Source organism: Ruegeria sp. G2, assembly GCF_056533505.1.
On sequence record NZ_JBQFON010000003.1, the window covers coordinates 340,692 to 389,588 of the forward strand.

The window sequence follows — 48,897 nt, forward strand, 5'->3', positions numbered from 1 at the left end:
GTATAGCCAACCCCGTTTGCGCCACGCAGTAACATCTGGGTCATCAGGTTCGGCATTGCCTCGCGCAGGTCGCGCAAACGCTGCCACGGGCATTCCTGCAGAAAGCGATAGGCCACATCAAAAGTCGCGCCACCCCAACATTCAACGCTGAACAACTGGGGGAGGTTCGCCGCATAACTTGGCGCTACCTTGATCATGTCGATCGAGCGCATCCGGGTGGCCAGCAGGGACTGGTGCCCGTCACGCATGGTGGTGTCAGTGATCAGCAGTTGCCGCTGCGCCTTCATCCAGTCGGCAACTGCCTGCGGGCCTTTTTGCTCCAGCAGGTTGCGGGTGCCCATCATCGGTTCCGCCTTGGGCGCGGGGGCTTTGGCCTCTTTCAGGTCGGCGCGCGGTTCGGGGCGGTCCTTGGTCTCGGGGTGCCCGTTCACCGTGATGTCGGCGATATAGTTCAGGACCTTGGTGCCCCGGTCGCGGCGCTTTTTGAAGGCGAACAGGTCCGGTGTCTCGTCGATGAACTTGGTGGTGTATTCATTCGACAGGAAAGTCGGGTGCTTCAGCAGGTTCTCGACAAAGGCGATGTTGGTGCTGACACCGCGCACACGAAACTCGCGCAGGGCGCGGTCCATACGGGCAATCGCCTTTTCGGGCGTCGGCGCCCATGCGGTCACCTTGGTCAGCAGCGAATCGTAATACCGCGTGATCACCCCGCCCGCATAGGCGGTGCCGCCGTCCAGACGGATGCCCATGCCGGTGGCCGAGCGATAGGCGGTGATGCGGCCATAGTCGGGGATGAAGTTGTTCAGCGGGTCTTCGGTGGTCACTCGGGTTTGCAGGGCGTGACCGTTCAGGCGGATCTCGTCCTGGCTGGTTTTGCCGGTAGCCTCGGCCAGCGTCTTGCCCTCGGCAATCAGGATTTGCGCCTGCACGATGTCGATGCCCGTTACCTCTTCGGTGACAGTGTGCTCGACTTGCACGCGCGGATTGACCTCGATGAAGTAGAACTTACCGGTGTTCATATCCATCAGGAATTCAACCGTGCCCGCGCATTCATAGTTTACATGGGCGCAGATGCGGCGGCCCAGCTCGCAGATTTCGGCACGCTGTTCGTCGGTCAGGTAAGGGGCAGGGGCGCGCTCAACGACTTTCTGGTTGCGGCGCTGGACCGAGCAGTCACGTTCATAGAGGTGATAGATCTCGCCATGTTTGTCGCCGAGAATCTGAACCTCGACATGGCGGGCGCGGGTGATCATCTTCTCCAGATAACCCTCGCCATTGCCAAACGCCGCTTCGGCCTCGCGACGTCCTTCCAGAACCTTCTCTTCCAGCTCATCTTCGGACAGGATCGGACGCATTCCGCGCCCGCCGCCGCCCCAGCTGGCTTTCAGCATCAATGGATACCCAATCTCGGCCGCTTCAGTTTTGATGGCAGCCATGTCGTCGCCCAATACTTCAGTTGCCGGGATAACTGGAACGTCAGCCGCAATCGCCACTTTCCGGGCGCTGGCCTTATCGCCCAATGCGCGCATGGTTTCGGCCTTGGGACCAATAAAGGTAATGCCATTCTGAACACAGGCATCTACGAAATCCGGGTTCTCGGACAGCAAGCCGTAACCGGGATGGATTGCATCCGCGCCACATTCCTTGGCAACTCGGATAATCTCGTCGATCGAAAGATAGGCCGCGACCGGTCCCAGATCCGCACCAATACGATATGCCTCATCCGCCTTAAAACGATGCAGCCCCAACTTGTCTTCCTCGGCAAAAACCGCGACGGTCCGTTTGCCCATCTCGTTGGCAGCGCGCATCACGCGAATGGCAATCTCGCCGCGGTTGGCGATCAGGATTTTCTTGAAGTCTGTCATTGCAGGTCCCGGTCTTTACTAGGTGTGGCCTTGTGAATAGGCGGACAATACAGCCACGTACATATGTAGTTCTGGGTAGAACCGGCATGTTAACGCTCGCAATCGCCGCCTATTACCGCTTTTCTTTACACGCGCTGCGCCGCAGCATCAAATACTGTATCTATGATGTCAGATTTTCTGTACCCTATGTGCTTAGGGCTGAGGATTTCACTTCTGAAATCCGTCTCAATCCGAGTGATTCGGAAGCGCACAGGGCCAAGATTTCAAGATCAGCGAATTCCTAGACGCCATGCCGGTCGCAAGCAGGCAACGACTGGCATAGGCTTAAAGCTTAGCAAGAGAGGTCGAGGAACCTGAAACCGCCGGCCTTTTTCGATCGGCAATGTCCGTGACGGTCTGATTGGATTTTCCAACCTGCACCTGATTGCGACCTTTGTCCTTCGCCGCATACAGCGCATCATCAGCAACACGCATCAGATCCTGCGGCATCACACCGTGGGTCGGATAATGTGCAAGCCCAACTGAGATGGTGATGCGCGGTAGTGATTTCTCGCCATACCGAACCGTGATCGCTTCGACTGCCTGCCGGATCTGTTCCGCACGGGTCATCGCATCATCCGGAGTATTGTCCGGTAGGATCAGCATGAATTCCTCACCTCCGATCCGGCAGGCCACTTCATCCCGATCACACCCAGTTTCAAGGGCCGATCCAACCGCGCGCAGCACCATGTCACCTGCGTCATGCCCATGCGTGTCGTTAAACTTTTTGAAATGATCCACGTCCACCGCGATCAGGCTCAGCGGAGAGCCGGTTTGCTGACTGCGACTGATGGCTTTGCGCAGTGTCTCAGTCATGTGGCGGCGATTGAACAATCCGGTCAGCGGATCGCGAACGGACTGGTCATGCAACTGATCCCGCATTCTGACATTCGCGATGGCCATGCTGATTTGCTCTGCACACAGCTGTGCCAGTTTCTTACTGTTATGGAACGCCTCTCCGCTGCCTTCATGAGCGCGCAGATGCAGCAAACCCACTGTCTCGCCATGGGCAAGAATGGGAAAGCAGAAATAAGGTCGCCCGTCGTGAGGTTCAGCATGTTCGCAGACAAAATCGACCTCGGAGGCACCGAATTCATAAGTCCGTCCACGTCGCAGACCCCAGCACCCCTCGGGATGAATGTGGGCTTTGTGCGAGCCACCATTCCAGCTGGCACAGCCATCCAGCACATCGCGCGAGTTTGAATAGACATATACGCTGCCCTCGGCCTCAGGCAGGATGTGGGTCATGAAACGCGATACCATATCGAAGAGCTCATCCAATGACCGGCTGGATTGCAGCCATTCATTCAACTCACCCAGCAGGCGCACCTCGCGCGCGAGGCGCAGTTGATCATCCATTAGCTCGCGTTCCTTGTCTGACCTGTTTTTCAGCGACTGGAGCTGATACCGGTTGGTGCGATAGGTCACCAGACTCACCGCACTCAACGCAAACAGGGCAATCCCGCTTAGAATGGCCAGAGAAACCCGCAACCGGTAAATGAATGTACTGCGCAGGTCGGTGAAATCCGTAAAGAACTCGATCGCGCCTATGAAGCGGCCGTTCTTGGTGATCGGCATGAATACCTCGGCCACGTGATGCTGGGTGGTTTTGCTGGTGTTTTCCGTGTGCAGATCAAGCCCGTCAATTTCGGACAAAGGAACAGTTTCCTGAATGTAGTGGGTCATGCCCCGCGCCACGTCACTGCGAAAGAAGTTTCGCGGTTCCGAGGTGCCGATTTCCTCGGGGCGGGTCGACCAGACCACCCGTCCGGACGTGTCGAACAGTTTGAAGCGATAAACATCCGAAGCCTCGGGCATTGTAGAAAGAAACTCGGCATCATGATGATCGATTTGCCCTGTGCGCAGGGCGGTTTCTGGATCCTCCAGATGCAACACAACCCGGCGCTTCCAAAGCTCGGCCTGTTTAAGAATATCGGTTCTGAGCATACGATCTACGACCGGAGCGGGCAGCGCATAAATGCTCCATCCCGCGGTCGCAGCCAGCGCTATAAGCAGAATGGTGATTCCCGCCCATTTCAGGCGATGGACAAGCGGTCGCCGATCCTTCAATTTCATATTCCGCACTCCCACTGCATTGAACCAAGCATCATTGCCAAGGTTTGACAGGGGGTTAACGGCAGTGGGTGATTGTTTAGAATTCAATGAATGCGGCGGCAAAATCCTTGTGAACAAGGCGTGAACAAACCCTTTCCCTTGGCGCGCATCCAGCGTAGTTTGAACCCATGAGCAGTTTTGATGAAATGGACGCCTTCGAGGGCGCCTCACTGTCGGCGCGGGCGATGCCTGTGCCCTCGGCAGAGTATCTCAATGATCTCAACCCGGCACAGCGCGAAGCTGTTGAACGGCTGGATGGTCCGGTGTTGATGCTGGCGGGCGCGGGAACAGGTAAGACCAAAGCGCTGACCGCACGGATCACGCATCTGCTTAGAACCCACCGCGTGCGTGAGAACGAGATTCTGGCGGTGACCTTCACCAACAAGGCCGCGCGCGAGATGAAACAGCGCGTAGGGCGCATGCTGGGTCGACCCGCCGAGGGAATGCCCTGGCTGGGCACGTTTCATGCGATTTGTGTCAAGCTGTTGCGTCGCCACGCGGAATTGGTCGGGCTAAAGTCTAATTTCACCATTCTGGACAGCGATGATCAGAAACGGCTGCTGAAACAGCTTACTCAAGCCGCCAATATCGATGACAAACGCTGGCCCGCGCGGATGCTGGCAGGGATCATCGATGACTGGAAAAACCGAGCCTTGACGCCCGATAAGGTGCCTGCCGCAGATGCCGGAGCCTATAATCATAAGGGTATCGAGCTTTATGCCCAGTACCAGACCCGCCTGCGCGAGTTAAACGCGGTGGATTTCGGCGATCTGCTGTTGCATATGGTCACGATCTTCCAGACCCACCCGGACGTGCTGGAGCAATACCAGCGCTGGTTCCGCTACATCCTTGTGGACGAGTATCAGGACACCAACGTCGCCCAATATCTCTGGTTGCGCCTGCTAGCCGGTGGACACAAGAATATCTGCTGCGTCGGTGACGACGATCAGTCGATCTATGGCTGGCGCGGTGCCGAGGTGGGAAACATCCTGCGTTTTGAGAAGGATTTTCCCGGCGCATTTGTAGTTCGGCTGGAACAAAACTACCGATCGACCCCGCATATTCTGGCCGCGGCGTCCAATGTCATTCGTGGCAATGAAAGCCGTTTGGGCAAAGAGCTTTGGACCGACCGCGAAGAGGGCGAAAAGGTCCGTCTGATTGGCCATTGGGATGGCGAGGAAGAGGCGCGCTGGATCGGCGAGGAAATCGACGCGATGCAGGGTGGCACGCGCGGCGTGCGACCGATGAACCTCGATGAGATGGCGATCCTAGTGCGCGCCTCGCACCAGATGCGGGCGTTTGAAGATCGGTTTTTAACCATCGGTCTGCCTTACAAAGTGATCGGAGGGCCGCGATTCTACGAGCGGATGGAGATTCGCGATGCCATGGCCTATTTCCGGCTGGTGGTCAGCCCCGAGGATGATCTGGCCTTCGAGCGGATCGTAAACACGCCAAAACGCGGCATCGGCGACAAGGCGCAGCAGACGATTCAGTTGGTGGCGCGCGAGAACGGAGTGTCTCTGGTCGAAGGCGCGCGGATCGCGGCCGATAACGGCCTGATCAAGGGCAAGGGCGGCAAGGCGCTGCGTGAATTGATCGACGGTCTGGCGCGGTGGAACGCCATGACACGCGGGCCCCGGATCGAGATGGACGATGACTCGGTGATCGATGACGGTGTGTCGCCGATCCGTTATGGTGAACCTGAGCATACACATATAGAACTGGCGCAAATCGTCTTGGACGAATCCGGCTATACCGCCCATTGGCAGAATGAAAAGACGCCCGAGGCGCCGGGGCGGTTGGAAAACTTAAAAGAACTGGTCAATCAGTTGGACAATTTCGAGAATCTGCAAGGGTTTCTGGAACATGTCAGTCTGGTCATGGACAATGAAAAGGAAACAGACGGGGCCAAGGTCTCGATCATGACCCTGCACGCGGCGAAGGGGCTTGAGTTTCCCGCCGTGTTCCTGCCGGGTTGGGAGGATGGGTTATTCCCCTCGCAGCGTTCGATGGACGAATCCGGTCTCAAAGGCCTCGAAGAAGAACGGAGGCTGGCCTATGTCGGCATCACCCGGGCAGAAGAAGTCTGTACGATTTCCTTTGCAGCCAACCGACGGGTGTTCGGACAATGGCAGAACTCGATGCCGTCCCGGTTCATTGATGAGTTACCCGAAGATCATGTGGAAGTGCTGACGCCGCCAGGTCTGTATGGTGGTGGGCAAACCACGGCCAGTATCGAAACCCGCGCGGCCGAGGCGAATGTCTATAACTCGCCGGGATGGAAACGGATGCAGGCGCGGCAGGGACAGTATGGAATGTCTCAACCGAAAGAAAGCCGGAATACCGTGATCGACGCCACAGCGGTCGCCAGCTTTACTCTGGGTGAGCGGGTGTTTCACCAGAAGTTCGGTTATGGGGCAGTAATCGGCATCGAGGGCGACAAGGTTGAGGTCGATTTTGACAAGGCCGGAACGAAAAAGGTCGTCTCGCGCTTTCTGACCGCGAAGGATGACGTGCCGTTCTGACGCTTACAGCCCTTCGACCAGCACCAGATTCGCTGTCGCCGTTTGTTGCCTGATCTTGGCCAGCTCAACATAGTCCGGATCGTCCTTCCACGCGTTTGCGGCAGCCATGTCCGGAAACTCCATCAGCACGATCCCGTCTTCTGCCCAACTGCCTTCGATCACTTCAACGGGCTTTGAGGATATGGTCAGCAGGCGCCCGCCATGCCGGTCAAAGATCGGCATGAAGCCTTCAAGGTATTTCTGGTATCCATCCGGGTCATGAATGGAAATCTGGGCGATGAAATAGGCGGCCATGGGACACTCCTGAAAATCGTTCACGGCCCCAGCTTACATCTTGTGCGCCAAAAAACGAAAAACGGCGGTTCCCAGGGAGGAGAGGAACCGCCGTTCTTTTCTACATCAAGGCAGGGAGGAGGAAGCCCCGATGTATCCGAGCCCGGGTTTGATCCCGGTATGAGGAAGACGCGGCGACGTCAGGGAGGAGGAAGGCGTCGCCGCGCGCTTTCAACATCGAGGCAGGGAGGAGGAGAGCCCCGATGTATCGGCTTCCGGCAGTCAGGGCCGGTATTAGGTGCGGCAACGTCAGGGAGGAGGAGAGACGTTGCCGCTGATTACAGACCCAAAAGGGAGGAGGATGGGCCTGATCTCAGTATCTGTGTCGCGCTTACTGCGCGATTTGCTCTTCGGTGGCCTGCTGGGCCAGCCGACGGATCATCGAACGGTGCAGGCCCAGATCGGCCAGCTCGCGATCCGACAGTGCCGACAGTTCGTTTACCGTCTGGCGGTACAGGCGGTAGCGCGCAACGCGGGTCTTTACGGTTTCAATCAGTGCTGCGACTCCAAATACTGGAGCGCCTTTCAGACCTGTTTGTGTGCTTGCGACTGCCATCTTCATCATCCGTTCATTCTTGTTGCTGCCGGCATCGTCCGGCGCTTGCTTGAGACTGAAGATAGGCAAATGCTGCGATTGCACAATAGCTCGCGCCGTCAATGCTGCTATGCAGCAAGCGCATGGATTGTCGGGATAAACCGGGCTACCCCAATAATTGCCTTTAAAATATAGGTTTTCGCATGCGGTTGGCTTTTTGCCAGTTCAGGTGCCGTGATTAAAGGTGCTTATCCCTTAAGCGGGATTGGCATTTGTTTGGGCATGTTGTGTCAGATCAAGAGGGGGGTAGAGCTGTTCGCCTCTGATCCAGCTCGTGGTGTGACGGTGCCATGGGAAAGCATGGGTCGACTATGGGAATGGCCTCCTAAGCGATCGCGATTCGTCCTGTTTGGTTGGATTTCATGGGGGCTTGCACCGGATTTATCGCCAATTAGGAAGTTTAATGGGAATTCGTGGGAAAAAATTTTTCAACGCTGGGTTGCGCATATGTGGTGTTGACGGATACAAAGATCACAATTTATGGTGCATTTAACCCTGATTTCGATTGCTTTAACCTTATTCTGAAGCCAGAATCAGTTCTCTTCTTGCAAAATTCCTGTTGATTTCCATGATTTCCCATGGCATCCCTTGTTTACCCGATGAGGGCGAGGGCAGTTAAGGGGCACCAAACGACCCCGAACCAAAAATACAAAAACAGGTTTCATACAGGCATCTCGCTTTCATCAATCAACAGATCCGGCGCGCGGGCGAGCAGACATCCCCCCAGGTGGCGCGCGCAGCTGGACATCCCGCAAAGCGGGTCAATGCGGCGGGTTGATCAGTGGCAGCAGATCAACCCGCCGTTTTTCATCCGGGGGGAACGTGAATTTTGAGGTGGGGCGCAAGCGAAAGGGACAGTCGTCTTGGCGCGCAGGTTTAGAGGTGAAAGCCACCATAAGGTGGATGCGAAGGGCAGGGTCTCGATCCCGGCCTCGTTTCGCCGTGTGCTTGAAGCGTCCGATCCCAACTGGCAGCCCGGTGACAATCCTGAGCTTGTGATCGTTTATGGCGACCACCGCCGCAAATACCTTGAATGCTATACGATGGAAGCGATCGACGAGGTGGACGCCAAGATCGACGCGCTGCCGCGTGGCTCGATGCAGCGTCGGATGCTGCAGCGGATGTTCCACGGTCAGTCCTTTCCGACCAATGTGGACGAAACTGGCCGTCTGGTTCTGCCCGCCAAGTTGCGTAACAAGATCGATCTTGAGAACGAGGCATTCTTTATCGCCGCTGGTGATACCTTTCAGATCTGGAAGCCCGAGACATACGAGGCCGAGGAACTGGCCACGACCGAGGAATGGCTGGACGATCTGCCAGAGGATTTCGATCCGATGCAGTATCTCGACGGCATTGGGGACGGGTGACGGCATGGCCGGCGCTCAAAGCTCATCGGACAAACCTCACATCCCTGTTTTACTACGCCCGTTGCTGGCTGCAGTGGCGCCTGTGTCCGGCATTTGGCTGGACGGAACCTTTGGTGCAGGTGGATACACGCGCGGTCTGCTCGAAGTCGGGGCCGAGAAGGTCATTGGTGTGGATCGCGATCCACTGGCCTTTGAGATGGCCGCGGATTGGGCCAGTGAATACGGTGATCGGTTGGTGATGCAGCAGGGTGTGTTTTCGCGCATGGATGATTATGCGCAAAATCTGGACGGCGTCGTGCTGGACCTCGGCGTTTCTTCAATGCAATTAGATCAGGCAGAACGTGGCTTTTCCTTCATGAAAGACGGTCCGCTCGACATGCGGATGAGCCAGGAGGGTGAAAGCGCTGCTGATTTGATCAATACGGCAACCGAGACGCAACTGGCCGACATCCTGTTCCATTTCGGCGAAGAACGCGCCAGCCGTCGCATTGCCAAAGCCATCGTGAAGGCGCGGGCCGAAGAGCCGATCACAACGACTTTGCGGTTGGTCGAGATTATCGAATCCTGCCTGCCGCGCCCGAAACCCGGTCAGTCACACCCGGCGACGCGCAGCTTTCAAGGACTGCGGATTGCTGTGAATGCGGAATATGAAGAGCTGTTTCAAGGTCTTATGGCAGCAGAACGCGCTTTGAAGCCGGGCGGGCAGCTGGCTGTGGTCACTTTCCATTCTATTGAGGACCGGATGGTCAAGCGGTTCTTCCAATCGCGCGCGGGCAAGACAGGCCGCGCGAACCGCTATGCACCCGAATTGGAGCAGGAACAGCCGCAATTCACCCTCAAAACCCGTAAAGCTGTGGGGCCGGATGAGCAGGAACTGAAAGAAAATCCACGCGCACGCTCGGCTAAGCTGCGTGTCGCCATTCGTACAGATGCTCCGGCGGGTGAAATTGAGGCTCGGGCCATCGGGATGCCGGAACTGGGGGGAAGGGCAAGATGAAGAGTATTTTGTATATGTTGACGGCCCTTTCTGTCTTTGGGCTGGCGCTCTGGGCCTATCAGGAAAACTACCGCACCCAACAGGTGGTGAAGGAAACTCAGTCATTGCAGGGCCAGATCGGTATGGCGCAGGCACGACTGGCGGTGCTGAACGCTGAATGGGCCTATCTGAACCGGCCGGATCGTCTACGTGAACTAGCAGACCTGAATTTCGAGCGTCTCGGTCTGCTGCCTCTGCGCGCCGAACAGTTTGGCCGCGCGGACCAGATTTCTTATGGTGAAGATCCGGACCTGCCCATTGTCGACCCGCTTGAACTGCAGGCGATTGCCGAGACGCAGGCACTTGGTGAGGTGCAGTTCCCATGACCCGAACACCGCTCCGCCCTCTGGCCCGCATTCTCGATGCACGCGCCAAAGGCGAGAACCCGAAGACGATCGAGCGGGAGAATATCCGCAAACGTCACGAAGACATGAAAGACCGCGCCCGCGCGCGCGCCGAAGGCCGCCTGCTGGTATTGGGCCTGTTCTTCTTCTGCGCTTTCTCGGTGGTGGGTTTCCGTATGGGCGTTTTGGCCACGTCTGAAGCGCAGGAACCGCTGGCCAGTGCGCCGGGTGCTACCATCGCGATGCAACGCGCGAACATCGTTGATCGCGAAGGACGCATTCTCGCGACCAATCTCGACACCTATTCCGTCTACGCCCAGCCGCCGCTGATGATTGACCCGATCGCCGCCGCGGATCAACTTGTGGCGATTTTCCCCGATCTCGAAAAAGAGCGGCTGGTCAAGGATTTCACCGGCAAGCGTAAGTTCCTATGGATCAAGAAACGCATCTCGCCCGAGCAGAAGCAGGCCGTGCATGACATTGGTGATCCAGGTATCCTGTTCGGACCACGTGAAATGCGGCTATATCCCAATGGCCGACTGGCGGCGCACATTCTGGGTGGCTCGGGATTTGGTCGTGAAGGTGTCAGTGCAGCTGAAGTGATCGGCGTTGCGGGTGTCGAAAAACAATTCGACGATTATCTGCGCGATCCGGCCAATGGCAACAAACCCCTGCAACTGTCGCTGGACCTGACCGTTCAGGCAGCCGTTGAACAAGTGCTCTATGGTGGCATGAAGATCATGAATGCCAAGGGGGCATCGGCGGTACTGATGAACGCCCATACGGGTGAGGTTGTCTCGGCCGCTTCACTGCCGTCATTCGACCCAAATGATCGTCCACGCCCGCCGACGTCGGGCTTTGACCCCTCGGACAGCCCGTTGTTTAACCGCTATGTGCAGGGTGTGTATGAGTTGGGCTCAGTCTTCAAAATCTTCACCGCCGCGCAGGCCGTTCAGTTGGGTCTGGTCAATTCCAACACGATCATCGACACATCCGGCCCGATGAAAATCGGGCGTTTCCCGATCGGCGAATTCAACGGCAAGAACTATGGCGAGATCAGCGTGGCCGATGTGATCGTCCATAGCTCAAACCGGGGCACTGGGCGCCTGGCCTTGCAAATTGGGGCCAAGCGGCAGCAGGACTTCCTGAACGCATTGGGAATGTTCGACCCAACCCCATTTGAAATCGTTGAAGCCAAAGGCGGGCAGCCTCTCAAGCCCAAGAAATGGGGCGAGTTGAGCACTGTGACCATCTCCTATGGCCACGGCTTGTCGACCAGCCCAATGCATCTGGCCGCTGGGTACGCTGCGATTGCCAATGGCGGGCACTATGTCAGCCCGACCATCCTGCGCCGCAATGGTCCGCAATACGGCCCACGCGTGATGTCCGAAATCACGGCCAAACAAGCGCAGAACATGCTGCGCAAAGTGGTCACGGATGGCACCGCCAGCTTTGGGGATGTCAAAGGCTATGACGTAGCCGGCAAAACCGGCACCGCCGACAAGCCCAAGCCACGCGGTGGGTATTATGACGACAAGGTTATCGCCACTTTCGCCACTATCTTCCCGGCTTATGATCCGAAATATGTGCTGATCGTCACGCTGGATGAGCCCTCGATTGTCGCCTATGGCGAAAAGCGCCGCACCGCAGGCTGGACTGCTGTTCCGGTTGCCGCTGAACTGATCGGGCGCGTGGCACCGCTCTTGGGGCTCAGACCCCGGCTTGAGCCTGAGGCGCGCGCTGCTATAACGCTGACCTCAAATTAGGCCGTCGGACAAGAGGTGGGTCATGGGCAATCGGTCAAAGAAACTTAGCCAACTGGCCCTGACCGCACGGGGCGGGGCGAATCCCGACATCACCGGACTGGCCGTCGACAGCCGTGACGTGAAAGACGGCTTCCTCTTTGCTGCCCTTCCCGGCACTCGCGTTCATGGCGGAGAGTTTATCCAATACGCCCTGCGTATGGGGGCAACCGCCATTCTCACAGACGCAGAAGGGGCCGAGCTCGCTGCCAAAGAACTGGCCGCATCCGACGCTGCGCTGATCGTGACCCAAGACCCCCGTCAGGCCTTGGCCGGGGCCGCGGCACTTTGGTTCGGCGCTCAGCCGCAAACCATCGTGGCGGTCACTGGCACTAACGGTAAAACATCCGTGGCCAGCTTCGTGCGACAGATCTGGACCGAGTTGGACCTCGCCGCCGTCAACCTGGGCACCACCGGGGTTGAAGGTGCATGGACCGCGCCTTTGGCGCATACCACGCCCGAGCCGATCACGCTGCACCGCTGTCTGGCCGAGGCAGCCGACAATGGTGTGACCCATGCGGCGATGGAGGCCTCATCTCACGGCCTTGAACAACGTCGGCTGGATGGAGTGCATTTGGCAGCAGCCGGGTTCTCGAATTTCACGCAGGACCATCTGGACTATCACGATACGTTCGAGGCCTATTTCGCCGCTAAGGCCGGTCTGTTTGACCGTGTGCTGCCCGAGGACGGGGTCGCGGTGATAAACCTTGGCGATCCGAAGGGCGTCGAGATGCGCAAGATCGCTGAGGCGCGGGGGCAAAATATTATCACCGTAGGACCTGAAGGCTCTGATCTTTGCCTGTTGAACCAACGCTTTGACGCAACCGGGCAAGACTTGCGTTTTTCGTGGAAAGGCAAGACATATCAAACCCGTCTGAACCTGATCGGCGGATTTCAGGCTGAAAACGTCCTGCTGGCCTGCGGTCTGGTTATCGCGGCAGGAGAGGACCCCGACCGCGTTTTCGAAACCCTGCCGCATCTGACAACGGTCCGGGGCCGAATGCAACTGGCCGCCACCCGCAACAACGGCGCGGCGGTGTTTGTCGATTACGCGCATACGCCGGATGCGGTTGCTACAGCGCTGAAAGCGATGCGCCCTCATGTGATGGGTCGTCTGATCGCCATTGTTGGCGCAGGTGGGGATCGGGATGCCACTAAACGCCCTCTCATGGGGCAGGCGGCCGCAGAGAATGCAGATCTGGTCTTCGTTACCGACGATAACCCCCGTAGCGAAGACCCTGCGACCATCCGCGCCGCTGTTATGCTTGGCGCACCTGAAGCGACTGAAGTCGGCGATCGGGCCGAAGCGATCCTGCGCGGCATCGATGCGTTGCAACCGGGTGACGCCCTGTTGATCGCGGGCAAAGGTCACGAGACTGGCCAGATCGTTGGCGATCAGGTTCTGCCCTTTGATGACGTGGAACAGGCCAGTATCTCGGTCGCTGCGTTGGACGGGAGGGTCGCATGACGCTCTGGACCGCAGCCGAGGCCGCCGAAGCCACCGATGGACGCGCCACCACCGATTGGCAGGTGAGTGGGGTCTCGATCGACACCCGCACCTTGGAACCCGGAGACCTGTTCGTCGCGCTCAAAGCTGCCCGCGACGGCCATGATTTCGTCGCGCAAGCGCTGGATAAAGGGGCAGGTGCCGCGCTGGTATCCCGCATTCCTGAAGACGTATCCGAAGATGCGCCGCTCTTGATCGTTGATGACGTGCAAACCGGGCTGGAAGCTTTGGGGCAGGCGGCCCGTGCCCGGACGGCGGCGCGCGTAGTGGGGGTGACAGGCAGTGTCGGCAAAACCTCAACCAAGGAAATGCTGGCCAGCATATTGGAAGCCCAAGGAAAAACCCATGCAAGCGTCGCCAGCTACAACAATCATTGGGGTGTCCCGCTGACATTGGCGCGGATGCCGTGCGATACTGAGTTTGCCGTGATCGAAATCGGCATGAACCACCCGGGCGAGATCGCCCCTCTGGCGCGTCAGGCGCAGCCGCATGTGGGGCTGGTGACGACGGTGGCTGCGGTGCATCTCGAAGCGTTCGACTCGGTCGCGGGGATCGCCCATGAGAAGGCCGCGATTTTCGACGGGTTGACCAAGGGCGGGGCCGCCATCGTGAACGCCGATATCAAACACGCCGACATCCTGCGCAGCTGTGCGCAGGCGCTGGGCGCGAAGATTGTCGATTTTGGTCGAACGGCCCAAGATTACGCTCTGACCGAGGTGGAGCAGGGCACGGACAGCCTTCAGGCGCAGGGTAAGGTTGGCGAAAACAATATCTCGTTCAACGTTCAATCGGCGGGAACGCATTTTGCGATGAACGCGCTGGCCGCTCTGGCGGCTTGCGTCGAACTGGGCGTCGATCTGGATCAGGCCGTTGCTGGCCTACGCCGCTGGTCCCCGGTCAAAGGTCGCGGGGTGCGTGAAGTTATCACGCTGCCTGGTGGCGATCAGATCGAGCTGTTTGATGACAGCTACAACGCCAACCCAACATCGATGGAGGCCGCATTGGACGTGCTGGCTGCATCGCAAGGTAATCGAAAGATCGCCTTTCTGGGCGACATGAAAGAGCTAGGTGCGCAGGAACACGCGATGCACGCGGCCATGGCCGATGTGGCCGCGATGGCTCAGGTCGATCAGGTTCACTGCATCGGTCCACTGATGCAGGCGCTGCATCAGACCTTGCCGGAGGGCAAGCGTGGGCTTTGGACTGAGACCAGCGCCGAGATGGTCGGGCAACTGCCCGAGTTGATCCGTAACGGCGACGCAGTGCTGGCAAAGGGTTCGCTCAGCATGGCATTGGCACAGATTGTTGACGGTTTGCGGAAAATGGGGCAAGGGGGCGCGCTTGAGCCGTAAGCGCCCGTGATGCCCGTGTGAGAAAGGTTTTGGTATGCTCTATTGGTTGACCGCCCTGTCGGACGGAGGGGATTTCTGGAACCTCTTTCGCTACATTACGTTCCGGGCAGGTGGAGCCTTTCTGACGGCACTGATCTTTGGATTTCTCTTCGGAAAACCTCTGATTAACGTACTGCGTCGCAAGCAGGGCAAGGGCCAGCCAATCCGGGATGATGGCCCCGAAGCGCACCTGTCCAAAGCCGGAACCCCTACTATGGGTGGCCTTTTGATTGTTGGCGCACTGGTAACTTCAACGCTGGTCTGGGCGCGTTGGGACAATCCCTATGTGTGGATGGTTCTTTTCGTAACACTGTCTTATGCGGCCATTGGATTCGCTGACGACTACGCCAAAGTATCAAAACAGAATACCAAAGGCGTTTCGAGCAAGATGCGTTTGGCTTTGGGAGTTCTGATTGCGGTTTTGGCGTCTTTTTGGGCTGGATTGCACCATCCTGCAGATTTGCAAAATCAACTGGCTATGCCGGTGTTCAAGGATACGCTGATCAATCTGGGCCTATTTTATATCCCATTCGCGGTCATTGTGATCGTGGGGGCTGCCAATGCGGTAAATCTGACCGATGGATTGGACGGGTTGGCCATCATGCCCGCGATGATCGCCGCCTCGACGCTGGGCGTGATTGCCTATGCGGTGGGGCGGGTCGACTTCACCGAATACCTTGACGTGCATTATGTGCCCGGCACCGGTGAAATCTTCATATTCACCTCAGCGCTTTTTGGAGCGGGGCTTGGCTTCTTATGGTACAACGCCCCTCCAGCAGCAGTGTTCATGGGGGATACAGGATCGTTGGCTCTGGGCGGTGCACTTGGCGCAATCGCTGTTGCAACCAAGCACGAACTGGTGTTGGCTATTGTGGGTGGCCTATTCGTGGTCGAAGCGCTGAGCGTGATCATTCAAGTGCTTTACTACAAGCGCACTGGTAAACGTGTATTCCTGATGGCCCCAATCCATCATCACTATGAGAAAAAGGGCTGGGCTGAGCCGACGATTGTGATCCGCTTCTGGATCATCTCGCTGATCCTGGCGATGATTGGTCTGGCGACGTTGAAAGTGCGGTAGGACTCCCGCCGGGTTCGGAGGGCCTGTGGCCCGCCTGCCACCCGTTGGGCCCGGCTCGCGCTGCCGCGCGAGCCTGAGCGCCCCCTTGCCTTTGGGAAATCCTTCGGTGCAGTGTGGCGCAAATTTCTATGCGATGAAGGTGGACAGCAGATGATCCCGGTCAAAGGGTTTTCAGGGAAAAAAGTTGCGGTTCTGGGGCTAGGGCGGTCTGGTTTGGCCACGGCTCGTGCATTGCAGGCGGGCGGTGCCGAACCGGTGTGCTGGGATGACAACCCGGCCGCGCGTGAGGCGGCTGAAGGAGAGGGGCTGGTCTGCTCTGATCTGCGCCGACATGGAGCGTTCGAAAATATTGCTACTCTGATTGTTTCACCTGGTATTCCACATCTTTATCCCATGCCCAATCCGGTTGTGGCTGCTGCAACGGATGCTGGCGTCCCGGTAGACAATGATATTGGCTTGTTCTTTCGCTCCTTCGCCGGGCCTGAATGGCACAACTATGACACCCCGCCGCGTGTCATCGCAGTGACGGGATCGAACGGCAAATCAACGACTGCAGCCCTGATCCACCATATCCTGACCGAGGCCGGGCGCGACTCGCAGTTGGCGGGCAATATTGGGCGCGGTGTTCTGGATATCGATCCAGGCGGTGATGGCTCGGTGGTGGTGTTAGAGCTGTCCAGTTATCAAACTGAACTGGCCCGCGCCCTGACGCCAGATGTGGCGGTGTTCACCAATCTCTCACCTGATCATCTTGACCGGCATGGAGGTAAGGGTGGCTATTTCGCAGCCAAACGCCGCCTCTTTGCCGAAGGCGGGCCGGATCGCGCCGTGATCGGGATTGATGAGGCTGAAGGCGCGTTTTTGGCTGGTCAGCTGGCCGAGGGGCCGTCTGATGATCGGGTGATCCGCATTTCGGTTGCGCGTAAACTGACGGGACCGGGCTGGCAGGTTTTTGCACGCAAAGGATACTTATCTGAATACCGCAAAGGACGTCAGACGGGATCAATTGATCTGCGCGACATTAAGGGCCTGCCTGGCGCACATAACCACCAGAACGCTTGTGCTGCCTATGCTGCCTGCCGTTCTCTGGGCCTTGCCCCCCGCGTGATCGAAGACGCGCTGCATAGTTTTCCTGGTCTGCCGCATCGCAGTCAAATTATTGCCGAAGCGGATGGGGTGACCTTCGTGAACGACTCTAAAGCCACCAATGTGGACAGCGCGTTGAAAGCGCTGAGCGCCTTCAAAAAGGTTCGCTGGATCTGTGGCGGGCTTGAGAAAGAGGGTGGGCTTGAGGCGCTGAACGGGGCCGATGGTCACGTGATCAAAGCCTATGTCATTGGACGCGAAGCTGCGGGCTTTGCCATGCAGCTAACTGCGGATGCTCAGGTTTGCACCACCATGGCTGCCGCTGTTGAACAAGCCATGGCAGACGCGCAGCCGGGCGAGGTGGTCTTGTTGGCCCCTGCAGCGGCCAGTTTCGATCAATATGACAATTTCGAACAGCGCGGTGATGACTTCACCGCTGAGGTGAAAAAACGCCTCTGAAAGCAAGGCGTTTGCAATTGTCTGCCGGTTCGGCGAAGCTGAGCGCCTATCTGCTTGACGCGCAATCTGCATTGGTTTTTGCCTTCAGGAAATTCAACACGAGGTTATGAAAATGCCAAACCGTAAGTTTCTATTGATCGTTCCCGCTCTGCTTGTGGCGGGGGCATGCACCAATACCGGTGCCAACTATCAGCCCGTGATCGATGGTCCTGTAGGCCCGAACTACAATGTCGATCTGCAGCAATGCCAGCAACTGGCGGCCTCACAGGCCAGCGTTGATGGGTCCACTGCTGGCAATGCGGCCATCGGCGCGGTAGGCGCAGCTGCCGTAACGGGCATCGTTCAGGACAGCAGCGACAATCTGGGTCGCGCAGCCGTTGCCGGCGCTCTGGTTGGGGCAGGCGCGGACGTGATCAACAAGAACCAGAACAAAGAAGTGCTGGTGCGCAATTGCATGCGCGGACGAGGCTATAACGTCGTTGGTTAACGGCCTGCGATGGCACTTCCTGCAGCGTGACCCGAAGACCACGCCCATTGGAAGTTGTAACCACCCAGCCAACCGGTGACATCCACCGCTTCACCAATAACATAGAGGCCGGGGACTTCCCTGGCCTCCATCGTTTTGGACGACAACCCTTGAGTATCGATTCCACCGAGCGTTACCTCGGCCGTGCGATAACCTTCAGTGCCAGCAGGGGTGAGGTGCCAGTCCGACAGAGCCGTGACCAGATCGGTCAGCGCAGCATCGGATTGATCCGCCAGATTGCCTTGCATCTGGAAATGGTGCTTGAGGTAGTCCACCAGACGCGAAGGTAAATGGCGTGCAAGCTCTGTGGTCAGCGCCTTGCGTCCACCCGCCTGCCGCTGATCCCGCAACAGCTCGAACAGCCCTAGATCCGGGATCAGATTCACCCGAATGACCTCGCCCTCGCGCCAATACGAAGATAGTTGCAGTACAGAAGGGCCGCTCAGCCCGCGATGGGTGAACAGCAGGGCCTCATCGAAACTGGTGCGTTGATTTGACAGCCGCACGGGCAGCGAGACACCGGATAGGTCTTTGAACCGTCCATCTGAAAAGGTGAATGGCACCAGCGCTGCCCGGGTTTCGGTCACCTTTAGCCCGAATTGGCGCGCAATGTCGTAGGCCAACCCTGTTGCGCCCATCTTGGGGATCGACTTGCCGCCCGTGGCCAAAACCAGATTGCGGCATGTCAGGGAAATGCGATTGCCTTCTCGCTCGACCTCCAGCGAGAACCCGCTCTCGGTCTTGCGCAGCGAGTGGAAGGTAGTCTGTACCCACAGCTCGGCCTCGACACGCGCCATTTCGTCCAGCAACATTTGTATAATCTGTTTTGACGAACCGTCACAAAACAACTGCCCCAGAGTCTTCTCATGCCAGGCAATGTGGTGACGTTCTACCAGATCGATGAAATCCCATTGTGTGTACCGCGCCAAAGCCGATTTGCTAAAATGGGGGTTCTGCGACAGGAAATTTCCTGGCCCCGCATGCAAATTGGTGAAATTGCACCGCCCGCCGCCGGATATACGGATCTTTTCGCCGGGCGCTTTTGCGTGATCGATCACCAGCGCGCGTCCGCCGCAATGGGTCGCGCACATCATGCCAGCCGCACCGGCACCAAGGATGATTGTATCGTAAATCATGTATGGCCATTGGCCTGTTATCCGCCAGATGGCAAGGGCCACCGGACCACGCGCGTTGAAGTGAGGCGGATTGAACTTGTTCTACAAGCCTCATGGTCCAGTATTGGAGCAGTGCGCACGCGCCACAGGGGTGAAATATCCCGTGAGCTCAGCTTGACCCATCGTAGACCAGGCTCTAGCAAAAAATGGCACATATACTGGATATGTGCGTGTGTTTTGAAATGTTGTGGAGTTACGCCCGATGCCGACGAATATCTATGGTGCGTTCCGCAGCAACACCACGTTGTCCGACGCAGGCGCTTCAACAACCGTAGTGGGCTCAACTTTCCAGATTTTTGCATATGATCAAATCACCGTCGAAGATGGTGCCGACGGTACGATTTACAGCGGTGACAGCAATTCCAACGAAGTCTCAAACGATCCGACGCAGACTTATAACGGCGAGATCATATTCTGGGATTTTACGGTTACGGTGACAGATGGGACCAACACCTACCAGATCGGCCTGTTTGACTATGATATCAACGGCGATGGTGACTCGATCGGAGTTGACAGCGAAGACGGATATTTCATGGCATTTATCGGTGGGTCTATTCCGCCGTTAAATACGACGCTGACGATCACGGCGATTGTCGATAATGGACCCAGCATTGATGTAGATACCGTTGTACCATGTTTCACTTCGGGGACTAAGATCGATACCCCGTCTGGCCCGAGACCGGTTGAAACCCTCGAAGCAGGTGATTTTGTTCTGACACTCGATAATGGACCTCAGGCCATCCGTTGGATCGGAAGGCGCACTCTGGACAGTATTGACCTGAATATTAAACCCAAGTTGCGCCCCGTCAGAATTGCCAAGGGTGCGTTGGGCGAAGGTCTGCCCGAACGCACATTACGCGTTTCTCCGCAACATCGGATGCTGCTGCGCTCAGCCATTGCTGGACGCATGTTTTCCAGTCACGAGATCCTGGTTCCAGCGATCAAACTTTTGGGGCTGCCGGGGGTTTCGGTGGATCAGGAGGCGCAGAGCGTAACATATGTTCACTTCCTTTTTGACAGGCACGAGGTGGTCTTCGCAGAAGGCGCACCATCGGAAAGCCTGTTAACCGGGCCCGAAGCACTAAAAAGCGTTGGGAAAGACGCCCTGGCGGAAATCACCGAGTTGTTTCCCGAAATTGTCGCCAAAGACTACGAGCCTCAGGTGGCACGCCTCGTGCCGCAACAGGGTCGGAAAATGCAATCTCTGATCCAGCGTCACGTGAAAAACGACAAGCCGTTGTTGTCCTGACAGATGGTCCCAGCGTGCGGTGCTGGCTTTGACAATGATGTCGTCATGTCGGGAAAAGTGTTTTGAAAATCTATTCCGTCATTCCTCTGGTCTGAAAACAAAAATCACTGTAGACTCCCGAACAGATCCCGAAAACGGGACGTTGACGAGGCAGATAGTGGCGGTATCTCATGACTGAGATGGTGTATGGCGCGGTCCAGGACCAGCGCGGAGAACCGATTCTACCGAAGTGGTGGCGGACGATTGACCGCTGGACGATGTCCTGCGTTTTGATCCTGTTTGTCATAGGGCTTCTGCTTGGGCTGGCTTCTTCGCCGCCGCTCGCGGGGCGCAACGGATTTGATCCCTTCCACTATGTCGAGCGGCAGGCGCTGTTTGGAGGGCTCGCGCTGGTTGCGATGCTTCTGACCTCGATGATGTCACCCACGCTGGTGCGGCGTCTGGCGATCTTGGGCTTTCTTGTCTCGTTCGTGGCGCTGGCATTTCTGCCGATCTTCGGCACGGATTTTGGCAAAGGCGCAGTGCGCTGGTATTCGCTGGGCTTTGCCTCGCTGCAACCATCAGAATTTCTCAAGCCCGGATTTGTCGTCGTGGCAGCGTGGCTGTTGGCTGCTTCGCAGGAAATCAATGGGCCTCCGGGGCGGTTATGGTCATTCGCGCTGTGTATGGCGATTGTTGCGATGCTGGTGATGCAACCCGATTTCGGTCAGGCCTGCCTGATCCTCTTTGGTTGGGGGGTAATGTATTTCGTGGCGGGCGCTCCGATGCTGCTGTTGGTTGGCATGGCGGGGGCCGTGGTTTTGGGTGGAATGTTCGCCTATTCCAACTCAGAGCACTTTGCGCGCCGTATTGACGGTTTTCTAAATCAGGAACTCGACCCGACCACGCAGCTTGGTTACGCGACGAACGCAATCCGCGAGGGTGGATTGTTCGGCGTTGGCGTGGGCGAGGGGCAGGTGAAATGGTCGCTGCCTGACGCGCATACTGATTTCATCATCGCAGTGGCGGCAGAGGAGTATGGTCTGATCCTCGTTCTGATCATCATCGCACTCTATTCGTTGATCGTCGTGCGTTCGCTGCTGCGACTGATGCGCGAACGCGACATGTTCATTCGCCTGGCGGGTACCGGGCTGGCCTGCATGTTCGGTGTACAGGCGATGATCAACATGGGCGTTGCTGTACGTCTGTTGCCTGCAAAAGGCATGACGTTGCCTTTCGTAAGCTATGGTGGCTCGTCGCTGATCGCAGGCGGCATCGCGGTCGGCATGTTGCTGGCCTTCACCCGAACCCGCCCGCAAGGCGAGTTGGGTGATATTTTGCGCGGGCGAGGATGATGCCGTATCTTCTGATCGCAGCAGGTGGCACCGGAGGACACATGTTCCCGGCGCAGGCACTGGCAGAGGCGATGCTGGCCAAAGGCTGGCGTGTGCGCTTGTCCACCGATCCGCGAGGCGCGCGCTATACCGGTGCGTTCCCCGAAGGTGTTGAAATTGTCGAGGCATCCTCGGCAACCTTTGCCCGCGGTGGTCTGGCCGCCAAAGTGCTGGTCGGGCCCAAGATTGCTGCTGGTGTGACCGGTATGGCGGCGCAGATGATGCGCGACAAGCCGGACGTTGTGGTGGGATTTGGAGGCTATCCGTCGATCCCGGCGTTGGGCGCGGCAACGCTGTTGAAAATCCCGCGTATGATCCATGAACAGAACGGCGTTCTGGGTCGTGTGAATAAAGTGTTTGCAACTCGGGTTGCGCAGGTGGCCTGCGGTGTCTGGCCCACCGATCTGCCGGACGGGGCCAACGGTATCCACACCGGCAACCCGGTGCGCGGCGCGGTACTGGAACGTGAAGGAGCGCCCTTTATTCCGCCCGGAGATTACCCGATGTCGGTGCTTGTGATGGGTGGCTCGCAGGGTGCGCGTATTCTCAGCGATGTGGTCCCCGGTGCGATTGCGGCGTTGCCCGAAGTCGTGCGCGACCATATTCGCGTCTCGCATCAAGCCCGGGACGAGGATGGCGAGCGGGTCAAAGCCTTTTACTCCGATCACGGCATCCGCGCCGATGTGCAGCCATTTTTTGACGATGTGCCGCGTCGCATGTCTGATGCGCAGCTGGTTGTCAGCCGCTCGGGTGCCTCCAGTATCGCCGACATTTCGGTGATTGGCCGTCCGTCGATATTGATCCCGCTTGCTACCGCCGCTGGTGACCACCAAACCGCCAATGCGCGCGGGTTGGTTCAGGCGGGTGGGGCGATCATGATCCCCGAAAACGCCCTTGACGTTCCCGCGCTGACAGAGCAGATGACCACGGTTCTCACCAACCCCGAAGCCGCACAGCAAATGGCCCATGCCGCGCTATCGGTCGGGGCTCCGGACGCAACCGAGCGTCTGGTCGCCCTTGTCGAGCAACTGGCGCAGAAGGAGACCTCATGAATCCAGCAACCAAACTGCCGCAGGACGTTGGACCGATCCATTTCGTGGGTATCGGCGGGATCGGGATGTCAGGCATCGCCGAGGTGCTTTTGAACCTTGGCTACCAGGTACAAGGTTCGGATCTGAAAACCTCGAAGATTACTGACCGACTGGCTGGGCTCGGCGCTGAGATTTTCGAAGGCCAGCGTGCCGAGAACCTGCAGAACGCCGCCGTGGTCGTGGTCTCGACCGCGATCAAACCGGGGAACCCGGAACTGGACGAGGCACGCGCGCAGGGCCTGCCCGTCGTCCGTCGCGCCGATATGCTGGCCGAGCTTATGCGCCTGCGTTCGAACATCGCCATCGCCGGAACCCACGGAAAAACCACCACGACCACGATGATGGCGGAACTGATGGTCGCGGGCGATTTCGATCCCACCGTCATCAATGGCGGCATCATCCACGCCTATGGCTCGAATGCACGGATGGGGCAGGGTGAATGGATGGTGGTTGAGGCGGATGAGAGCGATGGCTCGTTCAATCGCCTGCCTGCAACCATCGCCATCGTCACCAATATCGACCCGGAGCATATGGAGCACTGGGGCGATTTCGACCAACTGCGCGATGGATTTTACGAATTCGTCTCGAACCTGCCGTTCTACGGTCTGGCCGTGTGCTGCACGGATCATGCCGAGGTGCAGGCTCTGGTCGGCCGCATCTCGGACCGTCGTGTGCGCACCTATGGTTTCAACGCACAGGCCGATGTACGGGCCGAGAACCTGACCTATAAAGGTGGCGTTGCCCATTTCGACATCCATTTGCGCTACGAAGACAAGGTGATCGAAGGCTGCACCCTGCCTATGCCCGGCGATCATAACGTATCGAATGCTCTGTCCGCAGTGGCTGTTGCCCGTCATCTGGGGATGAAAGCTTCGGAAATTCGCGACGCGCTGGCCAATTTCGGTGGCGTTAACCGCCGCTTCACCAAGGTCGGAGAAATCAACGGCGTCACCATCATCGACGATTATGGCCACCACCCTGTTGAAATCGCAGCTGTCCTCAAGGCTGCGCGCCAAGCTACCGAGGGCCGCGTCATCGCCGTCCACCAGCCGCACCGCTATTCGCGATTGTCTGATCTGTTTGATGATTTTTGCACCTGCTTCAACGATGCCGATGTGGTCGCCATCGCCGAGGTCTTTGCGGCAGGCGAAGACCCGATCGAAGGGGCCGACCGTGACGCACTGGTCGAAGGGCTGATCCGTCATGGCCACCGCCATGCGCGGGCCATTCTGGATGAAAGTGACCTCGTGCGGCTCGTCCGCGAACAGGCCCGACCGGGGGATATGGTTGTATGCCTCGGTGCCGGGACCATCAGCGCCTGGGCCAATGGGTTGCCTGACCAATTGATTGCGAAGGCGAGTTAGGCTCGTGTCGCTTTCGCTCATCATCGCCTGCGCCTGGGTTTTTGCCTCAACCATCGTCGCAATGCTACCGATGCGTCTGCAGTTCCCGCCGGGCGTAGTGCTATTTGGCAGTGCGCCGTTCCTAATCCTATGGTTGGGATATGACTATGGCTGGTTTATCGGTGTGATGGCCATTGCCGGTTTCGCTTCGATGTACCGCAACCCGATCCGCTACTACTTGCGTAAATGGACAGGTAAAGAGGTATCGGAATGAGTTGGTCGCTTGCGCTTGCCGGTCTTTGGGGCGTTGTTGCCAATATATTGGCAATGCTTCCAAGCAAAGACAATCACTGGAAACGGGCATATTTCTTGATCGCCGTAGGAATTCCAATTCTTGGTTATGTCACCTATGAAAGCGGTCCCTGGATCGGGCTTGTGGTGCTGGCTGCGGGTATGTCGATCTTGCGCTGGCCGGTGATATACCTGACCCGTTGGACAAAGGCGAAATTGCAGGGCATGAAGGCGGTTAACAAGTAACCGACCATATCAGGAGGCCCCCATGGTCGACATTGCCACCTTTGCTTATCTGCCATTGATCTCTCTCATCTTCGGCGCCGTATCTGGTTTTGTTGCCGGACGCTGGATCGGTATGAAAGCGCTGCTTTGGCTGATCGGTTTGACTTCGGCTGTGGCATTGGTGCTGATCGTGATGTTGGCTGGTGTTGAAGCAGGCGAAGAGGAAAATGCATTTGGCCCATTTGTTTGGCTCACAGGTGGTGTCCTACCTTTCCTGTTTGCCGTCATCATGGGGGGCGTCGGCGGACGCAGCCTGTCAGCTAGGACAAATGCATGACCCATCTACCCGTGGTCCGAGGTCGCCTGACCGAGGCGCGTGCGCTCAATGATTTGACTTGGCTTCGCGTTGGTGGACCTGCTGATTATTTGTTTCAGCCCGCTGATATCGAAGACCTGCAGGCCTTTTTGCGCGACCTGCCCGCGGACGTTCCGGTTTTTCCCATGGGTGTCGGATCAAACATAATTGTACGGGATGGCGGCCTGCGGGCCGTGGTGATCCGTTTGGGGCGCGGGTTCAATGGTATCTCAGTCGACGGAAATACCGTTACAGCAGGCGCGGCGGCACTGGATGCGCATGTGGCGCGCAAGGCAGCGGATGCAGGCGTTGACCTGACATTTCTGCGCACGATCCCCGGCTCTATCGGCGGGGCGGTGCGCATGAACGCGGGTTGCTATGGCAGCTACACGGCGGATGTGTTGCAAAAAGCCACCATCGTCACACAGCAGGGCGAACTTGTCGAACTCAGCCCCGATGACCTCAACTTCCGCTACCGTCAATCTGATCTGCCCGAAGGTGCGGTGCTGGTTTCAGCCACCTTCCAAGCCCCCTCGGGCGATCCGGCAGAGCTGCACGCCCGCATGGAAGCGCAGCTTAAGAAGCGCGACGAAACGCAGCCAACCAAGGACAGAAGCGCTGGTTCGACCTTCCGCAACCCGGCTGGGTTTTCTTCGACCGGGCGCGAAGATGATGTGCACGACCTCAAGGCGTGGAAGGTGATCGACAACGCGGGCATGCGCGGCGCTACCAAAGGCGGCGCGCAAATGAGCCCCAAGCACTCGAATTTCCTGATCAATACCGGTGACGCGACTGCCGCTGACCTCGAGGGACTGGGCGAAGAGGTCAGAAAAAAGGTTTACGAAACAAGCGGCATCACGCTAGAGTGGGAAATCATGCGGGTCGGTGATCCGCTGAAATAATATAGCCCCAACCGTCAGACCAAAACAGGCAAATTCAGGCGACGGATCAAAGGCATAAACGCAATACGGACCACTACATAAGGTCCGGGGACATTGAGGCGCACATTGGGTATGTCGAGCAGGACAAACCCCAAAGTGGCGGTATTGATGGGCGGCCCCTCGGCGGAACGCGAGGTGTCTCTCAGCTCTGGGCGCGAATGCGCAGCCGCCCTTGTGGGAGAAGGCTTTGAAGTGGTCGAACTGGACGCGGGTCCCGACCTATACGCGCGCCTTCTGGAGATCAAGCCAGATGTGGTTTTCAACGCCCTACATGGCCGCTGGGGCGAGGATGGCTGTGTGCAGGGTCTACTGGAATGGATGCGCATTCCCTACACGCATTCCGGCGTGCTGGCCTCGGCTTTGGCGATGGACAAACAGCGCAGTAAAGAGGTTTATCGGGCCGAGGGTCTGCCTGTCGTGCCCAGCGTGATCGTGCCCAAGGTTGAAGTGGTCGAAGTCCACGTGATGGAACCACCCTATGTGGCCAAGCCCAACAACGAAGGTTCTAGCGTCGGCATTTATATCGTGCACGAAAATGCCAACGGCCCGCCGCAACTGGACGCGGCGATGCCCGATCAGGTGATGGTTGAGAAATACGTTGCAGGTCGTGAACTGACCGTGACGGTGATGGGCGACCGCGCCTTGACGGTAACCGAAATCATGACCGATGGTGGTTGGTACGACTATGACGCCAAGTACAAACCCGGCGGCTCGTGGCACGTGTTGCCCGCCGACATCCCGCAGGATATCTTTGACCGCTGCATGGACTACGCGCTGAAAGCCCATAATACACTGGGTTGTCGCGGCGTATCCCGTACCGATTATCGCTGGGATGACAGCATGGGTGCGGATGGCCTGTTCCTGCTGGAGACAAATACGCAGCCCGGCATGACGCCAACCTCGCTGGTGCCCGAACAAGCCGCGCATCTGGGCATGACATTCGGCGAGCTTTGCGCCTGGATGGTGGAGGACGCCTCATGCGACCGCTGACCGCTACCCGCACGCCAGTGATCCACCGGACCAAACCGCTGGCGGGGCCAGATGCGGATTTTGGTGCTGCTCCAAAGTCGGAATCCGAAGTTGAACCTAAACTGCGCTTGCGAGGCACCCGATTCTTTGGTCGCGGACGCTTGTCTGATCCTGCGCCTTCACGCCTCAGCTACCGTTTTCAGCGCTGGATGCTCACCCCCGGCATCCGGCGCGGGGTGAAGATTGGTCTACCGGTTCTGGCGGTCGTCGGATTGGTCGGAGGCTTCTTTGCCGCTGAAGAACGCCGCGAGGCCGTCAGCGCCTATGTCACCGGCATCAAGACCTCGATTCAGGAACGTCCGGAATTCATGGTCAACCTGATGGCCATCGACGGCGCGGGGACCGCGCTATCGGAAGATATCCGCGAGGTTGTGCCTCTCGATTTCCCGCTCAGTTCCTGGGACCTGGATGTCGAGATGATCCGCGACACCATCACTGGGCTTGATCCGGTGAAATCGGCAACCGTGCGCATTCGCCCCGGCGGTATCTTACAGGTGGATGTAGTTGAACGTCAGCCGGTCATCGTCTGGAGAACCCGTGACGGGATTGAGCTACTGGATGAAACCGGTGCCCACGTGGATATGATTGCGGCGCGTGCTGATCACGCAAACTTGCCTTTGATTGCCGGGAAAGGCGCGGACAAGCATGTGCCCGAAGCGCTGCAGATTCTGACAACCGCCCGCAGTTTGGGCGAGCGGGTCCGGGGGCTCGTGCGTGTTGGTGAACGCCGCTGGGATCTGGTGTTGGATCGCAACCAGCGCATCATGTTGCCAACCGAGCGACCCGCGCGTGCACTGGAACGCGTACTGGCCGTAAACGAGGTACAGGACCTTTTGGAACGCGACGTGGCTGCGGTTGATATGCGCCTTGGCCAGCGACCAACCATCCGAATGAACAAAACAGCCAGCGAAGACTGGTGGAACACAAAAGTAGATGTGAGTAACGGGCAGTAACGACCATGATGACCGATCTTTATCAGTCCCAACGGGCCATGCGGCAGATGCGCCGGCAGGCAATGCAACGCGGTGTTGTCGCCATTTTGGATGTGGGCAGCTCCAAAATCGCCTGCCTCGTCCTGCGCTTCGACGGGACGGGGCGGTTGTCCGAGGACAATTCGATTGGCTCCATGGCGGGTCAGACCGGGTTTCGGGTGATTGGTGCCGCGACCACTCGCTCACGCGGGGTTCAGTTCGGCGAAGTTACCGCGATGCAGGAGACCGAGCGCGCCATCCGCACCGCCCTGCAGGCAGCGCAGAAAATGGCCGATATCCGTGTTGATCACGTCATCGCGTCCTTCTCAGGGGCCAATCCGCGCTCATACGGTCTGGACGCACAGGTCGATCTGGAAGGCCAGCTGGTCACCGAGGCCGAAGTGGGGCGCGTGCTGAACGCCTGTGATGTGCCGGATTATGGCGAAGGACGCGAAGTGTTGCATGCCCAGCCGGTGAATTTCGCACTGGACAACCGTTCGGGTCTGATCGACCCGCGTGGACAGTTAGGTCAAAGCCTTGCAGTGGATATGCACATGCTGACCGTCGATGCGGTTGCGATCCAGAACATCGTCCGCTGTATCAAGCGCTGCGATCTGGAACTGGCGGGGATCGCTAACTCAGCCTACGTTTCGGGCATTTCCGCCTTGGTCGAGGACGAACAAGAGCTGGGTGCAGCCTGTATCGACATGGGCGGCGGTACGACCAGCATCTCAATCTTCATGAAAAAACATATGATCTATGCCGATTGCGTGCGCATGGGCGGCGATCACGTGACCAGCGATATCTCCATGGGCCTTGGAGTGCCCGCAGCAGTGGCTGAACGGATCAAGACCTTTAACGGCGGCGTCCATGCCACCGGGGCTGATGATCGTGACCTGATCGATATTGGCGGCGATACCGGTGATTGGGAGCATGACCGTCGCACCGTCAGCCGTGCCGAATTAATCGGCATTATGCGACCACGCGTCGAAGAAATCCTCGAAGAAGTCCGCACCCGCTTGGATGCAGCAGGATTTGATCACCTGCCCAGCCAGCAAATCGTTCTGACTGGCGGTGGCAGCCAGATCATGGGACTCGACGGTTTGGCCAGTCGTATTCTGGGCCAGCGTGTTCGCTTGGGTCGCCCGCTGCGCGTCCATGGTTTGCCGCAATCGGCGACGGGGCCGGGCTTTTCCTCGGCGGTTGGGCTTAGCCTGTTTGCTGCGCATCCACAGGACGAATGGTGGGACTTTGAAATCCCGGTTGACACCTACGCTGCGCGCCCGTTCAAACGTGCTGTGCGCTGGTTCCGTGACAATTGGTAAACAACTGCGCCGGGTGGCGCTCTGCGCGGCGTTCTTACCCACCGTCGCAGAGACCCAGACACTGATCACGCCTGAGGCGTTTCTGAACGCTGTTGTTGGTAAAACGATCACCTTTCACGAAATCCGCAGCGGTATGCTGGTCGGAACCGAAGAGTTCCTGAGCCCGACTCTCTCTGTCTGGCGGATGGAGGGGCGGGGATGCGTTTATGGTCAGATCACCACGCCAAACGGCCAGATTTGCTTTCTCTATGATGATGCGCCCGATGGCGTACCAGTTTGCTGGTGGCCCTTCCTTCATGATGACCGGCTGTTGGTGCGTCTCGCGCGTTTTGTAGGGAGCGAAACGCAAGAAGTCCGAAGTGTTACAGACGACAGTCTAAACTGCCCAAGTACTCCAGTAGGCTAAAGAAATCGGTTGCAGCCCGTGCCAGAATCCCGCAAGATATCCACAAGGCCCGAAAGAGGCCTAGCGGCAGGACGTTGAGCAGTTTTCCGCGACCATATTGAATGATCAACGAGTTTCGCACCCCCGTAGGGCGGGTGTGGTTTTCCGTACGTAGTGGTACATGAACCATTCGCCGCAACATATCGCGGTTGCAGCGAAATGCGGCAGTTTGTTGCCTTATTTCCTCCATATTTTGTGGAATCTGGCGATTTTTCTGGTGACGTTTCCGAAATGACACAGTAAAATCAATTGTGGATAGGTCAGAATAAACCGCATTTTGCGGCAACATATAAAACAGGCGGACAGAGCATGACATTAAATCTTTCGATGCCCGGGCACGACGAACTCAAGCCTCGGATTACCGTATTTGGCGTTGGCGGCGCTGGGGGCAATGCTGTCGACAATATGATTGAAAAGCAGTTGGACGGCGTCGAATTTGTCGTCGCCAATACAGACGCGCAGGCGTTGCAGCAAAGCCGCTCATCAGCGCGGGTGCAACTAGGCGTCAAAGTCACAGAAGGGCTAGGTGCGGGGGCACGCCCGACCGTAGGAGCCGCGGCTGCCGAAGAAAGCATCGAACAGATCGTTGACCACCTGGCAGGGGCACATATGTGCTTTATCACTGCAGGTATGGGCGGCGGGACTGGTACCGGGGCGGCCCCGATCATCGCACAGGCTGCGCGGGAACTCGGTGTTCTGACCGTTGGTGTTGTAACCAAACCCTTCCAGTTTGAAGGGGCCAAGCGGATGCGTCAGGCCGAAGACGGCGTTGACGCATTGCAGCAAGTTGTCGACACACTGATCATCATCCCGAACCAGAACCTGTTCCGTCTGGCCAATGAAAAGACCACGTTCACTGAAGCGTTCTCGATGGCGGATGACGTTCTGTATCAGGGCGTCAAGGGCGTGACCGACCTGATGGTGCGTCCGGGTCTGATCAACCTCGACTTTGCCGACGTCCGCGCTGTGATGGATGAGATGGGCAAGGCGATGATGGGCACCGGCGAAGCGACTGGCGAAGATCGCGCCATTCAGGCCGCCGAGAAGGCCATTGCCAACCCGCTGCTGGACGAAATCAGCCTCAAGGGCGCGAAGGGCGTTCTGATCAACATCACTGGTTCGCACGACCTGACCCTGTTCGAATTGGACGAGGCCGCCAACCGCATCCGCGAGGAAGTGGATCCTGAGGCCAACATCATCGTCGGTTCGACCCTCGATACCGAGATGGAAGGTGGCATGCGCGTGTCTGTTGTTGCGACGGGTATCGATGCCAGCGAAAAAACCGATGACGTGCCAGTCGCACGCCGTTCGATGTCAGCTCCTCTGACCCGCACGGTTTCAGCGGAAGAGCAGCCGCAGGAGCCGGTTGCCGGCGCCCCGACAGCAGAAGAGGACAACATTGCTCCGACGCTGTTTGAATCCATCGAAGACGTTGAGTTCAATGAGGGCTGGCAAGACGAACAACCCGCGGCTGAACAGGATGATGACGGGCTGCCTCCGCCAGCCTATCAGCCACAAGTGGCACAATTCGAGCCGCAGCCAGAAGTGGAAGAAACCCCCGAGGCTTACGTCGATCAGCGTGCTCCGACCCCCGGCACTCCGTCGCCCGAAGCGATGCAGCGATTGCAGGCAGCCGTACAGAAGGTACCGCATAACCGGCTACGTCCAACGGCTGAGGCCCCTCGTGAACCTGCCCCACAGCCGCAGCAGGCAGCCGAGGATCGTCCGCGTTTTGGATTTAACCGACTGATCGATCGTATGACTGGTCACGCGGCTGATACGCCTGCGCAACCGGTGCGCCAACAGCCTGCTATGCGGTCGGTTGACGCCACGGCACCTGCGCAGGATGAAGTTGATCCAGACCAGGAGCGTATCGAAATTCCGGCCTTCCTGCGGCGTCAAGCCAACTGATCGCGGTAACAAAATCGTTTCAAAGGGCCGCAAACATGCGGCCCTTTTCTATTGAAACACAAGGTATTAAACCCATGTAAGCAGGGATTTGCCGATGTGTCACAATCATGTTTCATTCGGTTGCAAAGAGTGAGTTGAGCCTTGACGCCCCCTTCCTTAGTTGAGGGTGCAACACAGCCCCTGGCAGGCTGGACACAATTCACCGAGGCTCACATTGCAACATACGCTCAAATCTTCAGTCACGTTTACGGGCACTGGGCTGCATAGCGGCAAGCCTGCGACGATGGTTCTGAAGCCTGCGGCCGCAGGTCATGGAATCTGGTTCAAACGGATTGATATCGAGCTGGGCAATGCAATGATTCCCGCGATCTACGATGTCGTCGAACGTACGCCGCTTTGCACCCGTCTCGTGAACGAAGCGGATGTTTCGGTGTCGACCGTGGAGCATATCATGGCGGCACTCGCCGGGTGCGGCATACATAACGCTCTGATCGAGATTGACGGCCCCGAGGTTCCGATCATGGATGGCTCGTCCGTCGAGTTTGTTCGCGGGATTATGGCTAAAGGTGTGCGTCGTCAGGCGAGCCCTGTGCTGGCCTACGAAGTTCTCAAACCGATCACCGTTTCGCGTGAGGGCGCAAGCGCGTCGATCGTTCCTGCCGACGGGCTTGAGATCGAATTCCACATTGATTTTGAAGATCACGCTATTGGCAGTCAGACCAAAGTTCTGGATATGCGCAACGGATCCTTTGCGAGAGAATTGTGCGACAGCCGCACCTTCTGCCGCCGTACGGATGTTGAGGCGATGCGCGAGAACGGTCTGGCGTTGGGTGGAACGCTGGAAAACGCGGTCGTTGTGCAAGGTGATGAAGTTCTGACGCCGGGTGGTTTCCGCCACGCCGATGAGGCCGTGCGTCACAAGATGCTGGATGCATTGGGTGATCTTTATCTGGCAGGCGGTCCGATCCTGGGTCGCTTTACCGGTGAAAAGTCGGGTCATTCTATGACCAACACGCTGCTGCGCAAGCTGTTCGAGACACCTGGTGCGGTGCGCCCGATCCTATGCACGCCTGAACAAACCGCACGCTTGCCGGGTCAGGGTCTGGTGCGGAGTGAAATTCCACAAGTTGCGTGACCCGGTCAACTCTGGCGACATTTGCGTCAATAGAGTGGATAAGGCGTTTTGCACTTGAATTATATGTGCTAGACCGAGGTCCGATCAGGGATAAATCCCGCTAAGTTAACGACAAGGATGGGCGGAATGGTTGGCACCAAAGCGGCAGTCAGATTCGCAGCGGCGATTCTTCTGGCAGCATCTTTGACGGCGTGCGGGGACGGAGGCCTTTTCAGCAAAAAGGGCGCTGACCGCAACCAGAACCTCGAAGGTTTCACACCAGAGCAGATTTATACCCGTGGTGAATATGAGCTGTCTCAGAACCGTTCTGACGACGCCGCGTGGTATTTCTCTGAGGTCGAGCGGCTTTATCCTTATTCCGACTGGGCCAAGCGAGCTCTGATCATGCAGGCGTTTTCCTTTCATTCGGATCAAAACTACGAAGAAAGCCGCGCCGCTGCACAGCGATACATCGATTTTTATCCAACCGACGAAGATGCGGCGTATGCGCAATATCTTCTGGCGCTCAGCTACTATGACCAGATCGATGAGGTCGGTCGCGATCAGGGCCTGACCTTTCAGGCGCTGCAGGCCTTGCGTACGGTGATCGAAGTCTACCCTGATAGCGAATATGCCACTTCTGCCGTTCTCAAGTTTGATTTGGCCTTTGACCATTTGGCCGGAAAAGAAATGGAGATCGGGCGCTATTACCTGCGTCAGGACCACTTTACTGCGGCCATCAACCGATTCCGTGTTGTGGTGGAAGACTTCCAAACCACCTCGCACACTGCTGAGGCGCTGTATCGTCTGATCGAGGCCTACTTGGCACTGGGTCTGATAGATGAAGCGCAATCCGCCGGTGCAATTCTGGGTTACAACTATCAATCCTCTGAATGGTACGATGCAGGTTACACACTGTTGACCTCACGCGGGCTGGATCTGAAGAGCCGAGGCAATAACTGGCTCAGCACGATCTATCGCCAGACCATCAAAGGTGAGTGGTTGTAAACGCGATGGCTAAAGGCGTGGGACGCTAAGACCCGATGCTGCGCGCCCTTGATATCCGCGACATGCTGATCATCGACCGGTTGGAGCTGACGTTCCAGCCGGGCTTGAACGCTTTGACCGGTGAAACCGGGGCAGGCAAGTCGATCCTCCTAGACTCTTTGGGTTTTGTATTGGGTTGGCGCGGGCGGGCTGAACTGGTCCGTCAAGGCGCTGTACAAGGCGAGGTTGTCGCTGAGTTCGAGTTACCTGAAGGCCATCCTGCCCATGCCGTGTTGGCAGACGCCGGTTTGCCTGGGGGCGAGGAATTGATCCTGCGTCGGGTCAATACCGCTGAGGGACGTAAGACTGCTTGGGTCAACGATCGTCGTTGCTCGGGTGAGGTGTTGCGGGCTTTGTCAGAAACTCTGATCGAGTTGCATGGCCAACATGATGACCGGGGCTTGCTGAATCCGCGTGGCCATCGCGCAATGCTGGATGCGTATGCAGAGGCAGAGGACAAACTAGCCGCTGTTCGCTCCGCCTGGGGTCAAATGTCCACTGCTCGAAAAGTGTTGGCTCAGACCGAAGCTTCGCTGACCTCCATGCGCGCGGAGGAAGAGTTCTTGCGTCATTCCGTGGCTGAGTTGGACAAGCTAGATCCGCAGCCGGGTGAAGATGCCGACCTCGACGCTCGCCGCCGTATGATGCAGGGGGCCGAGCGCATCCGCGATGACGTAGCCCGCGCTTTTGCGTTGATGGGCGGAGATGGGGCCGAAGGCGCCATGGCCGACGCAGTGCGCTGGCTGGAAGGTGTCTCGGACCATGCGGAGGGGCAGTTAGAAGAACCCATCGCTGCGCTTGGCCGTGCCCTAATCGAATTGGGTGAGGCGCAGGATGGTGTGAATTCCTGCCTGCAAGTGCTTGAGTTTAACCCCTCGGAGCTGGAGCAGATCGAAGAGCGTCTCTTTGCGATCCGCGCGTTGGCCCGAAAACACGATGTGGCACCAGACGAATTGGGTCCCTTCGCTGATACGCTGCGCGACCGTCTAAACCGGTTAGACGCCAGCGATGCAGATATCAGCGATAAGCGCGCTGCCGTTGCCGCTGCACAGGCGACTTATGACAAGGCAGCTGAAGCTCTTAGTTCTTTAAGGCAATCTGCAGCCAGAGCGCTCGACAAAGCGGTCATGGAGGAACTTGCGCCGTTGAAAATGGAACGAGCGGTTTTCCAGACCGAGATTGGGTCAGGCGATCCAGGTCCCGAGGGCACCGATGCAGTAGCCTTTACCGTCGCCACGAATCCCGGCGCGCCCTCAGGGCCACTTAATAAGATCGCTTCGGGCGGGGAACTCAGCCGCTTTCTGCTGGCACTCAAGGTTTGCCTGACCGGCGAGGATAGTGCCCGCACAATTATCTTTGATGAGATTGACCGGGGCGTTGGCGGAGCCACCGCTGATGCGGTCGGGCGGCGTCTGGCGTCGCTGGCACAAGGTGGGCAGGTGCTGGTGGTGACGCATTCGCCGCAGGTCGCTGCCCGCGCAGCACATCATTGGCGGGTACAGAAGCAGGTGGCAGGGGATCAGACCTTGTCAACCGTGACCCCATTGTCCGATCCTGATCGCATTGATGAGATTGCGCGCATGGTCGCGGGTGACACAATTACGGCTGAGGCGCGCGCTGCAGCCCGTGCCCTGCTTGAGGCTTAACGCGCCACGACTGTAAACAAACCACCGTGAACCGACTTTTCTCTGCGCTCCACGTCGCTTACTAAAGGTCAGCGACCATTCTTACGCGATCCCCATGAGGGCCAATGACCCAGTCCACCCGCACTGTGCTGCGTAATCAATTCAATCAGGCGCTGTCGGCCCTGAGAGATGCTTGGCGCGTGATGCTCCATCGTGGTCCCAGCCAGATACAATTCTGGTTTATCGCGCTGATCATCGGGATCGCTGCTGGTTTCATGGCGCTGGGGTTCCGCATGTCCATCTCGTCGCTGCAAGCCTATCTCTATAGCACTGACAACATTCTTTTCCTTCATAGCCATGCTGAGAAACTGCACTGGTTCTGGATATTCATTACACCCGTCATAGGCGGATTGGTTGTCGGGGTTCTATTAAACCGATTTACAGATGATGGACGGGTACGTTCGGTCGCGGATGTGATTGAGGGATCGGCCATAACTGATGGGCGCGTCGAGAAAAAGGCCGGTATCGCATCGTTCATTGCCTCGTTGATCACGCTAAGCTCGGGTGGCTCGACGGGCCGAGAGGGGCCGGTCGTGCATATGGCAGGGGTTATTTCGACCTGGGTTAGCGACCGCATTCGCGCAGATGGGATCACCGGGCGTGATCTTTTAGGCTGTGCTGTGGCTGCCGCTGTCTCAGCCAGCTTTAATGCCCCAATTGCAGGAGCGCTGTTCGCGCTTGAAGTTGTGCTGCGCCATTTCGCCGTGCATGCCTTTGCCCCTATCGTTATCGCATCGGTCGCAGGTACAGTGATCAACCGTCTGGCATATGGCGACGTGACCGAGTTTACGTTGGACACGCCCGGTTCGCTGCAGTTTTATGTCGAATTGCCTGCCTTTCTGATCCTCGGACTGATCTGTGGGTTGGTATCGTTGCTGCTGATGCGCTCGATTTTTTTTGCTGAAGATATCGGCACACACATCCAAAATCGATTATCGCTACCAGGCTGGCTGCGCCCGGCAGTGTCTGGTGCGATGCTGGGTCTATTGGCGATCTGGTTCCCCCATATCATCGGCGTGGGTTATGAAACGACAATACGCGCCCTGACAGGTGACATAGTGCTAACTGCGGCAATTGTGTTGGCCGTTGTGAAAACAGTTGCAGTTGCCATCACCATGGGCGGGCGCATGGGGGGTGGAGTCTTTTCCCCTTCACTGATGATCGGGGCGCTGACCGGGTTGGCTTTTGGTCTGATCGCCACCGGCCTGCTACCCGACGTGTCGGGAACTCATACGCTTTATGCCTTTGCCGGGATGGGTGCCGTTGCTGCAGCGGTTTTGGGTGCTCCGATCTCGACAACGCTTATCGTCTTTGAATTGACCGGAGATTGGCAGATCGGCCTCGCCGTGATGGTTTCGGTCTCGATGTCCACAGCGCTGGCCTCGCGTCTGGTGGATCGGTCGTTCTTCCTGACACAGCTGGAACGTCGCAATGTGCATCTGGCCGCCGGGCCTCAGGCCTATTTGCTGGCCATGCTGCGGGCGGGCACCGTGATGCGACCGCTTGGTGGCACCCGCTCAATAACGAAAGAAGAAGCGCAGGCGCTGATCGAACAAGGGCTTTGCGTCAAGGCCAGCGCCACGCTCGAGGCTGCCATGCCCTATTTTGATCGCGACGACATCGCCTGTATCCCGGTTGTCATAGTCGACGAAGAGGGGTGTGAGGATCCCGTCGGAGCGCTCTATCACGTCGACGCACTCAAGGCGTATAACCGCGCACTGGCCGCGACAGCGGCCGAAGAACACTCCTGATCAACCATCATAAACGCTAGCTGCATCACCCAGATAGTTATCCCAGGCAAACCAGTAGGAAATATGCCCGGCCACCCGCGGCAATTGCGTGCCATTCGGGGCGACCAGCGCCTCTTCGGTGACGGTCCATTTGGTACCTGCTTCGTCGAGCAGCCCGCCGTTCGGTGTTGCACGGAACTGATGCGGACCACGTTCGTACGCGCGCACGCTGCGTTTGTCTGGATCGCCCATCAGCATCAGGTTCCGCCCGCCGATGGCATCATTGATGACCGGTTTGCCCTTAAACGCATCCAGAGGCCAGGCCCGCGCTGCGCCAAATTGGCGAACGGCAAACACATAGTCTTTTTGTCGATGCTTGGATTGATCGACCAGCGCAGGGAACATCAGATCAGGCGAGGCAAAATAGTCACGATACACGACACCGGATCCATAGTTGCGTCGATAACCAGTGTTCAGCGACAGAACCCGGGTATTGGGATGTGAAGCTTTCCAGCTATCCCAACGTGTAATCACCACCGGGCGCTGCCTAAGCTCGATCCCACTTTCTGCCAGCGGGCCTACAACAGGTTTGCCGGTATACTGATTCCAGAGTGAATGCGTTTCACGATCGAACATCAACTTATTTGAGCGATAAAGGAAACCGGATGAACCAAAGATCAAGGGTTTCCGTCGCCCTGCGACCTGCGTTTCAAACAAGATTCCCGAACCACAAAGTGTGCAGTAAGCCAGCGCAACCGGAACGTCACCGATTACATCATTGAACATCTCATGCCAGCCCATGATCCGCAGAGGATAAGCGCGCTCGTCTCCGTTGATCGAAACGCCAAAGACCAAATCATCGTCTTTCAGATAATCTGCCTGCGCTGCCGAAATCAGTTGGGGATTATCCAGTGACGGGATGCCATCCTTGACCACGCCGCCCCAGGAAATCTCTTCCAGTCGGATCTTCATTTTGTCGCGTTTCAGATACTCAGGTCGCAGAAACAGGTCAAAATTCTGATCAATTCCCAACAGAACTTCGCGTTTGAAGGGCGCGAGTGACGGGTGGGGAACAATCTGTGCGTTCCGTTCCTGCCATAGCATCCATTCGAACCAATCCGTGCCGTGGTTTTCCCCGGTCAAAGCTTCCATGACTTTGGCGATGTCGCGTACGCGACGTCCGCTGAACCGCATCGAAGTCAAAAGCGCAGGGACAACATCGGGGTTATCTCTCTCGGTCAGAAACTCCATACCGGCTTCGAATTCCGCATTATCTCCAAACACGGTTGAACGCACGGCCTCATATACAGGGTCTTCCTGTGCCCATAGCGTTGTGGGCAAGACCATCCCAGCGCTTAGAAGTCCCGCAAATCCTCGGCGAGTGATCGACATCGCATCCTCCGGTTTCGTTCGTGCCCATTCTGCCTGCAAACCTCTTCACATACACGAAACACCCGCGTGAGGCGTTCGTAACATCCCGAGTTAAAGAGGTCGGTTGTTGGTACTATGAAGCCAATTATTTCTTACGTGCCGCGACCTGACATTCGTAGCGACTTATTATTATGAACCCCCAATACGTAATTTGGATGTTGGCAGGTTTCGTTGGCTCGACATCGTGCGTTTCTCTGCACATGATGCTCGACAAAGCTCTGGGGATCGGATTTTTTCGATAACTGTTGCCGGGAAATACAAAAAGGAAAACACCCCATGCAGGATCATGGCTATGAATCTGGCAGATTGAATCTACCGTTTGTTGGTATTTCTACCTTCGCAAAATCTCCATACGTCGCGGATTGGAATGCTATCGATGCAGATGTTGCGATATTGGGGGCGCCGTTCGACTTCGGGACCCAGTGGCGGACCGGCGCGCGGTTTGGTCCGCGGGCCGTGCGCGAGGCCTCGACCCTGTTCAGTTTTGGTCATGCCGGTGCTTATGACCACGAGGATGACGCGACCTATTTGGATAGCTCGGTGCGGATGGTCGATCTTGGGGACGCAGATATCATCCACACCAAGACCGAAGAGAGCCATGCAAATATCGCTTATGGCGTTGGCAAAATCCTGCAGGCGAAGGCTATGCCCGTGACCATCGGCGGCGATCATTCGATCAACATCCCCTGCATCAACGCCTTTGCCCAGGATTGTGCTCAGAACGGGCCCATACATGTGGTTCAGATCGATGCCCACTTGGATTTCGTGGATGAACGTCATGGGGTCACTGCCGGACACGGCAACCCTATGCGGCGCGCGATTGAGAAAGACTATGTCTCGGGCATGACGCAGCTTGGTATTCGCAATGTATCCTCCACCGCGAAGGAGGGGTACGAGGACGCCCGTGCGCGTGGTTCGGACATCTTGTCGGTAAGGCAGGTTCGAAAACTGGGGGCCGAGGCTGTGTTGGCGCGCATTCCCGAAGGGGCACGGTACTATGTGACGATTGATATCGACGCTTTTTGCCCTTCGATAGCCTCAGGCACGGGTACGCCCAGCCATGGTGGGTTTCTATATTATGACGTGCTGGAGATTCTGCAGGGGCTGGCCAAGCGCGGAAACGTTGTCGGCGTCGATTTGGTCGAGGTTGCGCCTGCCTATGACCCAACCGAAAGCACCCAGATTCTGGCCGCGCAGTTGTTGCTGAACTTTCTTGGTTTCATCTTTCACGAACGCGCACAGCGATAGAGATTTGGGATGTCGCGCCCAACCTTTTGCATTTCGCGATGCACGTTTGGACAAAAACCTGCAATAGAGAGGCCAAATTGAACCGAGGCTTCCGAGATGTTAATGGAAACTCTGAATTGAACGTCGGTAGTGCGGACAAAACGGTGGTTCAGACTCAGCCGCGAGAAAACCTCCGCACACATATGGCAGACTGGCTCGATGCCGTGATCAGAACCTGACCCTAAACGCCAGCCCAACCAATGGTGCAGTGTCATACCTTTGCCGACTGATTTCTATTCCATTCGCATCATCTAAAGTCAGGCGGCCATCAAATTCTGCGCCCGCAAACACGCTCATTGAAACCCCAGGATTCGGATTGTACCCAAGAGAAATAACTACAGGGATACTCTTATCTTCACCCACCCCATCCGGGGCGAGGCCATCCCCATCCAACCTGAAACGAATTGTCTCTGATCGTGCGGTCAACGAAATGTCGATAGCCTCACTTAGACCGTAGCTTAGCGACAACCCGGGACCTTGCGTTGCTCCGACACCAGAGCCAGTGTTCAAATTCCAGCGGTCATTTATGCCCCAGTCGATAAGCAGAGCCGGAAAAAAATCTGCACCGCTTTCGTCAAATTCAGAAAACGCGCCAAAGGCCGGACCTATCGTCAGGCGCTCGTTCAGTTGCCATGCAATACCTGCAAAAACACCGTAGGTTCTACCGTCAGATGAGGAGGCCCCGCTTTGGTAGTCCCACCTGATCTGTGGCGAAACAAAAACCCTTGTTGTATCCCCCACACGAAACCGGACAGGAACAGCTACGCGAAGGTCCCGGATGTTTTCTCAAGGCTGGTTGTTAGATTGGCTGAAATTATAATCCAGCTTGCCAAAGCTTGTGGAAAGCCCAACGCTGCTTCCGCCTTTTAGATTGTAAAGTACGGTAGCACGTAGAAACGCTCGACTTGCAGAGAACTTGCCACCACCACTCAAATCCGCATCCCCTTGAAACGCGGCAAACCCATCAACCTGATACGCCCAGCCTAACCGAGGCTGGGCAGCCGACGGAAGCGAGGAGAACCCAAGAAAAACAAATCCAAAGCAGCACGTTAGAAGAAGATTTTTCATCTGACATTTTCCACGTGAGACTGGTTTCCTTTTGGGATGCCATTGCTGGACGAGCGGTTCAAGTCCTATACCCGCACAATCATCTGTGTGCTTGCGCTTTGTGACGAATGGGTAGTGTGATCCGGCTGGAGCGGTTTTTCATGGCAGGAGTTCCTCGATCTTGTTCGTAATGGACGCCGAAAGCGGATCAACGGTCGACCTGTAGGTTTCTACGACTGTGCCATCGGGACCGATCAAGACCTTGTTGAAATTCCACCTTGGCACGAATCCTTCCTCCTCTTTCAAGGACCGGAAGAAAGGGTGTGCGTCAGGGCCGGTTACGTGTGTTATCACGCTCATCGGCAAATCGATTCCGTATTGCAGTTCGCAGAAATCGCGCACTTCGTCGTTGGTGGCCAGTTCTTGCTTGAAGTCATCCGAAGGGACCGCGACAACAACCAATCCGCGGTTGCGATACCGATCATAAAGGTCTTGAAGCCCCCGGTATTGACGGGTGAACGCGCATTGGGATGCCGTATTGACAACTAGAACCGGTTGACCGTTCCAATCTGACAAAGACAAGGTTCCCCCGTCGATCGAGTCAAACTGCGCGTCAAGCTCAAGGGCGCGCGCTTGTTCGCCTAGCAATAGCAAGCCGCAAAGCACAATTATCCGCAACATTCTACACCTCCAGTTTCATATTTGGATACGGAAGAACAATGCGGACGGATTTCATTTTGTGGACATAGCGAGCGGGCCGCGCGCAACTCCGAGATAGAAATTGGGGATGTGCGAAAGCTCAATACAAGCCCATGATCAGAAATTATCTGGTTCCTCAGTGGCAATGTCAAAACGGCTTTTTCCGAATGTATTTGAAATCGGTCGTTGCTGAGACGCAGAAAATCATACCAGAACTTTGAATGCACTCGACATTTTGCGAAGCGCAATACCGTTTTTTGCACCGCTGCTCTTTGAACTTCCGCGCTGCGACGGGCTCCAAACGCGATAATGAAGAAGACGTTTTCTGCAGCCTAAACAACGCCTGCATTGCTGACTTGGCCGCTCTCAATGCCGGGCAAATATCTACCCGCGGATCAACGCTGAAGGGTCAATCAATTTGCGGGCAGTAGCTGTGAATTCGGCAATCACAATTTGACTTTTCCTTTGTTAGGCAGACTTCTACTTGCAGATCATTTTATTGAAACTGAACCTTGGTCCAAAACAGTTGAAAGGAACTACAATGTCGCACACACCTCGATCCTTTTCTCACATAGGGCTTTCTGTGCCAGACGTTGATGAAGCCGTAAAATTTTATTCCGAGGTATTTGGCTTCTACGTCATAATGCCGCCGACAGACGTTCTGGAGGATGATAGCGATATTGGTGTAATGTGCACGGATGTCTTTGGACCAGAATGGAAAAAACTGCGCATAGCTCACATGGCGATGCGGATCGCGTTGGGATTGAGATTTTCGAGTTCGATGGGAATTATGCGCCTGAAAACAACATAGACTACCGGCGCAATGGGACATTTCACTTTTGCATCCAAGATCCCGACGTGGAAGGTCTGGTGGAAAAAATCGTAGCGGCAGGGGGAAAGCAGCGGATGCCCATTCGTTACTATTATCCGGGCGATAAACCTTACCGGATGGTCTATGTTGAAGATCCATTCGGTATTGTGTTCGAACTATACAGCCATTCCTATGAATTGAGGTATTCGTCCGGTTCTTACAATTGAGAAACAATTCAATTTGAAGGCTGCTTTGGCTCCAAATAACCGTTCTCTGCGTTGCAGCGCCTCTCAAGTTTTTGAGCGACTGCTTTGAGGTCTGAGCGATCGCTAGTTTCAATTCGCTTCAACGACCGCTTTGCGGACAATGCTGCCATTCGTTGCAGCATGGCACCCACTACGAGTCACAAATAATTCAATTGTTTAGTTACCCAGAATAGGATTTCGGCAAGAACCCCGATCGCACCTGCTTTTTCAGTCATTACCAATGCTGTTCCAGATGTACCAAAAGGTGGAGCTTCGAAACCGGAACTGTCAGATAACTCGATCAGCACCGGGTAACTAGAAATACCGGCTAGCTCTCGTATTGAAGGAAGGCCTGAACGCAGATCCAGTGTCCCCTCAGATGATCCGACCGGCAAAGCAACAATGGTGCCAGCAAGCTCCGTGCCCGGCTGTGTCCGCAGCGCCAACCTGATTTCGTCTCCGATATTCACATTTTGACGACTGGATTGCGGGAGGGAGGCTACAATGGCGAAATCTAGTGGATCAACAAAGGTTATAGCACCTTGAAAAGTGGTGGCACGGTTTCCAGGCCTTAGTGTAACAGCAGAAACAACGCCATTTCCGGGTGAATGAACCTCTGTCTCTTCAAGGCTCCATCTAGCCTGCTCGAGCGCCATTTCAGCTTCGACAACTGCCACGTCTCGGCCGTCAATCGTAGCGGAAATTCGACGCTCCAGTCCCTTTTTGCGCGCTTCAGCTGCTCGGATATTCGCGGCCAATTGATCAATCGTAGCAACGGCTTCTTGGAGTTGAAAAGTTGTCGATGCGCCTCGCTCTTCCAATTGGATGATATCATCACGCCTCTGCTGCCCGAAGAGAAGCTGAACATTCAAAGACTCGATTTCTGCCTCGGCTGCGGCGAGGTCAGTCACCAATTGGTCTGCCGAAGACTTAGCCGTTTCTAGAGAAGCCTCAAGGCGTGATACTTCAGAGGCAAATACGTCAGGCTCAATTTTGAAGAGTAAATCGCCTTCGCTAACCGATTGATTGGCCTCAACAGCTACCTCAACAACTGTTCCCGATACGTTAGGTGCAATGTTTGTCTCAATCCCTTGAACTGAAACTGGACCAGTGGGCGTCGTGTGATTGAGAGCTCCTATTACGACAAGAGCAATCACTGCTGCGCCAGTGTAGATAACCGTTTTCCAAAACCCGTTCCAAGGAAGCCATTTAAGTTTAGAAAACACCAACCAAATCAAGCCGAAGTAAAGACTTAAGACGATGAGCATCAATTAACCTCCGAAATAACGCCAGTTCCCTATCGCATTTACAAACGCCAAAAAAACTCGAACTATAAGGCATAGATGTCTCGAAACATACCGCTGTTCTCCCGATGCCAACAGCCCTCTACGCAGCCACCTCGTTTAAGTAATTCTGATAGTCCTTTTCCAGCTCAGCCCACTGATTCCAGGAAATAGTTTTAGTGACCGTGATGCAAACAAGATAGGTGTTTATTTTCGGTGCTAATTTGCAGTTTAGCTGCTCCCTGAAGCTAAGGCCGTCCAAAAGGTCCGGTGCCATAAGTTGGGGAACGGTCCACTCACTCTCCGTACCCGGCCGAACTGGATGAAATTGTCCAGCACGGTTGACTTATAGCCAAGATAATTGATCGAATCTGGCTCTCAGACTGTCTCAATAAGCGTATCCGAAAGCACATCCTCGGAGAGCGCCCCAGGTGCACCTATTGCGACAAGCCTTGTTTCGGGTTTGCGGTCACCCCAAGCGCCATCCCTTGCGATGTCCATGCGCTTTCCGACAACCTGTACAAGAATGCGATGATCCGGATCCTCCTCGCTAAAAACAAAACCCTTGAGGCGATAAACGTCGCCCGGAAGCTTTCGAATTGCACTCCGAAGAGAAGACAAGCTTATCGGGCGTTCAGCTTTCATCATGGTTGTTGAGAAGCTGTCCGAGTGATCAGAGTGGTGGCAACCACAATCCGGTCCATGTTCGTGATGATCGGGTATTTCTGTTTCGAGCTGTTCGGCGGCAAAACGACCAACGGAAAGAAGGATGTCCAGTGGGACGTCTGCGTTGACGGCTTCGACTAGACGATATCGACGGAAGCGAGACCCAAGCCAATCGTGCACCCTTTGAACAGCCGCCTTGTCGACGAGGTCAACCTTGTTCAAAATAACCATGTCCGAGAATGCGATTTGACGGAGCTTCAGTTCCATTTGTTCCGGCGCAGAAAAGAGCTGTTCCGCATCGACCAGGCACATGAGGCTGTCCAAGCGGATCATGTCCCGAAACTTCTGATCTGTGAATGTCATTGCAATTGATGACGGGTCCGACACTCCGCTTGCTTCAAGGACGATGTACTCCGGTTTCTCAGGCCGGGCGAGAACGGCCTCTACTGTTTCGATCAGGTCATCTCGGATCGAGCAGCAAACGCAGCCATTCGCGAGGCTCATCACATCATCTTCCAGGCCAACAACAAGATCAGCATCAACATTAATGGACCCAAAGTCATTAACCAGAACCGCAACCCGCAACCCGTGATTGCCGGTCAGGATGCGGTTCAAAAGTGTTGTCTTACCGGCTCCAAGAAAGCCGGTAAGGATCGTTACGGGGATTGCGGATGACGACCCAAATTCGATCATGTCGTTACTCTGCCTTCTTCTTGCGGTTCGGGATCACGTCATCGACCTTGATTACGAAATCACTGGGCCACTCGGGATCGGGAGCACGGAATACGTCCGCTGGATAGTATTCTTTAGGATCGATCTCCATATCACGGTATTTCTGGTCCTGCTGTTCGGCACGTGATGACCGCGGTGCTGGCGGCTTGATTTCATCCGGCAACGTGATCTTGCCTTCTGCTTCCATCTTGCCCAATTCGCGGAATGGCGCGACCGAACCAGATTTTCCGGGAAGTGTCGCCTTGCGATACCAGATTGCATCTTTGGTGACGTTGACGACGGCGACATCCAAACCCCAAGCGAACAGCCCATCATAGTGGGCACGGATTCCCGCCAGCATTTCGGCATCGATGTCCTCGTCTTGCGTATAGTGGGTTACCATTGCAAGCCGTGGGCGCGCCTCAGCCATCATCTTACCGACCGCATAGTGCGATGTATGATGCGTATCGATTGTGTAGTTGAACAGCTCTTGCGGCAGACCGTATTTGTAGGTCATCAACTGACCGATATCCTGTCCGGACATTTCGGTCACAAACACATCGACGCCTTTTCCGTATTCAAGACTCAGTTCATCGGGGCGGCCATCGCCGGTCCAAACAAAGCTCAGTCCGTTCCAATCCAGCCGATACCCGACTGCACCGTCTTTGGCGTGGCTACGAGGCCAGGACCGGACAGTCACGCCATCTTCGTCATAGACGATGCCACCTTCCTGGCGGAAATCGAATTCGTTGACCTCAATCTCATAGCCGTCCCCTATTGGGAACACATCAAAGGCCTCCAAATGCCATTTGAGCATCTGCTGCATACCTTTTACCATTCCGGCCGTGCCAAGCTCGGGTGTCCGACCTGATGGACCGTGAATGCGCAGCGGTGTGTAGCCACCAGACCAAGCCCGGAACGGGTAGATGTAAGGAATGTCGGCATAATGATCCACATGCAGGTGCGTGATGAAGATGTCGTTGATTAACTGACCCGGAACCTGCATCCCGATAATATTACGGACACAACCTGACCCGAAGTCGAAGAAGAACCTCTTTCCGTTTCCCAGCTCGACCATGATACAGGTGCCAGCCTGATCTTCGCGGGGCGGAAACGGTGTTGAACCACAGAACGATATCCGCATTTCGTCGGGACCGAGCTCTTCGGAAAGCGGGAAGTAGTTCGCGTTCGAACCCGTCATGTATTTTGTAGGGCGGAAGTACTCCGGAAGCGTGATACCGCCCGCGGGTCTGCCGCCGTAAGGGTTCTTAAGGCTTTCACCCAGTGGGCCATCGCTGGGGTGTGCCTGTGCAGCTCCTGTACCGTAGCTAACCGCACCGGTCGCGACTGCGCCCGCTGCCAGTCCCTGCATAACGTGTCGTCGGGAAGGGTTTTCGATGTCGTCAGATTGCTGGTGCGTTTCGTTCTTAAGATCTTTGCCGTTGTCGTCTTTTGTCATGGCTATGCCCTCAAATGGAAATGTTGCTAGGATCGCGCTTCACCATCCGGCGAAGCTCGTTCACGAGTTCAGATTTTATGTGGGCCCATTCCGCGCGCTCTGAGGCTGTGATCGATACATCATCCAGCAGCTCGGAAGCTTTCTTCAGGTCTTCGATAACTTCTTTGAGCAACGCATCCCTTTCGATACGCCCTGACAGCGCCTCGGACAGTTCTGGAATCTCTTCTGTCAGGTCCACCGCCACTGGATAAATCCCGGCTCCCACTATCTATTCTCACATCGAGATGAGTGTGGTTGACCGTGCAGGCCAAGTGAGTCACCGTGAGCTGGGGGTGAGTTTGCCTTGAACAAAGCTAATGAATTGCCGATAGATCAACATGTTGAGCAGCCTTCGCCGGATCTTATACGGGAAGCGCTCGAGCGGGTTGTATCGAGCGACGAGTTCCAAGCTTCACCCCGTCTCCAACAATTTCTTACATACGTAGTCGAGGAAACTATCGCGGGTCGCGGTCCCCAGATTCGAGGCAAAGCTATTGCAGTGGAGGTCTATGGGCGACGCATTGATGGCAGTGGCGGCCAAAACCTCGTTCGCGTCGAAGCAAGGCGGCTGCGTCGGCTATTGCGCGAGTTTTACGAAGATCAATGGGACGGCGAAGGTGTTCGCATTTTTGTTGATCCCGGCGGATACAAGCCGCGGTTTTCATACGAACCTACAATTGACGACCTAACATCAAGTGTGTGGAACAGCAATGAGCCCGGTGCGCTTCAGCCTTTGCTGCAACTTCTACCAGTCGGGCTGGGCGTTCTTGCAGTAATCGCTGTGCTTGGCATCTGGTTGATCCGGGAAAACACGGGCGGTTTGCCCACAGCTCAATCCATTGAACAGGCTGAGCGAACTGCTCTTGGTGAGCAGTCTTTGACAAGGCTTCAGGCGGCTAACCTTGCGGACCAAGCCAGAGGTATGTTTTTTCCTGTTTTCGATGTCAAACGCCAGCAAATAGCACTGGGGATGTTTCAGCATGCGACGGAGCTAGACCCCGCACTCTCCGATGGTTATGCCGGATCGGCACAAGTCCTGGCGACTTTGGCCATGCTGTCCCCTGATAAAGCACAAAGAGATGACCTCTTTTTCCAAGCTTCGGAGATGTCGGGAAAAGCACTTGATCTATCTCCAACCGATGCCTGGGCAAACGGTGCAAATGGTTGGGTATTGGCCACCCAAAACATCCCAGTCGAGGCTATGAAATACGCAAGTCTATCAGTCGAGCTTGCGCCGAATGATGGTCATATTCTGGATCTTGTTGGCATCACTGCCATCATGGCGGGCGCCCCAGATCTTGCGGCTGAGGTTAGCGATCCAGAAAGACTCAGGTCAGGATCGGGCCGCTTTGGCGCACGAAACATTTGGGGTGTATCGCAACTGATGCTCGGGAATTACGAAGGCGTTGTGGACGCCTTTAAAGGCGCGCCCGCAGCCGGTGCGCCTGTAAGTGCTCCTTCTCTCCTGTTCCAAGCCGTTGCGCAGGATCAGTTGGGACATACCGAAGAAGCTCAGCGACTTATTTCCGAAATGCGCAAAACGTGGCCGGAGTTTCCATCTGAATTTCTCGCCGGCAGGATTTTCCAAAATGATGACGCAACGCGGCAAGCGATACTGGATACTCTGAGTCGTTATCGGCCCGGATAAAGTCGTAGTTAGCACCTCCAACCAATTTAAATTTGATTGCGCGGTCGATTTCAAACGCGTCCCCAGTGATGCCACGGACATGTTATCTTTTTCCAAAGGATGGGTCCGCTTTGGGCTGAGGGTGTGTGGAAACTCGTTTGGTTTCTCGACGATGAGGATGTTTCAGTCGATTTTGTGGAGGCAGCCGGATTTTGGGCCACTTT

General features: G+C 56.5%; 42 protein-coding genes and 1 pseudogene (1 of these 43 cut by a window edge). 30 read left to right on the plus strand and 13 right to left on the minus strand.

Features of this window, described 5'->3' with window-relative positions; translation table 11 throughout:
* Both ACR0DU_RS08755 and ACR0DU_RS08760 read right to left on the minus strand, forming a co-directional pair.
* Positions 1-1,865, minus strand: partial view of a pyruvate carboxylase gene (locus tag ACR0DU_RS08755; protein WP_480873701.1) — the 5' portion only. Its footprint begins 1,573 nt before the window's first position; only the first 1,865 of its 3,438 coding nucleotides appear in the window; it begins with the start codon at positions 1,863-1,865; its stop codon lies off the left edge, out of view.
* A gap of 324 nt (positions 1,866-2,189) precedes the next feature.
* Positions 2,190-3,980 (minus strand): sensor domain-containing diguanylate cyclase, encoded by a 1,791-nt coding sequence (locus tag ACR0DU_RS08760; protein ID WP_480873704.1) that lies wholly within the window; start codon positions 3,978-3,980, stop codon positions 2,190-2,192.
* 167 nt (positions 3,981-4,147) lie between these two features.
* On the opposite strand from ACR0DU_RS08760, the gene ACR0DU_RS08765 reads away from it, so the two are divergent.
* Positions 4,148-6,544, plus strand: a complete 2,397-nt coding sequence (locus ACR0DU_RS08765) for an ATP-dependent helicase (RefSeq protein ID WP_480873707.1) — start codon at positions 4,148-4,150, stop codon at positions 6,542-6,544.
* 3 nt (positions 6,545-6,547) lie between these two features.
* Here ACR0DU_RS08765 and ACR0DU_RS08770 read toward each other — a convergent pair whose 3' ends face one another.
* Positions 6,548-6,838, minus strand: a complete 291-nt coding sequence (locus ACR0DU_RS08770) for a DUF1330 domain-containing protein (protein ID WP_010442602.1) — start codon at positions 6,836-6,838, stop codon at positions 6,548-6,550.
* A gap of 370 nt (positions 6,839-7,208) precedes the next feature.
* Positions 7,209-7,433 carry a DUF1127 domain-containing protein gene (locus tag ACR0DU_RS08775; RefSeq protein ID WP_170543603.1) on the minus strand — a complete coding sequence of 75 codons (225 nt, stop codon included), beginning with the start codon at positions 7,431-7,433 and terminating at the stop codon, positions 7,209-7,211.
* A 902-nt stretch (positions 7,434-8,335) separates the two neighbouring features.
* Between ACR0DU_RS08775 and mraZ the strand changes: the two genes are divergently transcribed.
* From mraZ to ACR0DU_RS08820, 9 genes are all read left to right on the plus strand, one after another.
* Positions 8,336-8,839 carry a division/cell wall cluster transcriptional repressor MraZ gene (gene mraZ, locus ACR0DU_RS08780; protein ID WP_170543605.1) on the plus strand — a complete coding sequence of 168 codons (504 nt, stop codon included), beginning with the start codon at positions 8,336-8,338 and terminating at the stop codon, positions 8,837-8,839.
* Positions 8,840-8,843: 4 nt separating this feature from the next.
* Positions 8,844-9,836, plus strand: a complete 993-nt coding sequence (gene rsmH / locus ACR0DU_RS08785; protein WP_480873710.1) for a 16S rRNA (cytosine(1402)-N(4))-methyltransferase RsmH — start codon at positions 8,844-8,846, stop codon at positions 9,834-9,836.
* Positions 9,833-10,201 carry a cell division protein FtsL gene (gene ftsL / locus ACR0DU_RS08790; RefSeq protein ID WP_170476976.1) on the plus strand — a complete coding sequence of 123 codons (369 nt, stop codon included), beginning with the start codon at positions 9,833-9,835 and terminating at the stop codon, positions 10,199-10,201. Before rsmH ends, ftsL begins: the two co-directional genes overlap by 4 nt.
* On the plus strand, positions 10,198-11,985 hold the full coding sequence (locus ACR0DU_RS08795) for a peptidoglycan D,D-transpeptidase FtsI family protein (protein WP_170775303.1): 1,788 nt from the start codon (positions 10,198-10,200) through the stop codon (positions 11,983-11,985). Before ftsL ends, ACR0DU_RS08795 begins: the two co-directional genes overlap by 4 nt.
* Positions 11,986-12,007: 22 nt before the next feature.
* A complete protein-coding gene (locus ACR0DU_RS08800) occupies positions 12,008-13,489 on the plus strand; it encodes a UDP-N-acetylmuramoyl-L-alanyl-D-glutamate--2,6-diaminopimelate ligase (protein WP_480873713.1) in 1,482 nt (493 codons plus the stop codon).
* Positions 13,486-14,880 carry a UDP-N-acetylmuramoyl-tripeptide--D-alanyl-D-alanine ligase gene (locus ACR0DU_RS08805; RefSeq protein ID WP_480873716.1) on the plus strand — a complete coding sequence of 465 codons (1,395 nt, stop codon included), beginning with the start codon at positions 13,486-13,488 and terminating at the stop codon, positions 14,878-14,880. The genes ACR0DU_RS08800 and ACR0DU_RS08805 overlap by 4 nt, the downstream gene beginning before the upstream one ends.
* A 34-nt stretch (positions 14,881-14,914) precedes the next feature.
* Positions 14,915-15,997 (plus strand): phospho-N-acetylmuramoyl-pentapeptide-transferase, encoded by a 1,083-nt coding sequence (gene mraY / locus ACR0DU_RS08810; protein ID WP_010442593.1) that lies wholly within the window; start codon positions 14,915-14,917, stop codon positions 15,995-15,997.
* Positions 15,998-16,147: 150 nt separating this feature from the next.
* Positions 16,148-17,542, plus strand: a complete 1,395-nt coding sequence (gene murD, locus ACR0DU_RS08815; RefSeq protein ID WP_480873719.1) for a UDP-N-acetylmuramoyl-L-alanine--D-glutamate ligase — start codon at positions 16,148-16,150, stop codon at positions 17,540-17,542.
* Between the two features lie 112 nt (positions 17,543-17,654).
* On the plus strand, positions 17,655-18,029 hold the full coding sequence (locus ACR0DU_RS08820; RefSeq protein ID WP_259462652.1) for a glycine zipper family protein: 375 nt from the start codon (positions 17,655-17,657) through the stop codon (positions 18,027-18,029).
* On the opposite strand, the gene ACR0DU_RS08825 is transcribed toward ACR0DU_RS08820, so the two are convergent.
* Positions 18,026-19,204 (minus strand): BaiN/RdsA family NAD(P)/FAD-dependent oxidoreductase, encoded by a 1,179-nt coding sequence (locus ACR0DU_RS08825; RefSeq protein ID WP_480873720.1) that lies wholly within the window; start codon positions 19,202-19,204, stop codon positions 18,026-18,028. The genes ACR0DU_RS08820 and ACR0DU_RS08825 overlap by 4 nt on opposite strands.
* Before the next feature lie 241 nt (positions 19,205-19,445).
* On the opposite strand from ACR0DU_RS08825, the gene ACR0DU_RS08830 reads away from it, so the two are divergent.
* The 17 genes from ACR0DU_RS08830 to ACR0DU_RS08910 all read left to right on the plus strand — a co-directional run bounded on the left by ACR0DU_RS08830 (position 19,446) and on the right by ACR0DU_RS08910 (position 37,389).
* Positions 19,446-20,492 carry a Hint domain-containing protein gene (locus ACR0DU_RS08830; RefSeq protein ID WP_480873723.1) on the plus strand — a complete coding sequence of 349 codons (1,047 nt, stop codon included), beginning with the start codon at positions 19,446-19,448 and terminating at the stop codon, positions 20,490-20,492.
* A gap of 170 nt (positions 20,493-20,662) precedes the next feature.
* On the plus strand, positions 20,663-21,826 hold the full coding sequence (gene ftsW / locus ACR0DU_RS08835; protein ID WP_170476957.1) for a putative lipid II flippase FtsW: 1,164 nt from the start codon (positions 20,663-20,665) through the stop codon (positions 21,824-21,826).
* Positions 21,826-22,917, plus strand: a complete 1,092-nt coding sequence (locus ACR0DU_RS08840; protein ID WP_480873725.1) for a UDP-N-acetylglucosamine--N-acetylmuramyl-(pentapeptide) pyrophosphoryl-undecaprenol N-acetylglucosamine transferase — start codon at positions 21,826-21,828, stop codon at positions 22,915-22,917. Before ftsW ends, ACR0DU_RS08840 begins: the two co-directional genes overlap by 1 nt.
* Positions 22,914-24,320, plus strand: a complete 1,407-nt coding sequence (gene murC, locus ACR0DU_RS08845) for a UDP-N-acetylmuramate--L-alanine ligase (RefSeq protein ID WP_010442586.1) — start codon at positions 22,914-22,916, stop codon at positions 24,318-24,320. The genes ACR0DU_RS08840 and murC overlap by 4 nt, the downstream gene beginning before the upstream one ends.
* Positions 24,321-24,324: 4 nt before the next feature.
* A complete protein-coding gene (locus tag ACR0DU_RS08850) occupies positions 24,325-24,573 on the plus strand; it encodes a DUF2484 family protein (protein WP_010442585.1) in 249 nt (82 codons plus the stop codon).
* Entirely contained in the window at positions 24,570-24,836 is a 267-nt protein-coding gene (locus ACR0DU_RS08855; RefSeq protein WP_480873728.1) for a DUF2484 family protein, read from the plus strand. Before ACR0DU_RS08850 ends, ACR0DU_RS08855 begins: the two co-directional genes overlap by 4 nt.
* 22 nt (positions 24,837-24,858) lie before the next feature.
* Positions 24,859-25,152 carry a hypothetical protein gene (locus ACR0DU_RS08860; RefSeq protein WP_480873731.1) on the plus strand — a complete coding sequence of 98 codons (294 nt, stop codon included), beginning with the start codon at positions 24,859-24,861 and terminating at the stop codon, positions 25,150-25,152.
* Complete coding sequence (gene murB, locus ACR0DU_RS08865; RefSeq protein ID WP_480873734.1) at positions 25,149-26,072, plus strand: UDP-N-acetylmuramate dehydrogenase; 924 nt, start codon at positions 25,149-25,151, stop codon at positions 26,070-26,072. The genes ACR0DU_RS08860 and murB overlap by 4 nt, the downstream gene beginning before the upstream one ends.
* Positions 26,073-26,183: 111 nt before the next feature.
* Positions 26,184-27,101, plus strand: coding sequence for a D-alanine--D-alanine ligase (locus ACR0DU_RS08870; RefSeq protein ID WP_480873737.1), 918 nt, complete (start codon positions 26,184-26,186; stop codon positions 27,099-27,101).
* A complete protein-coding gene (locus ACR0DU_RS08875) occupies positions 27,089-28,093 on the plus strand; it encodes a cell division protein FtsQ/DivIB (protein ID WP_319546747.1) in 1,005 nt (334 codons plus the stop codon). The genes ACR0DU_RS08870 and ACR0DU_RS08875 overlap by 13 nt, the downstream gene beginning before the upstream one ends.
* Before the next feature lie 8 nt (positions 28,094-28,101).
* The gene (gene ftsA, locus ACR0DU_RS08880; protein ID WP_010442579.1) at positions 28,102-29,436 is read left to right on the plus strand and encodes a cell division protein FtsA; all 1,335 of its coding nucleotides are present in this window, start codon (positions 28,102-28,104) and stop codon (positions 29,434-29,436) included.
* A complete protein-coding gene (locus tag ACR0DU_RS08885; protein ID WP_480717460.1) occupies positions 29,423-29,842 on the plus strand; it encodes a hypothetical protein in 420 nt (139 codons plus the stop codon). The genes ftsA and ACR0DU_RS08885 overlap by 14 nt, the downstream gene beginning before the upstream one ends.
* 348 nt (positions 29,843-30,190) lie before the next feature.
* Positions 30,191-31,792, plus strand: coding sequence for a cell division protein FtsZ (gene ftsZ / locus ACR0DU_RS08890; protein WP_480873739.1), 1,602 nt, complete (start codon positions 30,191-30,193; stop codon positions 31,790-31,792).
* A 214-nt stretch (positions 31,793-32,006) separates the two neighbouring features.
* Positions 32,007-32,927: a UDP-3-O-acyl-N-acetylglucosamine deacetylase gene (gene lpxC, locus ACR0DU_RS08895; RefSeq protein WP_480873740.1), complete on the plus strand. Its 921-nt coding sequence runs from the start codon at positions 32,007-32,009 to the stop codon at positions 32,925-32,927.
* Between the two features lie 126 nt (positions 32,928-33,053).
* Positions 33,054-33,914, plus strand: a complete 861-nt coding sequence (locus ACR0DU_RS08900; RefSeq protein WP_480873742.1) for an outer membrane protein assembly factor BamD — start codon at positions 33,054-33,056, stop codon at positions 33,912-33,914.
* Between the two features lie 35 nt (positions 33,915-33,949).
* Positions 33,950-35,599: a DNA repair protein RecN gene (gene recN, locus ACR0DU_RS08905; protein ID WP_480873744.1), complete on the plus strand. Its 1,650-nt coding sequence runs from the start codon at positions 33,950-33,952 to the stop codon at positions 35,597-35,599.
* A 104-nt stretch (positions 35,600-35,703) separates the two neighbouring features.
* Complete coding sequence (locus tag ACR0DU_RS08910) at positions 35,704-37,389, plus strand: chloride channel protein (RefSeq protein ID WP_480873747.1); 1,686 nt, start codon at positions 35,704-35,706, stop codon at positions 37,387-37,389.
* On the opposite strand, the gene ACR0DU_RS08915 is transcribed toward ACR0DU_RS08910, so the two are convergent.
* Entirely contained in the window at positions 37,390-38,760 is a 1,371-nt protein-coding gene (locus tag ACR0DU_RS08915) for a DUF3179 domain-containing protein (RefSeq protein WP_480873750.1), read from the minus strand.
* Positions 38,761-39,075: 315 nt separating this feature from the next.
* Between ACR0DU_RS08915 and speB the strand changes: the two genes are divergently transcribed.
* The gene (speB, locus tag ACR0DU_RS08920; protein ID WP_480873752.1) at positions 39,076-40,047 is read left to right on the plus strand and encodes an agmatinase; all 972 of its coding nucleotides are present in this window, start codon (positions 39,076-39,078) and stop codon (positions 40,045-40,047) included.
* A 207-nt stretch (positions 40,048-40,254) separates the two neighbouring features.
* Here the strand turns inward: speB and ACR0DU_RS08925 are convergent, their stop codons facing one another.
* From ACR0DU_RS08925 to ACR0DU_RS08935, 3 genes are all read right to left on the minus strand, one after another.
* Complete coding sequence (locus ACR0DU_RS08925; RefSeq protein WP_480873754.1) at positions 40,255-40,827, minus strand: hypothetical protein; 573 nt, start codon at positions 40,825-40,827, stop codon at positions 40,255-40,257.
* A gap of 45 nt (positions 40,828-40,872) precedes the next feature.
* On the minus strand, positions 40,873-41,154 hold the full coding sequence (locus ACR0DU_RS08930; RefSeq protein ID WP_480873757.1) for a hypothetical protein: 282 nt from the start codon (positions 41,152-41,154) through the stop codon (positions 40,873-40,875).
* A gap of 138 nt (positions 41,155-41,292) precedes the next feature.
* Complete coding sequence (locus ACR0DU_RS08935) at positions 41,293-41,814, minus strand: glutathione peroxidase (RefSeq protein ID WP_480873759.1); 522 nt, start codon at positions 41,812-41,814, stop codon at positions 41,293-41,295.
* 559 nt (positions 41,815-42,373) lie between these two features.
* Between ACR0DU_RS08935 and ACR0DU_RS08940 the strand changes: the two are divergent.
* Positions 42,374-42,870: pseudogene (locus tag ACR0DU_RS08940) on the plus strand (lactoylglutathione lyase family protein).
* Between the two features lie 176 nt (positions 42,871-43,046).
* Here ACR0DU_RS08940 and ACR0DU_RS08945 read toward each other — a convergent pair.
* The 4 genes from ACR0DU_RS08945 to ACR0DU_RS08960 form a co-directional block, all read right to left on the minus strand.
* Entirely contained in the window at positions 43,047-44,156 is a 1,110-nt protein-coding gene (locus ACR0DU_RS08945) for an HlyD family secretion protein (protein WP_170775957.1), read from the minus strand.
* A gap of 393 nt (positions 44,157-44,549) precedes the next feature.
* The gene (locus tag ACR0DU_RS08950) at positions 44,550-45,530 is read right to left on the minus strand and encodes a CobW family GTP-binding protein (protein WP_170780678.1); all 981 of its coding nucleotides are present in this window, start codon (positions 45,528-45,530) and stop codon (positions 44,550-44,552) included.
* 4 nt (positions 45,531-45,534) lie between these two features.
* The gene (gene gntH / locus ACR0DU_RS08955) at positions 45,535-47,007 is read right to left on the minus strand and encodes a guanitoxin biosynthesis MBL fold metallo-hydrolase GntH (RefSeq protein WP_170775959.1); all 1,473 of its coding nucleotides are present in this window, start codon (positions 47,005-47,007) and stop codon (positions 45,535-45,537) included.
* A gap of 10 nt (positions 47,008-47,017) precedes the next feature.
* Positions 47,018-47,272, minus strand: coding sequence for a hypothetical protein (locus tag ACR0DU_RS08960; RefSeq protein ID WP_480873762.1), 255 nt, complete (start codon positions 47,270-47,272; stop codon positions 47,018-47,020).
* A 78-nt stretch (positions 47,273-47,350) separates the two neighbouring features.
* On the opposite strand from ACR0DU_RS08960, the gene ACR0DU_RS08965 reads away from it, so the two are divergent.
* On the plus strand, positions 47,351-48,694 hold the full coding sequence (locus ACR0DU_RS08965; protein ID WP_480873763.1) for a hypothetical protein: 1,344 nt from the start codon (positions 47,351-47,353) through the stop codon (positions 48,692-48,694).
* The last annotated feature ends 203 nt before the right edge of the window (positions 48,695-48,897 follow it).

Bases quoted from the DNA above. Each gene is read 5' to 3' on its own strand.
- ACR0DU_RS08805 (WP_480873716.1), top strand. From the start codon at position 13,486: ATGACGCTCTGGACCGCAGCCGAGGCCGCCGAAGCCACCGATGGACGC.
- ACR0DU_RS08945 (WP_170775957.1), bottom strand. From the start codon at position 44,156: ATGCTCATCGTCTTAAGTCTTTACTTCGGCTTGATTTGGTTGGTGTTT.
- murD (WP_480873719.1), top strand. From the start codon at position 16,148: ATGATCCCGGTCAAAGGGTTTTCAGGGAAAAAAGTTGCGGTTCTGGGG.
- ACR0DU_RS08855 (WP_480873728.1), top strand. From the start codon at position 24,570: ATGAGTTGGTCGCTTGCGCTTGCCGGTCTTTGGGGCGTTGTTGCCAAT.
- ftsW (WP_170476957.1), top strand. From the start codon at position 20,663: ATGACTGAGATGGTGTATGGCGCGGTCCAGGACCAGCGCGGAGAACCG.
- ACR0DU_RS08770 (WP_010442602.1), bottom strand. From the start codon at position 6,838: ATGGCCGCCTATTTCATCGCCCAGATTTCCATTCATGACCCGGATGGA.
- gntH (WP_170775959.1), bottom strand. From the start codon at position 47,007: ATGACAAAAGACGACAACGGCAAAGATCTTAAGAACGAAACGCACCAG.
- ACR0DU_RS08910 (WP_480873747.1), top strand. From the start codon at position 35,704: ATGACCCAGTCCACCCGCACTGTGCTGCGTAATCAATTCAATCAGGCG.
- ACR0DU_RS08950 (WP_170780678.1), bottom strand. From the start codon at position 45,530: ATGATCGAATTTGGGTCGTCATCCGCAATCCCCGTAACGATCCTTACC.
- ACR0DU_RS08765 (WP_480873707.1), top strand. From the start codon at position 4,148: ATGAGCAGTTTTGATGAAATGGACGCCTTCGAGGGCGCCTCACTGTCG.
- ACR0DU_RS08870 (WP_480873737.1), top strand. From the start codon at position 26,184: ATGTCGAGCAGGACAAACCCCAAAGTGGCGGTATTGATGGGCGGCCCC.
- ACR0DU_RS08760 (WP_480873704.1), bottom strand. From the start codon at position 3,980: ATGAAATTGAAGGATCGGCGACCGCTTGTCCATCGCCTGAAATGGGCG.
- ACR0DU_RS08930 (WP_480873757.1), bottom strand. From the start codon at position 41,154: ATGAAAAATCTTCTTCTAACGTGCTGCTTTGGATTTGTTTTTCTTGGG.
- ACR0DU_RS08830 (WP_480873723.1), top strand. From the start codon at position 19,446: ATGCCGACGAATATCTATGGTGCGTTCCGCAGCAACACCACGTTGTCC.
- recN (WP_480873744.1), top strand. From the start codon at position 33,950: ATGCTGCGCGCCCTTGATATCCGCGACATGCTGATCATCGACCGGTTG.
- ACR0DU_RS08875 (WP_319546747.1), top strand. From the start codon at position 27,089: ATGCGACCGCTGACCGCTACCCGCACGCCAGTGATCCACCGGACCAAA.
- ftsA (WP_010442579.1), top strand. From the start codon at position 28,102: ATGACCGATCTTTATCAGTCCCAACGGGCCATGCGGCAGATGCGCCGG.
- murB (WP_480873734.1), top strand. From the start codon at position 25,149: ATGACCCATCTACCCGTGGTCCGAGGTCGCCTGACCGAGGCGCGTGCG.
- ACR0DU_RS08915 (WP_480873750.1), bottom strand. From the start codon at position 38,760: ATGTCGATCACTCGCCGAGGATTTGCGGGACTTCTAAGCGCTGGGATG.
- ACR0DU_RS08800 (WP_480873713.1), top strand. From the start codon at position 12,008: ATGGGCAATCGGTCAAAGAAACTTAGCCAACTGGCCCTGACCGCACGG.
- murC (WP_010442586.1), top strand. From the start codon at position 22,914: ATGAATCCAGCAACCAAACTGCCGCAGGACGTTGGACCGATCCATTTC.
- ftsL (WP_170476976.1), top strand. From the start codon at position 9,833: ATGAAGAGTATTTTGTATATGTTGACGGCCCTTTCTGTCTTTGGGCTG.
- ACR0DU_RS08775 (WP_170543603.1), bottom strand. From the start codon at position 7,433: ATGGCAGTCGCAAGCACACAAACAGGTCTGAAAGGCGCTCCAGTATTT.
- ftsZ (WP_480873739.1), top strand. From the start codon at position 30,191: ATGACATTAAATCTTTCGATGCCCGGGCACGACGAACTCAAGCCTCGG.
- ACR0DU_RS08825 (WP_480873720.1), bottom strand. From the start codon at position 19,204: ATGATTTACGATACAATCATCCTTGGTGCCGGTGCGGCTGGCATGATG.
- ACR0DU_RS08860 (WP_480873731.1), top strand. From the start codon at position 24,859: ATGGTCGACATTGCCACCTTTGCTTATCTGCCATTGATCTCTCTCATC.
- ACR0DU_RS08935 (WP_480873759.1), bottom strand. From the start codon at position 41,814: ATGTTGCGGATAATTGTGCTTTGCGGCTTGCTATTGCTAGGCGAACAA.
- rsmH (WP_480873710.1), top strand. From the start codon at position 8,844: ATGGCCGGCGCTCAAAGCTCATCGGACAAACCTCACATCCCTGTTTTA.
- speB (WP_480873752.1), top strand. From the start codon at position 39,076: ATGCAGGATCATGGCTATGAATCTGGCAGATTGAATCTACCGTTTGTT.
- ACR0DU_RS08820 (WP_259462652.1), top strand. From the start codon at position 17,655: ATGCCAAACCGTAAGTTTCTATTGATCGTTCCCGCTCTGCTTGTGGCG.
- ACR0DU_RS08795 (WP_170775303.1), top strand. From the start codon at position 10,198: ATGACCCGAACACCGCTCCGCCCTCTGGCCCGCATTCTCGATGCACGC.
- ACR0DU_RS08900 (WP_480873742.1), top strand. From the start codon at position 33,054: ATGGTTGGCACCAAAGCGGCAGTCAGATTCGCAGCGGCGATTCTTCTG.
- ACR0DU_RS08840 (WP_480873725.1), top strand. From the start codon at position 21,826: ATGCCGTATCTTCTGATCGCAGCAGGTGGCACCGGAGGACACATGTTC.
- mraY (WP_010442593.1), top strand. From the start codon at position 14,915: ATGCTCTATTGGTTGACCGCCCTGTCGGACGGAGGGGATTTCTGGAAC.